Below are 56,709 nucleotides of genomic sequence, written 5' to 3' on the forward strand. Positions count from 1 at the left end.
ATGCGCACGCCGAACTTCTCCATGTAGATCTGCCGCGTCCGCTCCTTGACCGCTTCCGCGCCCGCCAGGATCAGCCGCACGCGTGCAAAATCGTAGGGGTGCGCCGTGCGCGCGTACCCGTTGAGGAACGTGTCGGTGCCGAACAGGATGGTGGCGTTCGAGCCGTACACGAGCTCCGGCACGATGCGATAGTGCAGCGGCGTCGGGTAGAGATAGACCGGCACGCCGCCGACCAGCGGCATGACGAGCCCCGCCGTAAGCCCGAACGAATGGAACACCGGCAGCACGTTGAACACCTTGTCCTGCCCGTTGACGGCCACCCGCGTCAGGCTCTGCATGGCGTTGGCCAGCATGTTCCGGTGCGAGAGCACGACGCCCTTGGGCAGCCCTTCCGAGCCCGACGTGAACAGGATCGCCGCCGGATCGTTGGGCCCGCGCGCGACCTGCGCCCGGCCGCCCGCCAGAAGGCCACGCACCTTGTCCCTGAACGTGATCGAAGCGCGCACGTCCTCGAGGTAGACGATCTTCCGCGTCTGCCCGAGCTTGGCGATCACCGGCTCGAGGTGCGCCTTCTCGATGAACGCGCGGCTCGTCAGCACGACGTCCACGTTCGCCGCGATTGAGGCCGCCGCGACGTTCTGCGGCCCGGCCGTGAAATTCAGCATCGCCGGCACGCGGCCGATGGTCTGCAACGCAAAGAACGTCACGGCGACGCCTGCCGAGTTCGGCAGCATGACGCCGACCGCCGCGCCTTCCGGCGCGAGGGGCAAGAGCTTGGCGCCGAGCACCTGCGCGCTCGTGATCAGCTTGCGGTAGCTGAGCCGCGTGCCGAGCGGGTCCTCGATGGCGGGCTTGCCGGTGTCGCGCGTCGCCCTCGCCTCGACCAGCGCCGAGAACAGCGTCTGGTCGAGGTTGGCGGTCTTGACCGCCGTCTCGACCATGAGGTCCTGCAGCGCCAGGCCCGCCGCCTGGCGCCGTGCCTTGCCCTTGAGCCCCTCGGGCACGGGAAGCTTCACCGGCGGCAGGATCGTCACCGTCGTTTTGGGAAACAGGGCCTTCCTGGCCTGGAAGCGGTTGAGATAGCCGAAATAGCTGCGCTCCGGCCCGTCGATGCGCACCGGCACGACCACCGCGTCCGCCTTGTCGGCGATCATCGCCGTGCCGTCGTAGACCTTCATGAGCCCGCCGGTCACCGTGAGCCGCCCCTCCGGGAAGATCACCAGCGTCTCGCCGGTCTTCACCGCCTGGATCAGATGCCGCGTGCCGAGCGGCTTCGTCGGGTCGATGGCGTGCGCCTTGACGACCTTGAGAAAGGGCTTGATCCAGCTCTTCTGCGCCATGCCGGTATCGATGGCGAAGGCCGCGTGCGACGGCAGGATCGAATGCATGATCGGCGCGTCGAGCAGGCTCACGTGGTTGGGCGCGATGATGGCGCGCGTGCCCGCCGGCGGAAGGTTCTCGTAGCCCTTCACCTCGAGGCCGAGAAACATGTTGAACACGAAGCGGCCCACGTCCTGCACGCCTTCCTTGCCCCAGGCTCTCAGGATCAGCGCCATAGCGGCGAGGTTGCCGAGGCCGAGCAGCAGGAGCAGGGGCCCGAGCCCTACGCCGTTGAATTGCAGGAGCGCGACTCCGAGCGTGCCCACCGTCATGAACAGCGCCGACAGCACATTGCACGCACCGATGGTGCGCGCGCGCTCGGCAACCGGCGCCCAGAGCTGAACCGCCGCGAACGCCGGCACGATGAAGAGGCCGCCCGCGATCGCGAGCCCCAGAAGATCGAGCAGGACATGCCAGCCGGTGACGCTGCCGAGGAGCGCACCGACGGTGAGCGGCTCGGGAGATTTCACGACGGTGCCGGCGGTCCACGCCAGATCGAGCGAGAGAAGCCCCATGAAGAGCGCCCCGATCGGCACCAGCGCGAGGTTCGGGCGCGTCCGGCTGGCCCGTGCCGCGAGCATGGAGCCCACCGCGATGCCGACCGTGAACACGACGAGCGACAGCGTGGCCACGCTCTCCGCGCCGCCGAGCGTATCCTTGATCAGCACCGGCAAGAGCGACAGCACCACGGTGCCGACCAGCCAGAACCACGACGTGATGAGGCCGCCGACCCACAGCCGCCTGTCGCCGTGGAGATGCCGGAGCAGCGACATCGTCGACGTCCACGGGTTGTAGTCGATGGCGAGCCCCGGCGCCGCGGCGCCCATCTTGGGGATCAGCGAGGCCGAGAACCAGCACAGCACCGCAAGCCCGACGACGAGCGCGGCGAGCACCCACACGCCACCCGAATTCGCCGCCGCCAGCCCCCCGCCGATGGTGCCGATCAGGATCGCCGCGAAGGTCGCGCTTTCGACGAACGCGTTGCCGGCCGGCAGCTCGGACGGGGCCAGCAAGGCCGGCAGGATCCCGTATTTGATGGGACCGAACAACGCCGCGATGGTGCCGTAGAGGCCGAGCGCGAGGAACAGGAGCGGCGCCGACTGCAGCACGAAGCCCAAGGCCGCCACCATCGCCACCGGGATCTCGGCGCGCTTGAGCTTCTCGGCCACGACCGCTTTGTCGTAGCGATCCGCGAGCTCCCCGCCGATGCCCGATAGGATGAAGAACGGCGCCACCAGCACCGCGCCCGCCAGCGCCACCAGCGCCCCGCCCTGCTCCGAGCCGATCTTGAACAGGATCAGAATGACGAGCGCGTTCTTGACGAAGTTGTCGTTGAGCGCCGACAGGAACTGGCACCAGAAGAGCGGTGCGAAACGGCGGCTGGTGATCAGCGCTTGAAACATGGAGGGAGCAACCTGAAGAAGCTGAAACCGGGCTGGATATTCCGACCATCCGACCCCTCACCCGCCGCTCGGGCGATCGCCCTCACGTCGGCTTCTCCCCGTCTCGGCAGAGCCATGCGTCTGCATGGGCGGGGAGGTGAAGAGGGATTGCCGCCTCCGCCACCTTCCCCGGCGGGGAGAGGTCGGCCGTGGTGCGGCCGGGTGAGGAGCAATGCCGGACTTCAATATCGAACGACACTAGGGATCTGATCGTGGTCAAACAACGGCTCTTTCGGGCAGAGACCGTGACAGGGCGGGATGACGGTGGCGCGAGACCAAAAAAGCCAGTGATCCCGCCGACATCGGCGATCCGCGGCCGGCAGCGGAAGCTCCGCGACATGGCCAGCCCCCGCGTAAAGCCCTTCGGAGGCTCCCGGCCGCATCGGCCTCTGGCGCGCTGCATTGGCCTCTGGCGCGGCGCGCCCGGAGCCTCTAAGTCAGTTATAAATTGACACCCAGCAACGTCCATTGGAGTTGAACACTTGCGACCCACACATCGGCCATGACAGCGATCGACACCCGCCGCCGCTCCCTCACCGTCAACGGCACCCCCGTCCGGGCCGTTGCAGCGACGCTGGCAGCGCTCGTCGCGGAGCAGGGGTTTGCCGGCGTCAAGGTTGCAACAGCCTTGAACGGCACGTTCGTGCCCGAGCGCCTCCGCGCCGAGACCCCGCTCGCCGACGGCGACCGCATCGAAATCCTCTCCGCCCGCCAGGGGGGCTGACCCCGGCGACGCGGACCCATGGGAAAGAGAGGCGGCCCGCGAGGTCGCGCACGACGAGATGAACCAGAACGAGCCCCTGCACGTCCCCGAGCACGACACGGCCCCTGCGCCGCTCACCGTCTATGGCGAGCGGATTACCTCGCGCCTGCTGCTCGGAACCGCCCGCTATCCCTCGCCGCAGGTCATGAGCGACGCCGTCCGCGCCTCCGGCGCCGGCATCGTCACGGTCTCGCTCCGGCGCGAGCAGGCCCGCGGCCGCACCGGCGCACGCTTCCTCGACCTCGTGTCCGCGCTTCCCGTGCGCCTCCTCCCGAACACCGCCGGCTGCCGCACGGCCAGGGAGGCGATCACCACCGCCGAGATGGCCCGCGAGCTTCTCGAGACGGACTGGATCAAGCTCGAGGTGATCGCCAACGACGACACGCTGCAGCCCGACCTCATCGGCCTCGTCGAGGCCGCGACCGAGCTCGTCCAGCGCGGCTTCAAGGTCTTTCCCTACATGACCGAGGACCTCTCCATCGCCGAGCGCCTCGTGGCGGCCGGCTGCCGCGTGCTCATGCCCTGGGGCTCGCCGATCGGCACCGGCCGCGGCCTCGCCAACCCCGAGGCGCTGAAGACGCTGCGCGCCTATTTCCCCGACCTGCCCCTTGTCATCGACGCCGGCATCGGCGCGCCGTCGCATGCGGCCGCCGCCATGGAGATGGGATACGACGCCGTGCTGCTCAACACCGCCGTCGCTCGCGCCCGGGATCCCGTGCGCATGGCCACCGCGTTTGCCGCCGCCATCGCGGCCGGGCGCGCCGCCTGCGACGCAGGCCTGATCGAGCCGAGCGACCGCGCCCGCCCGTCGACGCCCGTGGCCGGTACGCCCTTCTTCGATCTCGATCCGCCGGCGCCCCCATGACCACGCCCCGCGCCCCCGATGTCTTCTATCCGATCGTGCCGAGCGCCGCCTGGGTGGCGCGCGTCGTGCCGCTCGGCGTGCGCACGCTGCAACTGCGCATCAAGGACAAACCCGACGCCGAGGTGCGCGCGGAGATCGCCGCCGCGCTGACGACCGCCCGAGCCGGCGGATGCTGCCTGATCGTCAACGATTTCTGGCAGGCCGCCATCGACCTCGGCGCGACGGAGCTGCACCTCGGCCAGGAGGACCTCGCGGGCGCGGACCTCGCCGCCATCCGCCGCGCGGGGATCGCGCTCGGCATCTCGACCCACAGCGAGGAAGAGCTGGAGACGGCGCTCGCGGCCGGCCCCGCCTACGTCGCCCTCGGCCCCATCTATGAGACGAAGCTCAAGGCCATGAAATGGGCACCGCAAGGGCTCGACAGGATCGGCGCATGGCGCAAGCGCATCGGCACGCTGCCGCTCGTCGCCATAGGCGGCATCACGCCCGATCGCGCCGGCGCCGTGCTCGCGGCCGGCGCCGACAGCGTCGCCGTCATCACCGATTTCATGACCGCCCCGCACCCCGAGGCCCGCGTGCGCCTTTGGCTCGACTGGGCCGCGGGCGAGCGCGCTTGAACGCAAATTTAACCCGCCTGCAAAAAAATGAAGGCCGACCCGAGCCATCCTTTGGGGATCGATGCCTTCCATGCCGAGCAGACAGCATCCCATCCCACCTGGCGCGATAGCGCACTCAGCGGCCTGGTCCGAGCGCGTGCCCCTGGGAGACCTTCGCCCGACGCAGGTGGCCGTCGGCATGCGCGCCGTCGAGGCCAAGCGCCGCAAGATCGAGCGATGCGCGGGAAGTGCGCGCAAGCTCCGCCGCTATGTCGAGAAGCGTCCCGTGCCGGCCGTCCTCGGACCCGACGAGGAGTTCTACATCATCGACCACCATCACTTGAGCCTCGCATTGTGGCAGAGCGCGGTCGACGAGGTGCTGGTGCGGATCGTCGGCGACATGTCCGACCTGCCGAGTCACACGTTCCTGAAAACGATGGCAACCTTCGGCTGGCTGCATCCCTACGATGCCGACGGCCGGCGGATCTGCCCCACGCACCTGCCGGCGACGCTCGACAGGCTGCGCCCGGACCTCTACCGCGATCTGGCCTGGTCCGTCCGCAAGGCGGGCGGTTTCCTGAAGACGGCGATCCCATTCGGCGAGTTCGCCTGGGCCAATTTCTTCCGCACACACATCCCTCAGCGCCTCATCGCCGACGATTTCGAACGCGCGCATGATCGTGCCATGCACCTCGCCCACGCCCGCGCCGCCCGCCACCTCCCGGGCAGCCTCGCCGCAGCCTGACGCTCGCAGCCGTCCGCGCCGGCGTCCCCAGCACCGTGCGGTTCGACTTACGCTTTCGCCGTCTCCCGCAACACCGCCCGCCAGCCGATGTCGCTCCGGCAGAAGCCGCCGGGCCAATCGATTTTCGCGATCGCCTCGTAGGCCCGCGCCTGCGCTTCGGCCACGCTCGCGCCGAGCGCCGTGACGTTGAGTACGCGCCCACCGTCCGCGATGAGGCGCGCCCCGTCGCACCGCGTGCCCGCGTGGAAGATCTGCACGCCCGCCACGCTGCCCGCAGCATCGAGCCCCTTGATCTCCGTCCCCTTCTCCGGCGTCCCGGGATAGCCCTTGGCCGCCAGCACGACCGTCAGCGCGGCATCATCGCGCCAGCGTACATCGAAATGGTCGAGCACGCCGTCGGCCGTCGCGAGCATCGCCGCCAGCAGATCCGACTGAAGCCGCATCATCAGCACCTGCGTCTCGGGATCGCCGAAGCGCACGTTGTACTCGATGAGCTTCGGTCCCTCGGCCGTGATCATGAGGCCGGCGAACAGCACGCCCTTGAACGGCGTGCCGCGCCGCGCCATCGCCGCGACCGTCGGCCGGATGATCTCGTCCATCGTGCGCTGGACGAGATCGGGCGTCATGACGGGTGCCGGCGAATAAGCGCCCATGCCACCGGTATTAGGCCCGGTGTCGTCGTCACCGACGCGCTTGTGATCCTGCGCCGTCGCCAGCGCCAGCGCATGCTCCCCGTCGCAGAGCGCGAAGAAGCTCGCCTCCTCCCCTTCGAGGAACTCCTCGATGACCACCTCCGCGCCCGCGGCGCCGAACGCGCCCGCGAAGCAGGCGTCGATCGCCGCCTCCGCCTCCGTGCGGGTGCCCGCCACGACGACACCTTTACCCGCCGCGAGCCCATCCGCTTTGACGACGATCGGGATAGACTGCGCCGCGAGATACGCATGCGCCGAGGCTACGTCCCGGAAGCGCCCATACGCCCCGGTCGGAATGCCGGCCTCCCGGCAGAGGTCCTTGGTGAACCCCTTGGAGCCCTCAAGCTGCGCCGCCGCCTTCGACGGCCCGAAGTGCTTGACGCCCGCCGCCGCCAGCGCATCCGCGAGCCCCGCGACCAGCGGCGCCTCGGGACCGATGACGACGAAGCCGATCCCCTTCTCCGCGACGAACGCCAGCACCGCCGCGTGATCGGCCACATCCAGCGTGATGCATTCGGCGAGCTCCGCGATTCCGGCATTCCCCGGCGCCGCATAGAGCTTCGTGAGCAGCGGGCTCGCGCTCAAGGCCCAGGCCAGCGCATGCTCGCGCCCGCCGCCGCCGATCAAAAGAACATTCATGATGTCAAGGCCCTGGCGCTTTGGATCAATTGCCGTGCGGTTTGGATTGTTTGCCGCGCACCCTGTATCATGGATCCCACGCCAGACAAGCAAGGACCGATTCGTTGGCCAGCCCCCCATCCGCGGCAAATACCGCCGGCAACAACGTCGCCGAGTTCACCGTCTCCGAGCTTTCGAACGCCGTGAAGCGCGCGCTCGAGGACGGCTTCGGCCACGTGCGCCTGCGCGGCGAGGTCTCGGGCTATCGCGGCCCACACGCATCGGGACATTGCTACTTCTCGCTCAAGGACGACAAGGCGAAGATCGACGCCGTCGTCTGGCGCGGCAACTGGAACCGCCTCAAGATCAAGCCCGAGGAAGGCATGGAGGTCATTGCCACCGGCAAGATCTCCTCCTTCCCCGGCTCGTCGAAATACCAGATCGTCATCGAGGCGCTCGAACCTGCCGGCCTCGGCGCGCTGATGGCCCAGCTCGAGGAGAGGAAGCGCCGCTTCGCCGCCGAAGGTCTCTTCGCCGACGAGCGCAAACGCCCGCTGCCGTACCTGCCCAAGGTCGTCGGCATCGTGACGAGCCCCACCGGCGCCGTCATCCGCGACATGCTGCACGGCTTCCAGGAGCGCTTCCCGACCCGCGTCATCGTCTGGCCCGTTCGCGTCCAGGGCGAGGGCAGCGTCGCCGAGGTCGCCAACGCCGTGCGCGGCTTCAACGCCATCCAGCCCGGCGGCCCCATCCCGCGCCCCGACGTGCTGATCGTCGCGCGCGGCGGCGGCAGCCTGGAGGACCTTTGGGGCTTCAACGACGAGATGGTGGTGCGCGCGGTGGCCGCGAGCACAATCCCGGTGATCTCCGCCGTCGGCCACGAGACCGACTGGACGCTGATCGACTTGGTGGCCGACGCCCGCGCGCCGACGCCGACCAAGGCGGCCGAGTGGGCCGTGCCGAAGCATTCCGACCTGCTGTCGGAAACCGGCAAGCTCGGCCTGCGCCTGACGGTCGCCATTCGCCGCCTGCTGGAAGCGCTGCGCCGTGACCTGAAATCCGCCGAGCGCGGATTGCCCCGCGTCGAGGATCTCGTCGCGGGACCACGCCAGCGGCTCGATCATGTCGCGCACCGTCTCGACGGGGCGCTGCGGACGCGGGTCCAGCGCAGCCACACACGCTTCCTGCAGGTCGCGGGCCGCATGCCGTCGCCGCGCTCGCTCGTCGCCCATCACCGCCAGCGCATCGACGCCACCGGCAACCGCCTCGGCCGCGCCCTGTTCGCCAACACGCAGGCCCATCACACGCGCCACGCCCGCGTTTCCGCGCGCCTCCGCCCCGCGCCCATCAGCCTCCGTATCGAACGATGCGGCGAACGTCTCGATACGCTCACCCGGCGCATCGAGCGCGCGCTCGCGGCCACGCTCGCCCAGCGCCGCAACGCCCTTGACGCCAACGCCAAGCTGCTCGGCACCCTTGGCTATCACAGCGTGCTCGCGCGCGGCTTCGCCCTGGTCCGCAAGGCCGACGGCACGATGCTGCGCTCCGCCCGCGCCGTGACGCCGGGCGAGGACGTCGAGATCGAGTTCTCGGACGGCCGCATCGCGGCCGAGACCAAGGCCGTAGCCCCCGCGGCGCGCGCCGCGAAGCCCTTGGACGCGAAACCCTTGGAAAAGCCTGCTGCACCCGCGCAGAGGCGCTCCGACAAGGATCAGGGCTCGCTCTTCTGACAGGGAATTTCCAGGCCGCCGGCTTGACGCCGCCCCGGCAATTGGCCATGTCATGGGGCGGGCGCGACAGACAATCCGAGGGTGGTCCCCGCGCCTCTGATCCGAGGCAGAGATTTCATGAACCGCTTCGACAAGCTTTTCGGCATTCGGGGCGAAGCCCAGGTGCGCTACCTCGACGGCGAGTTTCAGGTCGTATCGGCGGGCGAGTTCGTGCGCTGCGCGGTGACCGGCCAGAAGATCGATCTCGCGGATCTGCGCTACTGGAGCGTCGAGCTTCAGGAAGCCTACGCCACGGCCGACATCTCGCTCCAGCGCTACCTCGAGGTCAGTCGCAACCGTCCGCAGACGTAGAGGCCGGCCTCCGGCCTTCAACCCCGCCCCTTCAATACCCCGTCAAGCAGCGCGTCGAGCCGCACGAGATCGCGCTCCTCGAATGTCACGGCGATCGGAAGCGTGCGCGACCGCGCCGCCAGCGTCGCCAGCGCCCCGCTCTGCCCGGCGAGGCGTGCCAGATCCTTTTCCGTCGTCACGAGCTCGGCGCCCGTCCTCTCGGCCTCCGCGAGGAGACGCACCGCGTCGCTCTCCGTGAAAGGGTGATGGTCCTTGAACACATGCCGCACGAGCGACTGCGGCCCGAAACCATCGAGCAGGCGGAAGAACCGCTCGGGATTGGCGATGCCCGCATAGGCCACGAGCCGCGCCCCCGCGATCCAGGGCTGATCTGCCGATGGACGGACCACGCCGCGCAGCACCGGGCCGTGAAAGAGCTTCTTCAGACGGTCGAAAGCTGAGAGATCCCCGGTCGCCGCGTCTGCACCCATGACGACGATGCAATCGACGAGGCCGAGTTGGAACGAGAGCGGTGCGCGAAGCGGCCCCGCGGGCAGCACGCGGCCGTTCCCGAAGCCGCGCCGCGCATCCACGACCGCGATCGAAAGGTCCTTCGCAACGCTGGGGTTCTGCAGCCCGTCGTCCATGATCACCGCCGCGAAGCCACCTGCGACCTCGATGGCCGCGAGCCCCGCTCTGCGGTCCCGCGCCACCATCACGCGTGCGCCCGTGTCCTGGCTTCCGCGTGCGATCAGAAGCGGCTCGTCACCAACCTCGCGCGCCGTATGCCGGTCCGGCTCGACCCACACCGGACCGCCGAGATGTCCGCCGTAGCCGCGCGAGAGGCACGCCGCCGCGATTCCTCGTCGGCCGAGCGCCTCGATCAGAAAGCGCGTCAGCGGCGTCTTGCCCGTCCCGCCGGCCGTAAAGTTGCCGACGCAGATCACCGGCAGCGCCGAACGGTAGGGCACGGCCGCCCTGAAGCGGCGCGCGACGGCGGCGCCATAGAGGTCGCCGAACGGGGTCAGGAGCCGTTCCGCGAGGCTCCCTCCGCGCGTCGTCCCGTACCACCAGCCGGGCTCCTCAAGAGGCACGGCGGACCTGCGAGCCCGCCGGCAGCATCGCCAAGAGCGTCTCGACCGTGCGGTCGAGGGCGCCCGACAGCGATGCGAGCGCCTGCTTCGCACCGTCGCGCATGCGCACGAGCTCGCCGTCCTCGCCGAGCAGGCTTTGCACGGCAGCCGCCAGCTCTTCGGCCGAGGCGACCTCGCGCGTCCCGCCGTGGCGCAGGAGCGCCCGGTAGATGTCGCGGAAATTGGTCCAGTGCGGCCCCGTCAGCACCGCCGCGCCGTGGCCGATCGCCTCGATCGGGTTCTGTCCCCCGTGTGCGATCAGCGAGCCGCCGACGAAAGCGACATCCGTCAGCGCGTAGAGCGTGCCGAGCTCGCCGATGGTATCGACGATATAGATGTCCGTATCCGGCAGCGGGCGTTCGCCCGCCGATCGCAAGGCCACGCGAAAGCCCCGCGACGCCAGCATCTGTGCAATGGCCTTGCCGCGCCCGGGATGACGGGGCGCGATCACCGTTGCGATCCCGGGCAGCCGGGCCTGGATCAGCCGGTGCGCCGCCGCGACGATCTCCTCCTCGGGGTCGTGCGTGCTCGCCGCGACCAGCACCGGCCGCTTGTCGAGCGCGTGCCGCAGCCGGTCGAGCTCGACCGCATCGACCACCGGCGGCGGCGCATCGATCTTGAGATTGCCGACCGCCAGCACGTTGCGCGCGCCGAGCCGCTTGATCGTGCGGACCAGAACCTCGTTCTGCGCGAGCACCGCGTCGAAGCGCGAGAAAAGCGGCCGGGAGAACCCGCTGAGCCACCGCCACCGCCGCGCGCTGCGCGCCGACATGCGCGCGTTGATGAGCGCCAGCGGGATCTGCCGGCGCGAGGCTTCGACGATCAGATTCGGCCACACCTCGCTCTCCGCGAACACGCCGAGATCGGGCTGCCAGTGCTCGAGAAACGCCCGCACGTACTTCGGCACGTCGAGCACGATGTATTGGTGGAATGCGCGCGGCGGAAGCCGCCGCCGGGCCATCGCCGCGCTCGTCACCGTCCCGGTGGTGAGCAGCACCGAGAGATCCTCCCGCTCGGCGAGCAGCCGGTCGATCACGGGCAACACCGCGTTGGTCTCGCCGACGCTCGCGGCATGGACCCAGACCAGCGGCCCCGCGGGACGCGGCAGGCTCGCCTGCCCGTAGCGCTCGCCGCGCCGGGCCCGCTCCTCCTTCCCCTGCCGCGCGCGCACGGCGAGCAGCAGCGGCGCGACGAAGCCGAGCAGGCTGGTCGCGGCCCGGTAGGTTTTGAGCGCGAAGCCGATGCGCGCCGGCCCCGCCGATGCCTCGGACGTGGGCGGCGTCACGCGCCCGATATCGGCGCCGACCAGCGCATAGGCCCGCTCGGTCGCCCGGTTGAGCCCGGCCTCGACCGCCCGCCGGTGCATCTCGAGGGCAGCCGCATCCGCATCGGCCGGAACCCGGATCGGATCGCCGACGACGTAGGCAAGCCTCGAATACGGAAGGTTGATCGTCATCCGGCTCCACGTCGGCAGCGCGATGAACCGGGAGGTCGCGACCGCAAACGGGACCACGGGACGGCCCGAGAGCCTGGCGAGCGTCACGATCCCTATCCCTGCGCGCCGGGCCGGCCCCGGCGGCACGTCCGCCGTCATCGACAGCGTGCAGTCGTCCCCGAGGAGCCGGTTCGCGGTGCGGAGCGCATACGCCCCGCCTTTGTCGCGCTTGCGGCCGTTCGCCCCCGCCCCCAGCACGACATCGATATCGAACGCGCCGAGCAGCGTCCGGATCGCCGTCGCGTCGGCATGACGCGCGACCATGGCCGACACCCGGAAATTCTTGCCGTTGAGCTCGTGCAGGGTCGGCATCAGGGCGAACTGCCCGTGCCACATGGCCAGGATGAACGGGTGCGTGGCGTTGGCGCGCTCGATGATATCCGGCGGCTCGATCGTCACTTTGGACGTCGCGCGCACGAAGCGCATGTAGCGTGCGCCGACGCGCCCCAGGAACCGGCCCAGCCGCGACTCACGCTGTGGCGATTGTGCCATCGGTCGGCCCTATCTCGCCTCTCCCTCACCGAGCCGCAAGTGACCTCCACCGCCCGACAACGGCAATTTTCCTATAGGGAATATGGGCTCGGCGCAACCGCCGGGCGGCAGCCTGCAACAGGGAATTCGACAGATTGTGCGGGATAGTGCTACCCACCGCGGAACCACGTTCCGCCGGCCGGGAGGCCGTCGCGCGGCCGGCGCGAACGAATGGTGCCGGACAGGATCCACGGACGCAGATGGCACGGCTCACGAAACGGATCAAACGGGCGGCGCGCCGCTCGGCGTGGGCCGCGCTGGCGGCGGCGACCTCGGTGCTGCCGGCCGCCTGGAGGACACGCGCCGAGCCGCATGCCCGCTATCTCGACATGCTGCTGCTCGACCATCTCATCTTCCGCCTCGCGTTTCCCAATCGCCACCGCCTGTCGAAGGACGCCTGGCGCGCCGCCCAGCCCCTTCCCCACCAGATCCGCGACCTGCCGCGTCGCGGCATCCGCTCCGTCATCAATCTGAGGGGCGAAAGCGCCACCTCGACCTATGCCTTCGAAAAGGCCGCCTGCAGCCAGGCGGGCCTCGAGCTCGTGGATTTCACGATCCGCTCGCGCGCGGCCCCCACCCGCGCCCAGGTGCTGGCCGCCCGCGATCTGTTCGGCACCGTCACCTATCCGATCCTGATGCACTGCAAATCTGGCGCTGACCGCGTGGGGCTGATGAGCGCGCTCTATCTCCACACGCGCCACGGCGTGCCCATCTCCGAGGCCCGCCATCAGCTGTCCCTGCGCTATGGCCACATCCGCCAGGCCGACACCGGCATTCTCGACGCGTTCTTCGACGCCTACGTCGACTATGCCGCCCGCAATCCGATCGCATTCTACGATTGGGTCGCCACCGTCTACGACGCGCGCGACCTCGAGCACCACCACCACTCCCAGAGCTGGGCCAACCGCATCGTCGATCGAATTTTCCGAAGAGAGTAGACGGGGGCAACAGGCAGCAGGCAGCCGGCAGCACAGCCTCTAGGCTTGGACCCTGGCGTCGGGCGAGCCTTCCGGCTCCAGCAGGCGATGCATATGAACGATGAAATAGCGCATGGCCGCATTGTCGACGGACCTCTGCGCCGCGCCGCGCCACGCCGCGAGCGCCTCGGCATAGCTCGGATAGATTCCGACGATGTCGAGCCCAGAGAGGTCCCGGAACTCCACGCCGTCGAGATCGCGAAGCTCGCCGCCAAACACGAGATGCAAAAGCTGTTTGGGGGTCGTCTCGCGGTCGCTCATTCCAGAACCCTCTGCTCGCGCCGCCCCGGCGCCACTGTTCCCGAAACCCCTTTCCTGCCCCAGACCCGGACCGGGTTCAAGGCGCCCCGGAGCGGCAGCCAGCCGCCCCATTCGCGCAAAAATCCGGGCGCGGCGGCAGAAAAAATGCGCCCGAGACGCGCGCATACCGCTTATTAAGCAATCTTTTTAAGGGGATCTCCAACCAACTGTGGCACAGTCTCTCCCAAGGCGCCGCATCAAGACGGCAGCTCGGAAGTCGGCAGGGATCGAGGATCGTCGGCGCGGGGGGCAAGCACCTTTCCGCGCCGAATTCCTATGGCCGCCCGCAGCCCTGCTCCGCCGCCCCCGCACCTCATGGCGCCATTGTCACCAGCCCACTTGCGTCGTTGATTCGCCGGAAGAATCACCGATCCGCGCGCCTCGCGGGCCGCGGCGTGGAGAGCGTGCGGTTCCGCATTGCCCCCGCTTACGCCCTTCGCTAGAAAAACGCACGGATCAAATAGCGAACAGTCTGATGAGCCAGAACCCCTATTCCATCGGCCTCGATAAGAACCCGGCCAATTACCAGCCGCTGACGCCGATCGGGCTTCTCGAGCGGGCCGCCCAGACCCATCCGGACCACACCGCGATCATCCATGGCAACCTGCGAATGAGCTATGCGGAGTTCTACGCCCGCGCCCGCAGCCTTGCCTCGGCGCTCTCGCAGCAGGGCATCGGCCCGGGCGACACGGTGTCGGTGATGCTTTCCAACACCCCGGCCATGCTGGAGGCCCACTACGGCGTGCCGATGACGGGCGCGGTGCTGCACTGCCTCAACACGCGCCTCGACGCGCCGATCCTGGCCTTCCAACTCGATCATGCGAACACCAAGGTCCTGATCTCCGACCGCGAGTTCTCCTCCTCCATGAAGGAGGCGCTCGCCCTCGCTACGGTCCGCCCGCTCATCATCGATCACGACGACCTGATCTTTCCCCAGCGCGGCGAGCCGCTCTCCGAGATCGACTATGACGATTTCGTCTCGATGGGCGATCCCGAGTTCCGCTGGCGCATGCCGGAGGACGAATGGGAGGCGATCAGCCTCAACTACACGTCCGGCACCACCGGCAATCCGAAGGGCGTCGTCTATCACCACCGTGGTGCAGCGCTCATGTGCTACGCCAACACCATCGCCACCGGCATGACGCGCCATCCCGTGTACCTGTGGACGCTGCCGATGTTCCACTGCAACGGCTGGTGCTTCCCGTGGACGCTGTCGGTCGTTGCCGGCACCCACGTCTGCCTCAGGTGGGTGCGCGCCAAGGCGATGTACGACGCCATCGTCGACCACAAGGTCACGAACCTCTCGGGCGCCCCCATCGTCATGTCGACGCTTCTCAACGCGAAGCCCGAGGAGCGCCGCGAGATCACCCACCGGGTGGCGTTCAACCACGCGGCCGCCCCGCCCCCCGAGGAGGTGATGGCCCGCATGAACGAGGCAGGCTTCGCGCTGACGCATCTCTACGGCCTCACCGAGACCTACGGTCCCGCGACGCTCAACGAATGGCACAGCGCCTGGGATTTGCTGCCCAAGCCCGAAAAGGACGCCAAGCGCGTGCGCCAGGGCGTGCGCTACCCTGCGCTCGAAGGTCTGACCGTGATGGATCCGGCGACCATGACCGAAGTGCCCGCCGACGGCGAGACGCTGGGCGAGGTCATGTTCCGCGGCAACATCGTCATGAAGGGCTACCTCAAGAACCCCGAGGCGACGTCGGAAGCCTTCGCCGGTGGATGGTTCCACTCGGGCGACCTCGGCGTGATGCATCCCGACGGCTATATCCAGCTCAAGGACCGCTCGAAGGACGTCATCATCTCGGGCGGCGAGAACATCTCCTCGATCGAGGTCGAGGACGTGCTCTACAAGCACCCCGACATCGTCGTCTGCGCCGTGGTCGCCAAGCCGGACGAGAAGTGGGGCGAGACGCCGTGCGCGTTCGTCGAGATGAGACCGGGCGCGATCGCCACTGAGGAGGAGATCATCGCCTGGTGCCGCGAGCGGCTTGCCCATTTCAAGGCGCCGCGCCGCGTCGTGTTCACCGAGGTGCCGAAGACCTCGACCGGGAAGATCCAGAAATTCAAGCTGCGCGCCATGGCCAAGGACGCCTGAGGCAGCCTCCCGGAAACACGAACGCGAGCCTGCGGATCTCGCAGCCTCGCGCGTCACCTGTCGATATGCGGTGGAAACGTTGAGACGCCGGCGCTGCGATGGCAGCCGCTTGAGCGTTTTCAAGCGAAGTGGAATCCACTTCGCGTTAGGAAAGCGCGTCAAACCAAAAACGTAAAGCCTCGCCTCTGATCCTATCAGAGGCGAACAGGCTCTAAGGCTGCGCTCGCAGCTCCTTCCAAGGCGTCAGTGCTGTGTTGCAGTCTCCAGTCTGACGATTTCGTCCTTGAGCTTCAGCTTCTCTTGTTTGAGCCGGCGGATCGCAACATCGTCCGAACCGGGCCTTGCCGTCTCCTCTTCAATCCGACGCTCGAGTTGCCGGTGCTTCTCTGAGAGTTCCTGAAGATGAGCCGAAAGAGCCATCCTTGACCTCCGTTTCAGAGTTTGAGACGACGCATTGTTACAGATTTACCACGGGCTTGTCCATTGCGGCGGCGGCCATTGCAAAATAAGACGTTAAGCGAGTGCACGCCGGAAACGGGCGTAAGCATCGGTTTAATCGGGGTATTCATCGCAAGCGTTGGCGCGACTTGATTGCGTGCCGCACGAAGTGAGATGATAGGCCCGTCCGGGCTTCCCGCCCGCATTTTGCGTTTGCGCTGTGGCGGGCCGGCTTTCGAAGAGAGCGATATGCAGCGGCAGAACGATCGGGAGCTTCGGGACGAGTTGGTGAAGCTGCGCGCCGAGCACCGCCAGCTCGACGACGAGATCCTGGACCTCGAGGTGAGCGGGTCCGTCGACCAGCTCCTGATACGCCGGCTGAAGAAAAAGAAGCTCGCCCTGAAAGACCAGATCACGAAGATCGAGGACCAGCTTCTGCCCGATATTATCGCCTAGCATGCCTCCGGCATGACATCGCCTAGAGAGTTTCCATTTCAGATGGAAACAGCGCTTCGACGTGCGCAAGCTTGTCTGGACTCCGGCCCCCGGCCTTCGCCGGAGTGACGAGTGGAACACGATCGGCCTGTAATCAAATGACGTCATCCCGGCGCAGGCCGGGATCCAGTCTCGCCTGAAACCGGGGCAGCGTTTCTAAGCGACCGGCCGTGTCTGGACTCCGGCCTTCGCCGGAGCGACGTTGAGTTTAGACTGCTGCGTCTCACACCGTCATCCCGGCATCATGGCGGAGCCATGCTCCGCATGGACGGCCGGGATCCAGACACGCCAATTGCTCGCATGACCACGTTTCCACTCAAGTCGGAACGACTCTAGCATGCCTCCGGCATGACATCGGCTGATCGCGGCTGCGCGCCCTGCAGCCGGCCGGCAGCAATCGCCCGCCACGAGGCGCCGATGGATCCGGCCACACCCGCCAAGCACGCGTTCCCCTTCCCGGGAGCACACCCCATATGACGCCTGTCGGCGCGCCTTACGCCGACGTCCGAACTGCGAAGCGTTCTTATCGAGCAATGCCGGATGTCTGCTGTCGGAAAAGACCCGTGGCTGTACCCGACCGAGCGCGGCCTCTACTGCGAGCCGGCGGACGTCTACATCGACCCCGCGCGCGCCGTTTCCCGCGCGATCATCACGCATGGCCACAGCGATCACGCGCGCGCCGGCCATGGCGCCGTGCTCGCCACCGCTGAGACCGTCGAGGTGATGAAGCTGCGTCTCGGCACGGACGGCGCCGGGCGCTTCGAGAGCGCTCAGTTGGGAGAGACGCGCTCCATCGGCGGCGTCGCGGTCCGCCTCGTTCCCGCCGGCCACATCCTGGGCTCGGCCCAGGTCGTGCTCGAATGGAACGGCCGGCGCGCGGTGATCTCGGGCGACTACAAGCGCGCGGCCGATCCCACCTGCGCACCCTTCGAGCTCGTCCCCTGCGACATCTTCGTGACGGAAGCAACGTTCGCCCTCCCCGTCTTCCGCCACGAGCCCGCCGCGCGCGAGGTCGCCCGCCTCATCGCCTCGCTCCGCCGCAACCCTGAGCGCGCCCACCTGGTCGGCGCCTACGGCCTCGGCAAGTGCCAGCGCGTGATCCGCCTCGCACGCGAAGCCGGCTATGACGCGCCGATCTACCTGCACGGTGCCATGATGGCCATGAGCGAGCTCTACCAGCGTCTCGGCGTCGACCTCGGCGATATCCGCCCCGTGCCCGACGTGAAGCCCGCCGAGCTGGCCGGCGCCCTCGTCCTCTGCCCGCCGTCGGCCGTGGACGATCGCTGGTCGCGCCGCTTCCCCGACCCCGTGACGGCCTTCGCCTCGGGCTGGATGCGCATCAAGGGCCGCGTGCGCCAGAGCGGCGTCGAGCTGCCGCTGGTCATCTCCGATCACGCCGACTGGCCCGAGCTGATCGCGACCGCGCTCGATACCGGCGCCGAGGACGTCTGGGTCACGCACGGACGCGACGACGCCCTCGTCTACGAGCTCGGCCGCCGCGGCCTCCGGGCGCGCGCCCTCGCACTCGTCGGCTTCGAGGACGAAGGCGAATGATGGATCACGGTCGCGCCCTCCAATCCGCAGCCTTTTCTCCCACCGTTGTGGAGCGTATCGCGCAACGTGCGGCGCCGCCCTCACCACTGACGATCGTGTGCCGCACGGAGATCCAACGCAGCGTTGCGCCGTCACGCCAGAACCCTTCCGCGTTTGTGGACGCTGGCGTAGACCCCGCTTGCGCGATGCAGAAGGAGTGCAGCCACCCACAGAACGCAGGAGGACCGTAATGGAGTCCTTCGCCCTCCTGCTCGACACGCTCTCCACGACGCCGTCGCGCAACGGCAAGCTCGCCTTGCTCACCGAATACTTCCGCAACGCGCCCGATCCCGACCGCGGCTTCGCGCTCGCCGCCTTGACCGACGGCCTCTTCCCGCGGCTGCCCCTGCGGCGCAGCCTTGCGACGCTGCTCGAAACCCGCGTCGACCCCGTCCTGTACGCCCTTTCGCGCGACTACGTGGGCGACACGGCCGAGACGGTGGCGCTGATGTGGCCCACGCCGGAAGACCAGCCGGGCCTCCACGAGCCCGCGCCGCGCCTGTCCGAGACCGTGGCCCTGCTGGCCGCCGCCCCGCCGACCGAGATCGCGACCGTGCTCGGCCGCCTCCTGGATCGCCTCGACGTCCGCGGCCGCTGGGCGCTCCTGAAGCTCGTCGGCGGCGCGCCGCGCGTCGGCGTCTCGGCCCGCCTCGCCAAGACGGCCATCGCCGAGATGAGCGGCCACAGTGTCGCCGACATCGAGGAGATCTGGCACGCACTCGCCCCGCCCTACACGGACCTCTTCCGCTGGCTCGCCGGAGACGGTCCGCGCCCGGACGCCGGCGGCCAGCCCGTGTTCCGCCCCCTCATGCTCGCCCACGCCATCGAGGAGCAGGACTGGACGGGCTTCGCGCCCGGAGACTTCGCCGCCGAATGGAAATGGGACGGCATCCGCGTCGAGATCGCCGCCCACGGCCGGGCGGCGCGCATCTTTTCCCGCACGGGCGACGACATCTCGCGCACCTTCCCGGATGTCGTCGCCGCCTTTGACGGCCTCGACGTGCTGCTCGACGGCGAGCTGCTCGTCGCGCGCGGCGGCATCGTCGCGCCCTTCAACGACCTGCAGCAGCGGCTCAACCGCAAGGCGGTAACGGGGCGCATGCTGAAGGAGCATCCCGCGCACGTGCGTCTCTACGACATCCTGATCGACGCTGGAGAGGACCTGCGTGCGCTGTCGTTCCGCGCCCGCCGCGCCCGCCTCGAAGCCTGGCACGCGCACCATAGGCCGCCGCTCTCAGACCTGAGCCCGCTCGTCCCCTTCGCGACACGCAACGAGCTCGACGCGCTCTGGACCGGCACGCGCCAGGACGGCATCGAGGGGCTGATGCTGAAGCGCTGGACGAGCCCCTACCTCTCCGGACGCCCGCGCGGACACTGGTTCAAGTGGAAGCGTGCCGCACTGACGCTCGACTGCGTGCTGATGTACGCCCAGCGCGGCTCGGGCAAGCGCTCGTCCTACTATTCCGACTACACCTTCGGCGTCTGGCGCCCGATCGAAAACCCCGGCGGCGCGGAGCCGATCCGCGACGGCCCGCGAGGCGACATCCGCCCCGGCCACGAGCTCGTCCCCGTCGGCAAAGCCTACTCGGGAATGACCGATGCCGAGCTCGTGGAAATCGATCGCTTCGTGCGCACCCACACCGTCGACCAGTTCGGCCCCGTGCGCGCCGTCACCCCGCGCCTCGTGCTGGAAGTGGCGTTCGATGCCCTCTTCCCGTCGCCCCGCCACAAGTCGGGGCTCGCCATGCGCTTCCCGCGCATCCACCGCATCCGCTGGGACAAGCCGCCCGAGGACGCGGACACCGTCGAGGCGGCACGGGCGCTCATGAGCGGGCGGGCGCATCACGAGCGCGATGCACCGTCCCGGCCGTGTGACACCGGGTGATGAGCCGGAGCCCGGCGCAAGACTTCGATCGCTCCTTTTCGGCCGTCACCCCGTCGTGCACTTGGTGTCGCACGGAACTTCCTCGCGCGTATCGACCGTGCCGCGCATCGGCGACATCACCTCGCGGAAGCACTTGCCGCCTTCCTTCACGATGCGTACGAGCTGCGCCCGGCTGACCAGCGACTGGCACATAACCTCCATGGCGTCCTGCGCGAGGCGCAAACCTGTCGATGGAGCACCCGCCGTCTGGGTGGCCTGGGCCTGCGCGGCCCCGATCAGAAGGTCGAGCAGGCCCGCCGGCGGCGGCGCTTCACCGGGCTTCTGCAACTGGTTGTAGGCGATCCATTCGTAGGTCGCCTTGCCGTCGTCGGTCGAGACCTTGAGCGAGATGTCGCCCGTCTCATCGCACGCGCCCGCGTCGATCTTCGTACCCTCCGCCGTGGAGAGCGCCTTGTATTCGATCTTGCAATCGATGTTGCGCTCCCAGATCTCGTACTGCGCGAGGCGATGCGAGACCTGGCTGAACGGCACCTTGTACTGCCAGGCATGATAGGCGGTGATCGCCGTCGGAATGGCGCCCACGATCGTCACCACCAGCGCCGCCGTCTTGAGCATCGGAACGAGGCGGTTCACGGGGCCAGAACGCGGGTCGTGGTCCATCGCTTGCTCGGTCATCGGTTGCATCCCCTCGAATGTCGTTTCCTCGGACGCCGCGATCGCGGCTGCGGCGCGCATCTCGCCCGCGGCGGCTCCGGCCACACCCTGTGCCACAGGCGCCCTGAACCGGGCTTGAGCGCCGGGTTCATGCGCCGTTCACCATGTCTGCAACGCCGCGCGGAGGCCACAACCTAGCTCTCCGCGCCTCCGTTGGCCATCCGGTTTACCAAACGGCCGGGCGCTCGGCCGGAACTCCGCGGGGCGAAACTTTACCGAGATTTGAGATGAACTTTTGCAACGGATCCGGAATTTATATCTCACAAACTCCCGCTCCCTCGCGCTGGAGACGAACATGCGCACAACGCTTCTCGCCGGCCTTCTCGCGGCCGCAACGGCCGTCACATCCGCTGAGGCCACGCCCGACCCCGCCCCCAATCCCGTCGGCGATCCGAAAGTCGCCTCCTCCGACGACGGCAAGTATTTCGACGCCAATGGCAACCCCACCTACAAGATCGAGTCCGGCGACAAGGTCGACTGGTACACTTTCTCGGGCTACCGCCGCTTCAATGGCGCCTGCGAAGTCTGCCACGGCTTCGACGGGTCCGGCTCGAGCTTCGCGCCGGACCTGACGCAGTCACTGAAAACCATCGGCTACGCGGATTTCGAGAAGATCGTGGTCAACGGCAAGCAGGACGTGAATACGGCGCAGAGCCTGGTGATGCCGGCCTTCGGCGACAACAAGAACGTCATGTGCTACCTGGACGACATCTACGTCTACCTGCGCGCCCGCGCCGACGGCGCGCAAGGAAACGGCCGTCCCGCCGCGCACGAGGACAAGCCCAAGACGGCCTCCCAGAACGAGACCGATTGCATGGGACCGTGAGCGCCCGTCGGTCTCGCCGCAGAGCGGTCTGAGAGAAATCAGATTGAAAGGGCCATCGAAACGAAAAAGCCCCCTCGGATTTCATACCGAGCGGGGCTCTCTGTTATCGGTAACCTGCCCAGCCGAGCCGGGCTTATGAGGCGAGGCTCTGGCGTCGCGGTCTTGATCCGGACCGCATGTCCGCCCTCGCATGAGGTATGACAGATCTGATTTTGGAACGGCCCGGATACGCAGCGCTTGAGCTCAAGCAGCGCGTGTTATCCAAGCCTGGACCTCGCGTCAGCGCGGGGTCCGAGTGAACGACCAGGTGGCGTCATCCTTCCTCCGTTCGCTGTTGATAGGGCCCGTGGTCTTCGGCGCGCGCGCTGGCCAGCCGGCAACGCCTAAGACCACGGAAAAGACGACTGTCCTCACAACCGGGGGTGCTGCCGCCAATTGGGCTTAGGTGCGGACCCAGCTCAGGGATGACATTGGCAGCGACAGCCATCTGGCTGTGAGAATCAGCTCAGATCGTGCCCCTGTCAAGGCCGTTCATGCACCCTAGGGAATTACACGTCTCGCATCGCAACTGCGAAAAGAGATCGCGGACCACCGGCCTTCCCGATATGGAGGCTCGATGAAAGCGAACGGCGATTTCGAAATCTTCCTGGCCACTGCTCCGGGCCTGGAGGGCGTGCTCTGCGACGAGGTCAAGGCCAATGGTTTTCGCGCGCCCAAGGCGGTTAAGGGCGGAGTAACCATCGAAGGGCGCTGGCACGACGTCTGGCGCGCCAACCTCGTCATCCGCGGCGCCAGCCGCATCCTCGCCCGCCTCGGCACCTTCCGCACTACAGAGCTCGCGGACATCGAGAAGCGTGCCCGCCGCCTGCCCTGGAGCAGCATCCTCCGCGCCGGCGTTCCGGTCCGTGTGGAGGCGACGGCGACGCGCTCGCGCATCTATCACACGGGCGCCATCGCCGAGCGCATCGGCAGGGCTGTCTGCGCCGCCGCCGGCACGACGCTGTCCGACGCGGCGGATCTCGCGATCGCCGCCCGGTTCGAGAACGATGTCTGCACGATCAGCATCGATACCTCCGGCACGCTTCTGCACAAGCGCGGCTTCAAGGAGGCCGTCGCCAAGGCGCCCCTGCGCGAGACCCTCGCCGCGCTCTTCCTGCGCCAATGCGGCTATAGCGGCACCGAGCCCGTCCTCGATCCCATGTGCGGCTCGGGCACGTTCGTCATCGAGGCGGCCGAGATTGCAGCCGGCCTGATGCCGGGACGCGCGCGTCGCTTCACCTTCGAGCACCTCGCGACTTTCGATGAAGCAGCCTGGACCGCGCTCAGGGCCTCCAAGGCCGCTGAAGCCCGAACACCGTCCGTCCGCGCCTACGGAAGCGACCGCGATGCCGGCGCCATCGCCATGAGCCGCGCCAACGCCGAGCGCGCGGGCGTCGCCGCCTTCACCGAGTTCCAGGAGCGCACGGTGAGCGCGTTGACGGCGCCCGAGGGACCGCCGGGCCTCGTCATCGTCAATCCACCCTACGGCGCGCGCATCGGCGACAGGAAGACGTTGCAGCCCCTCTATCGCGCCCTCGGCCGCACGCTGCTGGAGAAATTCGCGGGCTGGCGCGTCGGCCTCGTCACCGCCGACGCCGCGCTCGCCAGAGCAACCACCCTGCCCTTCCTGCCGCCGTCCGCGCCCGTCGCCCACGGCGGCCTTCGCATCACGCTGTTTCGGACCGCCCCGCTCGTCTGAACGCCCGCGCACCGCCAGGCGCCGGGAGCACTGCCGCGCGTCCAAGGAACGCGCACGGGGGCTTCGACGTTGTAGCCGCGGTTGAGACACCCAGGCGCCCCTCACAAAATATGCCGGAACAGTCCCCCAGTTCGTCGAGCGTTCCCGCGACGCCGCCCATCGAGGTGGTCCGTGTCGCCGCCGCGCTCGTCTCGACCGCGATCGTCATCGCCGCGCTCTACTACGGCCGCGATGTCTTCATCCCGCTGGCCTGCGCGTTCCTGATCGGATTCGCCCTGAGCCCTCCGGTCGCCTGGCTGGTGCGCCTGGGGCTGCCGCGGCTGCTCGCCGTCATTCTCGTCATGATGATGCTGCTCGCCGCGCTGGCGGGCCTGGGCTTCGTCCTCGCCTCCCAACTTCGCTCCCTGAGCCAGGACCTGCCGACCTATCAATCGACGATGCGCACCAAGCTGTCGGACCTGAAGGCCCAGCTCAAAGCCCCCGGAATGTTCGATGGCGCGATCAAAACGGTTGAGACCGTAGAAAAGGAGATGAACGGCCGCTCGCCCGCTGCCGAAGCGCCGCCCGGCGCCCCGCAGCGCGTCGAGATCGTCCCGGGCCCGAGCGATCCGTTCGAAACCTCCATGGAGTGGCTCGGCCGGTCTCTCGAGCCGCTGGCGACGGCCGGCATCGTCTTCGTGTTCGTTTTCCTGGCGCTGCTCGACCGCAGCGATCTCAGGGATCGCCTGTTGCGGATGCTCGGCGGGAACCTGCATCGGTCGACCGACGCCCTTGGCGAAGCCGGCGACCGCATCAGCCGGTATCTGCTGATGCAGGTCATCGTCAATGTCTCCTACGGCATTCCCATGGCACTCGGGCTGTGGCTGATCGGCGTGCCGGGCGCACTGCTCTGGGGCAGCGTCGCCGCGGTGATGCGCTTCGTTCCCTACGTCGGCCCGGTGCTGTCGGCCGTCTTTCCGATCGGCCTCGCCTTCGCCGTCGATCCCGGATGGGGCATGCTGCTCTGGACGGTCGCGCTGATCCTGTCGCTCGAGCTCGTCAGCAACAATATCGTCGAGCCTTTGCTTTACGGCACGAGCACCGGACTGTCGGCGATGTCGCTCATCACGGCGGCCACGTTCTGGACCGCGCTCTGGGGCCCCGTGGGCCTGATCCTCTCCACGCCCCTCACCGTCTGCCTGCTCGTCATCGGCCGCAATATTCCCCAGCTCCGGTTCCTCGATACGCTGCTCGGATCGCTCCCCGCGCTCGACCTGCCGACAAGGGTCTATCAGCGGCTGATCGCCGACGATGCCGACGAGGCGATCGAGATCGCCATGACCGAGATCGAGGGCACATCGCCCCGCCAGTTCTACAACGACGTCGGCATTGCCGTGCTGCGCCTCGCAAGCGAGGACTATCTCAGCAACGCGACGAGCGAGCACCGCCTGCGCATCGCCGATGGCATGGACGCGCTGTTGGACGATCTCTGGGAGCAGTATCCCGCGCCCCTCCCCGCAGACACCGCGCCGCAGGTCGTCTGCCTCGGCGGCAAATGGGAGGTGGACGGCTTCGCCTGTCGGATGCTCGCCCATGCCTTGGCGCTGGAAGGCGTTCCCGCCGAGAGCCAGCCGCCGATGGCGGTCAGCGCGGCGGCGATCGACAGGCTCGATTTCGGCCGGACAACCGTCGTGTGCCTCAGCTACTTCACGTCCGACCCGGCTGCGCCCGCCCGTCATCTCTGCCGCCGCCTGCGCCGCCGGTGGCCGCACCTCAGGATCGTTCTCGCGCTGTGGAACCCGCCCCAGGACCTTCTCGCCGACGCGGCGCACGAGGCTCTCGGCGCCGACGCGCTCGTCACCTCGATCGACGAGGCGGCGGGACGCATCCATCGGATGGTCGCGCCCGAGGAGGCGGAGGAGGCCCTGAAGGCCGACGTGCCCGAGAACGACGCAGAGCGCGCGGCAGCCCTCCACGCGACGGGCCTCCTGTCCGGTGCGGTTCGCGAGGATCTGGACGCCATAGCGGCGCGCGCCGCAGACGTGTTCGATGTCGGCTTTGCCGTGATCTCCGCGATCGACGCGACGCAGGAGTACATCGTCGGGCAAAGCAAGGCGTTGCCGGGAGGCACGCCCGGGAACGGCGATGATGACATGCTCACGATCCCGCGCGACGAGGCGATCTGCAATCACGTTCTGGCGGACGCGGAGACGCTGGTGGTTCCGGACACCGGACGCGACCCGCGCTTCGCCGACAACCCCACCGTCAAGCGCTGGAACGCACGCTTCTACGCCGGCGCGCCGCTCCTCTCCGCCGAAGGACACGCGCTCGGTGTCCTGTGCCTGATCGACGACGAGCCGCGCACGCTCGATGAGCGGGACGTCGAGCTCCTGAACGAGATGGCCTCCGACGTCGTCGCCGTCATCACCGGAGATGGCGCCGCCCCCGCGCCTCCCGAAGAGCCACGCCCGTCCGCAACCGCGACCGTTGGCCAGGCCGTCCCGGACTAGCAAACTCCCGGCCCGGGGAACCGGCCGCTCCGCCCCCCTATCCCGGCGTCCATGCCTTTTTTTGCCCCGCGCCGTTGGGTTGCATTGCCCCCGCCCGGGCGCCGGGATAGACACTTCGCCCATGAGCAAGCCCCCTAGGAAATCGCCCGACAAATCCTCGGCCCGGCCCGCGTCCGAGCTGATGAAGACCATTCACGTCCGGGGCGCCCGCGAGCACAACCTGAAGAACGTCGACCTCGAGATCCCGCGCGACGCCCTCGTCGTGTTCACCGGCCTCTCGGGGTCCGGCAAGAGCTCGCTCGCCTTCGACACCATCTACGCCGAAGGCCAGCGCCGCTACGTCGAGAGCCTCTCGGCTTACGCGCGCCAGTTCCTGGAGATGATGCAGAAGCCGGACGTCGACCACATCGACGGCCTCTCGCCCGCCATCTCCATCGAGCAGAAGACGACCTCCAAGAACCCGCGCTCGACGGTGGGCACCGTCACCGAGATCTACGACTACCTGCGCCTCCTCTTCGCGCGCGTCGGCGTGCCCTACTCGCCCGCGACGGGCCTTCCCATCGAGAGCCAGACCGTCTCGCAGATGGTGGATCGCGTGATGGAGCTGCCGGAGGGAACTCGTCTTTACCTGCTCGCGCCCATCGCCCGCGGCCGCAAGGGCGAGTTCAAGAAAGAGCTGGCCGAGCTCATGAAGAAGGGCTTCCAGCGCGCCAAGATCGACGGCACCGTCTACGAGATCCCCGACGCGCCGAAGCTCGACAAGAAGTTCAAGCACGACATCGACATCGTCGTGGACCGCATCGTCCTGCCGAAGGCAGGCAACGAAAAAGCGCGCGCCGACATCATGAAGCGCCTCGCCGACAGCTTCGAGACCGCCCTCGGGCTCGGCGACGGCATCGTCTTCGCCGAGTTCGCCGACAAGCCGCTTTCGAAGGCCGACACCGAAGGCGCCAACAAATCGAAGAACGAGACCCACGAGCGCATCACCTTCTCGGCCCGCTTCGCCTGCCCGGTCTCTGGCTTCACCATCGAGGAGATCGAGCCCCGGCTCTTCTCCTTCAACGCCCCCGCCGGCGCCTGCCCGGAGTGCGACGGCCTCGGCACGGAGCTCAAGTTCGAGCCGGACCTCGTCGTCCCCGATCCGTCGCTCTCGCTCAAGGACGGCGCCGTCTACCCGTGGTCGCGCACCGGCAACACCTCGCCTTACTACGAGCAGACGCTGGACTCTCTTGCCAAGCACTACAAGGTGTCGATGACGACGCCCTGGGAGCGCCTGCCCAAGCACGTGCAGCTCGCCATCCTCTACGGCTCGGGCGACGAGGAGATCACGTTCACCTACTTCGACGGCGCCCGCAACTACAAGACCGCCAAGACCTTCGAAGGCGTGATCGGCAACATCGAGCGGCGCTGGCGCGAGACGGATTCCGACTGGGTGCGCGAGGAGCTGTCACGCTACCAGGGCGCCCACCCGTGCGAGGCGTGCAACGGCTTCCGTCTGAAACCGCAGGCGCTCGCAGTCAAGATCGCCGGCTTGCACATCGGCGAGGTGTGCGACATGTCGATCAAGGCGGCGAACCTGTGGTTCACCGAGGTGCCCGAGACCTTCACCCGCCAGCAGACCGAGATCGCGACGCGCATCCTGAAGGAGATCCGCGAGCGCCTCGTCTTCCTCAACGACGTCGGCCTCGAATATCTCACGCTGTCGCGCTCCTCCGGCACGCTCTCCGGCGGTGAATCGCAGCGCATCCGCCTCGCCTCGCAGATCGGATCGGGGTTGACCGGCGTGCTCTACGTGCTCGACGAGCCCTCCATCGGCCTCCACCAGCGCGACAACGACCGCCTGCTCGCCACGCTCCGCCACCTGCGCGACCTCGGCAACACCGTCATCGTCGTCGAGCATGACGAGGACGCGATCCTGACCGCCGACCACGTGGTCGACATCGGCCCCGGCGCCGGCGTCCACGGCGGCGAGATCATCGCCCAGGGCACGCCCGACGACATCATGGCAAGCCCCAAGAGCCTCACCGGCCAATACCTTTCGGGCACGCGCCAGATCCCGCTGCCGAAGAGGCGCCGCCCCTTCGACAGGAAACGGACGCTGAAGGTCACGGGCGCGCGCGGCAACAACCTGCAGAACATCGCGGCCGAGATCCCGCTTGGCCTGCTCACCTGCATCACCGGCGTCTCGGGCGGCGGCAAGTCCACGTTCCTGATCGACACCGTCTACAAGGCCGTGGCGAGGAAGCTCAACAACGCGCGCGAGCACCCCGCCCCCTTCGACAGGATCGAGGGCCTCGAGCATCTCGACAAGGTCATCGACATAGACCAGTCACCCATCGGCCGCACGCCGCGCTCGAACCCGGCCACCTACACCGGCGCCTTCACGCCGATCCGCGACTGGTACGCGGGCCTCCCCGAGAGCAAGGCGCGCGGCTACGGCCCCGGCCGCTTCTCGTTCAACGTCAAAGGCGGCCGCTGCGAGGCCTGCCAGGGCGACGGCGTGATCAAGATCGAGATGCACTTCCTGCCCGACGTCTACGTCACCTGCGACGTCTGCAAGGGCAAGCGCTACAACCGTGAAACCCTCGAAGTGACGTTCCGCGAAAAATCCATCGCCGACGTGCTCGACATGACGGTGGAGGAAGGCGCGGCGTTCTTCCAGGCCGTGCCGCCGATCCGCGACAAGCTCGAAACGCTGGCCCGCGTCGGCCTCGGCTACATCCACATCGGCCAGCAGGCGACGACGCTCTCGGGCGGCGAGGCGCAACGCATCAAATTGTCGAAGGAACTAAGCCGCCGCGCGACAGGACGCACCCTCTACATCCTCGACGAGCCGACCACGGGCCTCCACTTCCACGACGTCGCGAAGCTGCTCGAGGTGCTGCACGAGCTTGCCGACGCCGGCAACACGGTGGTGGTCATCGAGCACAATCTGGAGGTCATCAAGACCGCCGACTGGATCATCGACCTCGGCCCCGAAGGCGGCGACGGCGGCGGCCGCATCGTGGCGCAGGGCACGCCGGAGGACGTGGCGGCGGTCAAGGAGAGCTACACGGGGCGGTATTTGAAGGACTTGCTGGTGCGGCGATCGAAGGGAAGCGGAAACGGCAAGAAGCAGGCGGCGGAGTAGCTCCGTCGAGTCTGCTGCTGACCCAGAGCGGACGCGATGGCGCGGCGGCGGAAGCCGCGGGCATTACTCCATTCAGTCGACGATCCACCATATGGAAAGCTTGGTGGCTTCGCTAAACCAGCTGCTCCCGTCATGAGGGGAATCGCTTCTCACGTATGGGTGTGGAACACCTTGTTCACGATCAGCCACTTCCCGTCGATCTTCATGAGGTTGAACGTGTCGGTGAAGCGGTACTTCTGCCAATCGTCGACCTCGACGCGTGCACTCGCGGTCGTACCAGCGACGTCAACCTTCACGATCCGCGGATTGATCTTCGGCGCAGGACCAAGCGAGTCCGTCCAGTCATAAATGAGCTTGATCGGTCCATGCACCAGCGTGTCGCCAAGATAGCCATAGACTGTCGCGCTCCCATGAAAGGCTGGCTGCATGACGCTGCCTTTGCCAGCCTTCGCGCCATTAAGGTACGGCTGAATAGCCTTGCTGATGAGCTCGTATTCCTGCGCCGGAGTTGTCGTCATCTTTCTTTGTCCTGTCTTCCTTAGCCTTCGCCGCGCTCGACCTTTGTCTCGTATTCGGACAAGGTCATGATGCCTTCTTTCTCAGCTTGCTGGCGCTCGCAGGGCGGGATCGCGTCCTGCACGATATCCATGCGCTTCCACGACGCCAGCGGCGTCTCCTTGTCCGCGACCGGCACATACTTCGACTGGCCCACGCGCTCGTACTTGTGCACATAGCGCGGGCAGTTGACCCAAACGCGCTCAATGTCGACAGTCACGACGTATTTTGCTTCGACCCAGTTGGAGAGGAGCGGGCTCTCGCGTTCGAACTTCGCCTTGCCCTGGACCCGGAAGCGGTGCGGTTTCTCGAAGTCGATGAACAACAAACCGACGTGTTGCTGTCCGAGGATATTGCCCACCGAGTAGAACATGCCGTTCCCATCGAAGCCCGGAAACGCGAGCGTCTTTTCGTCGAGCACAGCGACAAGGCCGACAGGTCCGCCCTTGTACGAAACGGTGGGGCGGCCTTCCTTGTCGACCGTCGCGAGGAAAAACATGTCGCGCGAGGCAATGAAGGTCTGCTCTTCAGGAGCGAGAACACGGTGCGCCCATTTTGTGTCGAGAAGATCCGCGAGCTTCCGCGTACCGAACTCTTCCTGAAGGGCGATATGTTCGTCGAAGTAGAGAGTTTCCATCCCGTCACCGCTTTTGATTGCGAATGTTGGGAGGAACCTAACCAGCACGGCGCCAGCTGGAGAGTACCGGTTTCGCGTTTTTTTGATGGTACCGGTTTCAAACGACGGGTTTTGCGCTCTTCGGTCGACCGGCGGCAGCGCCAAGAAGCGCAAAGCTCGCCGCGATTTCTGCTTCACGGCAGGCCGCAAAGCCTAAGAGCAGAATCCTGTCAGCGTCGGAGCGGAGCTGGCGGCTCGCGACGGAAGCGTCATCGAGCGTATAAAGCCTCACGCCACTCTGCCGGGCAATCGCCTGCAGCTTGGAAGCATCGGGCAGCGTCTCGGGAAGATGCCAGACAAGGTGCGTACCACATTCCTTGCCGCGAAGGTCCTGCTCGCCAAAGGATGAGGTGATGCTCGCTATCAACACATCCCGCCGCGACTTGTAACTGCGTCTGAGGCGCTTCAAAAGGCGGTCATAGCCGCCGGCTACGATGAAGTCATTGAGCACAGCCTGCTCAAGCCACGGAAAGCCGGAACACGGAAACCCATATTCAAGGAAGATCGCCGCATCGCTCGCAGCCCGGTAGAGCGCTTGTGGCAGGACCATGTAGCCAATACGAAGTCCCGGTCCAAGCGGGCTTGAAAATGACGCGACATACGTTATCCGGTCATGCCGGTCGCGTGTCTTCATCGCTAAGCTCGGGCGGCCCTCGTAGCGAAAGTCGCCATCAAAATCGACTTCGACAATGTGGCTATCCGTGCGCTCAGCCCATGCAATGAGCGCATCTTGCCTCTCGGCACTCAACGCAGGGCTCAAAGGGTACTGCCTCGTCGGCGTGACGAACGCCAAGCAGCCGCGCGTCTCCGGCAGGTTCTCGAGCCGCGCGCCGTCCTCGTCCACGCGCAGAGAAACAATCTCCGCGCCGTAGTTGACAAATAGATTTTGCGCGATACCGCAGCACGGTGCTTCCATTACGACCTTCGTACCGGGCCGCACAAATAGCTGCGCCATGACATTGAGCGCTTGCTGGATCCCGGTGACGACAAGAACGTGCTCGGCATCCGTATCGATGCCGCGAGTAGCCGCCAAGAGAAGTGCGATCGATTCTCGCAAGGGTGGATAGCCGCCCGGCGGACCGCTGCGGGTGAGATTGAATTTCGAGGATTGCATGCGCCGTGTCATCAAGCGCCGCCATGCAGCTTGTGGGAAAGCCGAAGCATCGCAAGCTTCGAGCTCGAAATCGCAAATGGTGCGCGCGGCGCTTTCCTCCGCGCCGGTTTCGCGCCTTAGTTTGTAGCCAAGCCCCTTGTTCAGAGCGAGCGGCGCGCTCTGTGCTTCCGTCTCTCCGCGCGGCGCATAGATTGCCTGTTCGGGATGGCTGTCAGCAACGAACGTTCCGCCACCTTCCTCCGTTACCAGGTAGCCTTCGGCGATCAGGCGTTGATAGCTATTGAGGATGGTGTTGCGGGAGATACCAAGACGTTCGGCCAGCGAACGCGTACCGGGCAACCGCTCGCCGGGCTTCATGCGCCCGTCCTTGATCGCGGACGTTATTTCTCGCACGACCTGCTCTTGCAGGGGTTCATCCAAAGATGCGTCTACGCGGATTGGTAACGGCATAACCGCAACCTAATCGCGCAAAGTAGCGCTCGCAACCCATCTGTTACGACCGGAGGGTAGACTTGAGGGGCACGCTCAATCCAGACTCGCGAAGTTAGCTGCTAGAACTGGAGGGGACGCGGCCCACAATCACCGTGTTGTACTTCGATTTCTGCTTCTGGCCCCTAGCGGACCTCCCGAGTCGAATCTTATCCCCGCTTCCCTATCCTCCGCCTACCCTCTCCCCATCCCGACCAACCGGGGGCCGGCGCGAGCTGGGCGGTCATGCCGGAGGCATGCTTCCAGCATGACGGGCGGGAGCTGCGCCTCCGCTTATCGCTGGTACCATCAGCTAGGCTGGTAAGGTGCGGAGCCGTCTTCTCGATGTGATGGATCGAGAAGCAAACGCGTGCACGGTGGATGGTCATGCCGGAGGCGTGCAGCCAAAGACGGTGCGCGGCTTCGTTCCGGTGGAGGTCGTGTCGCGATGGAGCGCACTCATAACGCGCTCACCTCGTCGCGATGCTGGGCAGCGGCGGAGCGGTTTAGGCCGCATCCCCAAGAGTTACCCACGGCCTGACGCTCCGCTCCCCGGAGTTCCCGCTTTTCACGCCCGCTCTTTGAGCCGATCGAAACCCTCACGCCGCGCCCTCGGGGCTCGCGGCTGTTTCGTCATGCCGGAGGATGCAAATGACATGCTGCCGAAGGCGTACACATCAAGCACGCCCGCATCCCGCGTCGGCAATGCCCTACTAGGCGTCCGGCTCCGAGCCGGAGCCCGTCTTGAAGGCTCCGAGGTCCACGACGTTGCTCTCCGGCCCGTTCACCTCGGAGAAGTGCGTCACCTTGTTAGCGTCGCACACGTAGAGCCACTTCCAGTCGAACAGCTCGCCGTCTCGGACATAGCCCAGCATCGCGCCCTTCTTCGTGCGCCAGAACAGCCAGGGCGGCAGCGCGGTGCCGTCCTTGACCCAGTTCGGCTCGACGTACTCGGCAACGGGCTTCCAGTGAATCATACGCTTTCCTTGCAAGACTGACGGCGATGCGCCCGCGTGCATCCACAGTACCGGCGAGCGTCATCGCCGCGAGATCGCGCCGCGCTCGTGTGATGATCAAGCGGCCTGCTCCCAAGCGAATGTCTTGATCTGAATCACACGAGCAAGTCCACGATTCTAGTGCCCCTTATGAGTCCGAAGTTCGCTATGGGACCTAGCCGCAAACGCAAGCGAACTTCGGAATCGGGACACTAGCGACCCTTCTTGCCACCGAAGGCGACACCGGAGCCGAAGGGGGACGTCTGTGCGGCGGGCTTCGCCTTGTCCTTCTTGGGCTTGCGCTTTTCCTTGTTGCTCTTCTGCTGACCCTTCGCCACGGTTCACGTCCTTCCCGGTTGAGATCGTGCTGCGCCGATCCGCAGCGGCGGTGCCAGCATAAACGACACAGGTCGGCGGACCATTTGGCGAGCGACCCTACCACACCACGTCAGTCCGCGGCGGACATTCGCCGGCGCCATGACACCGCCTTACCGGGCCGCTATCGCCGCGCCATGCCGTCTCCCGCATCATCCCCCGCGCGCCTGTGGCGCCACGTCGCCGCCCTCGCCTTCGCGCTGACCATCGTCGTGCTCGCCCCCGCACGTGCCGAGCCGGAAAAGCTCACCAAGGCAGAGGCCGCCGCCGTTGCCGCCTACGACGACGCCCTCGCCGCCTTCAAAAAGGTCCTCGCCCAGCGCCGCACCGAGATCGACGCCGGCAAGGCGCTGCCGCGCCTGCCGGGCCAGGCCGTCTACCTCGCGCGCCTCAAGGTCATGAGCACCTACAAGGACCTGACCGACGTACTGCCGTCGCGCATCGGCCCGCCGAACAAATTCGACGTCCCGCCCGACCACTTCGACGTCGCCATCGAGCCGCTGATCGAGGAATACGCAGATCTCTTCGCGGTCATGCAGGCGCCGCCGAAGTTCGCGCAGGCCTCGAAAACACCGATGAAGGACGTCGTGGACCTCGGGCGCGCCATCGCCCGTGCCAAGGGCGCCGACGCCGCAACCGCGGACGCCGCGGGCCGCATCAGCCTCGGCATCTTCTTCGCCGAGACCAACGCGCGCCAGAACATCGGCAATGCGCGCTCCGACACATATAAGGGTAGCCTGCAGACCGGCACGTCCGAGGATCGCAACGGCCGCAGGAAATGGGCGGCGATCAAGAAGCAGGTGGCGAAGCGCGATCCCAAGCTCGCCGCCCGCGACGAGGCCGAGGAAGCCCGCGCCGCCAGGATCGACCAGCGCTACAATCACTGGCTCGCCGTGCGCAACGGCCTCATGAACGCCCACGCCGACCTGTTCGCCGACATCCCGGCCATCCAGAAGATGCTGCCCGACGAGATCGACCAGATGAAGCTGTTCCAGCTCATCCAGATCGTGCCGACGCCGACGCGCGCCGCGCTGAAATCCGGCAACGTCGAGACCTACAGGATCTCGGACAAGCGCGTGATGGGCTTCCTGCGCAACAACTCGATCTTCACCTTCGGCAAGGAGAACCGCGCCAGGACGTCGGCCACCTACCGCGAGATCCTCGATGCCATGTGGCTGTTCACGCCGAAGTTCGAGAAGGCCCGCGACAGGTTCCACGCCATAAAGAACGGCGCCCTGGAGTAGATCTGCCCGCATCACGTCGGACGGTGTAGACTGCCAGCCGCACCGCTTCGGATCTCGCGCGCAATGATCCTGGTTACTATGTCCGCGCACGCATCTTTGCATTCCGACCCCGCAAAGCCATCATGCTTCGCAGCGTTCTCCGGCAGACAAATGAGTTGCCGAAGCAATGTGGAATGAGCAAAGGAGCATCGCCATGCAGACGCGTATGGCCCGCCTCACCCTTCGCACCGTCGCGATAGCGCTCGCGCTTTCGGGAAGCGCCGTTCTGGCCCTCGCTGAGGACACCCCGCCCACACCCGAGACCGGGATCGAGCAGGGGCTGCATCCGAAGGCGCACCACCCGGTCACGGAGGCCGACATCGCCGAATGCATGAAGAGCTGGGATCCGAATACGCAGATGAGCCGGGAGGAGTTCGAGGAAGCCTGCAAGCGCTCGCTCAAGTATTATCCCGACAATCCCGACTGACGGCAGGCGCCCGCCATTCCGACTGGCATCGCCCCGACGATCGGGATGAGACGTCCGCCTCGGAGAACCAGCATGTCGAAACCTCTTGTCGTCACCATCCCGCACAACCTCGGCAAGGAGGAAGCCGTCAGCCGGCTCAAGGGCGGCCTGGCCAAGGCCACCGCCACGCTCCCCATGTTCTCGCTCGACGAGGAGACATGGGTGGGCGACACGATGAGCTTCCGGCTCAATGCGATGGGACAGGAAGCGTTCGGCAAGGTGGACGTCGCCGAGCAGGAGGTCTGCATCGAGGTCACGCTGCCCTGGCTCCTGCAGCGCTTCGGCGAGATGATCCAGGGCGCGATCCGGCAGAAGGGCCAGATCCTGCTCGAGCACAAGAAGTAGCCGGCAAAGGCCGTGCGGGAGGCGCGCTCCCGAGCGTTTGCTGCGCCGCTCCCAAAAATGCCCCTTGCGCCCGCAGCGGGCTATGGCACTCTCGCGACACGGGGAAAATACCGAGGTGATAATACCGGAGGAGACTCCAATGGTCGTCGCCGATCCCGCCGCAGATGCCGACTATGCCGAGCACATGGCCTTCTACCGCTCGTTCCTGAGCAAGCTCCGACTATCGGTCGGCACGATGGCCGTAGTCCTGATCCTGTTGGCCTATTTCCTACTCTAGGCCCAGGCGCAACGGCAGCGATGAGCGCACCAAGCCGCGCGATGGTCTTGATGCGGCTAGGTCAGTTTGCGCGTGTGGTAGAGCGCCGGGAAAAGGCGCGTCCAGAGCGCGGTGATGGCGAGGGCGCCCACGCCGCCGACGACCACCGCCGGCACGGCGCCGATCAGCGCCGCCATGGTGCCGGCACGGAACTCACCCACCTCGTTCGATGCGCCGATGAAGACGCTGTTGACCGCTGTTACGCGGCCGCGGAGGTCGTCGGGCGTCGCGAGCTGGATCAGCGTCGAGCGCACGTTGACGCTCACCATGTCGGCGGCACCCATGACGAACAGCGCCGGCAGCGAGATCCACAGCGTGGTCGAGAGGCCGAAGACGACGATCGCCACGCCGAAGATCGCAACACTCGCGAACATGACCTTGCCGGCATGGTCGGGGATGGGATTGCGCACGAGCCAGACCACCATCACCAGCGCGCCGATGCCCGCCGCCGAGCGCAGGAAGCCGAGGCCCCACGGACCGACCTCCAGGATGTCGCGCGCGTAGACCGGAAGAAGCGCCGTCGCGCCGCCGAGCAGGACGGCGAACATATCGAGCGAGATGGCGCCGAGCACGATGGGATTGTTGCGGATGTAGCGGAAGCCCGCCAGCATCGTCTCGATGGAGCGCGGATCGGAGGTGGTCTTCTGCGCGGGCTTGGGGATGAAGCGCGTCAGCACAGCGGCCGCCGCAAACAGCACGAACGCCACCGCGTAGGGCACGTTCGAGGAGAGGCCGTACAGCAAACCGCCGACAGCGGGGCCGATGGTGAAGGACGCCTGCATGGCGGACGAGTTCCACGCCACGGCATTGGCGAAGCTCTCGCGCGGCACGATATTGGCGGCCAGCGACTGCACCGCCGGCGTCAGGAAGGCGCGCGCGACACCGAACAGCGTCAGGATGACGAACACCGGCCACACGTTTCCCTGCGCACCGGCGCGGGCGGCGTGCCAGATCCAGAAGGCGGCAAGGGCTGCGACCGAGAGCGCCTCGAGCGCGATGGTGAGCCCCATCACCGCGCGGCGGTTGTAGCGGTCGGCCACGGTGCCGGTCACGAGCACGAAGACGATGGCGGGCGCGAACTGCACGAGGCCGACGAGACCCAGCAGGAAGGCGTTGCGCGTCTCGTCGTAGATCTGCCAGCCGACGGCGACGGAGACGATCTGCGTCGCGAAGCCGTTCAGAAAACGCGCCATCCAGTAGATGCGAAACGACGCGTAGGTGAAGGCCGACGGCGGCCGTCCCGGTCCGGCGCTTGCGTCCTGGTCCAAACGATCCCTCCGAGAAGCGGCACGGCGGGGCGCGAAACCCGGCGGCGGGTCAGGATCGCCGCTTCACCCTACTTCCATTCGATCTTGAGAACCTCGTAGGAGCGGGCGCCCTTTGGCGTCGTCACCTCGGCGGAATCGCCTTTCGACTTGCCGATCAGCGCGCGCGCGATAGGGCTCGAGATCGAGATCTTGCCGCTCTTCACGTCGGCCTCGAGGTCGCCCACGATCTTGTACGTCACCTTCTCGTCGGTGTCCTCGTCGACCAGTGTCACGGTCGCGCCGAACTTGATCGTCGTACCCGAGAGCTTCGACGTGTCGACGATCTCGGCACGGCCGATCTTGTCCTCGAGCTCTGCAACGCGTGCCTCGTTGAGGCCCTGCGCCTCCTTGGCGGCGTGATATTCCGCGTTCTCGCTGAGGTCGCCGTGGGAGCGGGCTTCGGCAATGGCCTGGATGATGCGCGGGCGCTCCTCCGCCTTGAGGCGCTGCAGCTCCGCCTCGAGCCGCTTGAAGCCCTCGGTCGTCATCGGGACACGTTCCATCGACATCGCTAAAGTCTCCCATTCGGCGTGGCCGGCGGCCAGCACCTTCAATCGCGAGATCCCCGTACTCTCATGGGACTGGTGGCGGGATAATGCCGGGGACGAGCCTCCAGCGTCTCAAGCGCGGCCGACGTAGGCCTGCAGCGGAGCCACCTTGAGGGTATCGGCCTTCAGCGCCTTGATCGCGCGTGTCACGGCAACCGCACCGGCCAAGGTTGTATAATACGGAATGTGGTGAAGCAAGGCCGTGCGCCGGATGTCCTTGCTGTCGGCCACGGCCTTGGCCCCTTCCGTCGTATTGAAGACCAGGGCCACGTCGCCGTTCTTCATGGCGTCGACGATATGCGGGCGCCCCTCCAGCACCTTGTTCACGGCCTCGCATCTTATGCCGTTGGCCAGGAGATGCCGGCGCGTGCCACGGGTTGCGATGACCTTGAAGCCCTGCTCCGTCAGCTCGCGGAGCGGCGCCACGATGCGGTCCTTGTCGGCATCCTTCACGGAGACGAAGACCGTGCCCCCGGTCGGCAGCTTCTGACCCGCGCCGAGCTGGCTCTTGGCGAAGGCGATCGAGAAGTCGCGATCGACGCCCATGACCTCGCCCGTCGAGCGCATCTCTGGGCCGAGGATCGGGTCGACGCCGGGAAAGCGCGCGAACGGGAACACCGCCTCCTTGACGGCGACGTGGCGGATGTCGGCAGGCTTCAGGCCGAAGCTCGCAAGCGGCCGGCCGGCCATGATCTCGGCGGCGATGGCGGCGACGGGCAAGCCGATCACCTTGGCCACGAACGGCACCGTGCGGGACGCGCGCGGGTTCACCTCGAGCACGTAGACCTCGCCGTCCTTGATGGCGAACTGGACGTTCATGAGGCCGACGACACCCAGCGCAAGCGCGAGCTCGCGCGCCTCGCGCTCGAGCTCGGCGATGATCTCGGGCGAGAGCGAGTAGGGCGGCAGCGAGCAGGCGCTGTCGCCCGAATGGATGCCGGCTTCCTCGATGTGCTCCATGATGCCGGCCACGAAGGTGTCGCGGCCGTCGGAGAGGCAGTCGACGTCGACCTCGGTCGCATCGGCCAGATAGCGGTCGATCAGGAGCGGCCGCTTCGCCGAGACGACGAGCTCCGAGGGGCGGTCGAGCGTGGCGGAGAGGCGCGCGATATAGCGATCCACCTCGGCCCGGTCGTGCACGATCTCCATGGCACGCCCGCCCAGCACGTAGGACGGACGGATGACGACCGGGAAGCTCACGCGCTCGGCGATCTCCGCGGCCTCCCCCGGCGTCGCGGCAATACCGCTCTCGGGCTGGCGGAGGCCGAGCCTCTCGATCAGCGCGTTGAAGCGGTCGCGGTCCTCCGCGAGGTCGATGGCGTCCGGCGAGGTACCGAGGATCGGCACGCCGGCCTCCTCGAGCGCGCCTGCGAGCTTCAGCGGCGTCTGGCCGCCGAATTGCACGATGACGCCCTTGACGGTGCCGTTCTCCTGCTCGCGGCGGATGATCTCGAGCACGTCCTCGGCCGTCAGCGGCTCGAAGTAGAGCCGGTCCGACGTGTCATAGTCGGTGGAGACGGTCTCCGGGTTGCAGTTGACCATGATGGTCTCGTATCCCACGGCCGTCAGCGCAAAGCAGGCATGGCAGCAGCAGTAGTCGAACTCGATGCCCTGGCCGATGCGGTTCGGCCCGCCGCCGAGGATGACAATCTTTTCGCGGTCGGTGGGCGCGGCCTCGCACACCGGCGCACCGGCCTTGTCGCCCGCTTCCGACAGCACCAGCCCGCTCTCGTAGGTCGAATACATATAGGCCGTGGGCGAGGCGAACTCGGCGGCGCAGGTGTCGATGCGCTTGAACACCGGGCGCACGCCGAGGGCGTGACGCGCCGCGGTGACCTCCGCCTCCGACAGGCCGGCAAGCTTCGCGAGCCGCGCATCCGAGAAGCCCATGGACTTCAGGAAGCGGACATGCTCGGCCGATTTCGGCAGCCCGTGTGCCGCGACGCGCGCCTCGACGTCAAGGATCTCCTTGATGCGCGCGATGAACCAAGGGTCGATCTTGCAGGAGGCGTGCACCTGCTCGGGATCGACGCCGAGCCGCAGCGCCTGCGCGACCTTGAGGATACGGTCGGGTGTCGGACGCCCGAGCGCGGCGCGGATGACGTTCTTGTCGTCGCCCTGCCCCAGACCTTCGAGCTCGATATCGTCGAGACCGGTGAGGCCGGTCTCCATGGAGCGCAGCGCCTTCTGCAGGCTTTCGGCGAACGTGCGTCCGATGGACATGGCTTCGCCGACGGAGCGCATGGCGGTCGTCAGCGTCGGATCGGCGCCCTGGAATTTCTCAAAGGCGAAGCGCGGGATCTTGGTGACGACGTAGTCGATGGTCGGCTCGAAGGATGCGGGCGTGGCCCCGCCCGTGATGTCGTTCTCCAGTTCGTCGAGCGTGTAGCCGACGGCAAGGCGCGCCGCGACCTTGGCGATGGGGAAGCCCGTCGCTTTGGAGGCGAGCGCGGAGGAGCGCGACACGCGCGGGTTCATCTCGATGACGACGAGGCGGCCGTCGGCGGGGTTGACCGCGAACTGCACGTTGGAGCCGCCGGTCTCGACGCCGATCTCGCGCAGCACCGCCAGCGAGGCGTCGCGCATGATCTGGTATTCCTTGTCGGTGAGGGTCAGCGCCGGCGCGACCGTGATGCTGTCGCCGGTGTGTACGCCCATAGGGTCGACGTTCTCGATCGAGCAGATGACGATGCAATTGTCCGCCTTGTCGCGGACCACCTCCATCTCGTACTCCTTCCAGCCGAGCAGGCTCTCGTCGATCAGGATCTGGCCGACGGGCGAGGCATCGAGGCCGGAGCGCGCGATCTGCTCGAACTCCTCGCGGTTGTAGGCCACGCCCCCGCCCGTGCCGCCCAATGTGAACGCGGGACGGATGATGGCGGGCAGGCCGATCTCTTCGAGCGCGCGCATGGCCTCGGCGAAACCCGCGTGCGTATCGTAGCTGACGATCTGGCCCTGTGCGTCCTTGACCGGCGGAGAGGAGGCGATGGCGGCGCGCGGGCTCTCGAGGCCGATGCGGTCCATGGCCTCGCGGAAGAGCTTGCGGTCCTCGGCCTTGTCGATCGCTTCGGCGCAGGCGCCGATCAACTCGACACCGTGCTGGGCGAGCACGCCCTGGCGCTCGAGCGCAAGCGCGGTGTTGAGCGCGGTCTGCCCGCCCATGGTCGGCAGCAGCACAAGCTTCTCGTCGGGGCGCTGCCGGCGTTCCTCGGCAATGATCTTGGCGACGATCTCCGGCGTGATCGGCTCGATGTAGGTCGCATCCGCGAGCCCCGGATCGGTCATGATCGTCGCCGGGTTGGAATTGACGAGGACGATCCGGTATCCCTCGGCCTTGAGCGCCTTGCACGCCTGGGTGCCGGAATAGTCGAACTCGCACGCCTGGCCGATGACGATGGGGCCGGCGCCGATGATGAGGATCGCGTCGATGTCTGTGCGTTTGGGCATGGCGAGGCCGGTTCTATTCGAGGCTTTTGCGTTTGGCTATAGCGGACGACACCCCGTCCCGTCCGCCGCCCCTGACGCACGACGACGCGCCGTCAGGCCCCCTCGCAAAGTCCGGTCCTGCCGCCGCACGGGGCGCCACGTTGAGCGCATGCCTCGGCCATGACCGGGCGGAGAGCGGGGCGCGGCGCAAAATGCCTGTCGCTTTGGATTTCTTGTGTCTTCGACGCTCTGCGCGCTGGTTCCCGGGCCCACTTCGCGCCACCCGGATCGGCGGAGGGCAGAGGGGCGGGCGCCTGCCGCGCCTATTTCTTGACGTCCGTGGGCGGCTCGATCTCGATCTTGTCCGGGTACGCATAGACTTCCTTGAACAACGGCTTGTCCAGGTGCCCCTTGCGGGCGAAGACGCTGCGGGCGGGCAATCCGGTCACCGGATCGAGATAGACCATGCGCACGGCCTCGTTCTTGGCTTGCTCCCCGGCCTTCGGGCCCGAACCAGGGGGTGGCACGTCCAGGCCGCGGTATCCGCGCAGCTCGCGCCCATCGACGGTCTCGAGCCCGGTGCACTCGAACTTGCCGACCTCCTGATAGACCTGGGCGACGCTCTTGATCATGAACTGGACGAGCTGATCCGTCTCATGAGACGGAGCCTCCTTCCAGCCTTCCCCGCTGTTGACCCACGCCTTGTCGCCGACGACGATGCTTTCGACGGGCTTGCCTTCGGTGAGAGGCGTCAGCACCTGGCGCATCCGGTCCGGCGTGGCGTACTCCACGACCATCTTTGCGGGGCCCGACTCGGTGATCATGTCGGTCTCCTTGCGGATGAACTTCTGCTTGCCCTGCGCATTGACCCCGAGGGCGACCTCGGTCGAGCAGTCGGCAAGGGCAGGCGCCGCCGCGACGAGGCCAAGGGCGAGCACGAAGAAACCGGACGTCACACGCATCGTATCCATTCCTCCATCGCCGTCCGGCAAGGACGGCGCACGATCCTCTTTGCCGTCGGCCCGACGGGTACCCGCAATGGCACCGCGCCTATACCACGGCCCTCTCAAACGTCATTAGGGTTTCTCGATCCGGATGTCGGCCGGATAGGAGAAGGTGCTCCTGACCAACGGATCGCCACTCCCATCGGGGGCACCCACGATGTTGAAGGCGGGCAGACCCGTGTCGGGGTCGACGTAGATCGTACGCGCCAGCATGTCCCCGGACTCGATCTTCTCCGGCGTCGTCTGATAGGCGCGGTAGGCTTTGCCCTCGAACGTCACATCGCCGAGGCAGTTGAAATCCGCCATCACGCGCGGCGGCGCAAACGCCTCCTCGATATGCGCCGTTACCAAGGTGGCTTGCCTGGCCTCCAGCACTTCCCAGCCGGCGCCATCGCCCTGGTTGCCCCAGGCCGACTGGCCGATGCCGATAGTCTCGACGCTCTCGCCCCGCGCGCTTGCCTTGCGATACATCTTGTCAGGCGGCTGGAAATCGAACCGCTGGAGCTGATCGGCCCCGTCGGGAGCCTTGGTCAGGATCTCGGTGCGCCAAGGCTGCTTCTGCTGCTTGACGAAGGCCGCCTCGACCTCGGCTTTTCCATCGCAGGCGAAGGCGGCAGGGGCGCATACCACCGCGGCGGCGAATGCAAGGGCAACTTTGGCAATGCGCATGTCGTCGTTTCTTCCCATGTCTTCCTGGTACGGATTTCCCGGCGCGCGAGCGGTGCATCCTATACACGGCCGGGAAAAAGTCGATGCGAAGACGAGAAGATTTCTAAGCTTTAATAATGCGCTTCGGGAGCGTGCTGTGTGAGTTGCAGGGAGCTCACCGCTCGGGCTCGACGGGCGTGCCCCGGCGCTCGCGCATCCTGTTGACGAAGCGCGTGAACATATAGTGGCTGTCCTGCGGGCCCGGCGACGCCTCGGGATGATACTGGACGGAGAACACGGGCCGCCCTTCGAGCTCCAATCCGCAGTTCGTGCCGTCGAAGAGCGAGACGTGCGTCTCCACGACGCCCTTGGGCAAGGTCTCGCGATCGACCGTAAAGCCATGATTCATCGATGTGATTTCCACCTTATCGGTGGTGAAGTCCTTGACCGGATGATTGGCGCCGTGATGGCCCTGGTGCATCTTGCGGGTCTTGGCGCCGAGGGCGAGGCCCAGCATCTGGTGGCCGAGGCAGATGCCGAACAGCGGCAGCCCGGAATCGATCAGCTTCTTGATCTCGGGAACGGCGTACGCGCCGGTCGCGGCCGGATCGCCCGGGCCGTTCGAAAGGAAGACGCCGTCCGGCTTGCGCTCGAGGATGTCCTCGGCCTTGGTGCGGGCCGGAACGACCGTCACCTTGCAGCCGGCGGAGGCGAGGCAGCGCAGGATGTTGCGCTTAAGCCCGTAATCGATGGCGACGACGTGGAACTCAGGCGCCTCGTTGCGCCCGTAGCCCTTGCCCCAGACCCAGCGGGTCTCGTCCCAGGCGTAGCTCTGTCCGCTCGTCACGTCCGGCACCAGGTCGAGGCCGAGCAGGCCGGGCCACGCCTTGGCCTCGGCCCGGAGCTTGTCCAGATCGAAACGGCCCGACGGCTCGTGCGCGATGACGGCGTTCGGCATTCCCTTGTCGCGGATGCGCGCGGTCAGCGCACGCGTGTCGACGCCGGCGATGGCGATGATGCCGCGGCTCTTCAGCCACGCGTCGAAGTGAGCCGCCGCGCGGTAGTTCGACGGATCGGTGATGCCGGCGCGCAGCACGCAGCCGCGCACGCCCGAGCGCGCGGCGAGGTTCGAGGTCTCGGTGTCCTCGGCGTTGGTGCCGATGTTGCCGATGTGCGGGAAGGTGAAGGTGATGATCTGGCCGGCGTAGGAGGGATCGGTCAGCATCTCCTGGTAGCCCGTCATGGCGGTGTTGAAGCACACCTCGCCGACGGCGCTCCCGGTCGCGCCGAGGCCCATGCCGGCAATCACCGTCCCGTCGTCCAGCACCAGGCGGGCCGTGGCGGGCATCTCGGTCCAGGGCGCGGGCGTGGCGGTCATCGTCTGTGCTCGTCTCTGGGCTCGCGGAGCCCGTCCCGCACGCTCCTCACGCGCGAGGTGGTCCGCTCGAAGCCGGGTCCATGGATCGCGGCGGACCCTATGCGAGGGGGTCGGTCCGGTCAAGAAAAGCCGTGGGCGAAAGCGGCGGCTCGCGGTTGCAGCGCCCGTGCCCTATATACGGGCATCAACCGGCGCAATTTCGAGGTTTCCCATGCGTGCGCGCATCAACCAGGACGTGAAGGATGCCATGAAGGCGGGCGACAGGACGCGGCTCACGACGCTGCGCCTCATCACGGCCGCCATCAAGGACCGCGAGCTCGGCATCGGCAGCGCGCCGACGGAGGTCGGGGACGCGGACGTCGTCGCCATCCTGCAAAAGATGGTCAAGCAACGCCGCGAAAGCATTGCCACCTACGAGAAAGCCGGCCGCAACGACCTTGTCGACCAGGAAAAGGCCGAGATCGCCATCCTCGAAGGCTACCTGCCGAAGCAGATGGGCGAGGCGGGCGTAAAGGCGGCCGTTGCCGCACTGATCGCCGAGCTCGGCGCCGCGGGCCCCAAGGACATGGGCCGCGTCATGGGCGCGCTCAAGGAGCGCTACGCCGGCCAGATGGACTTCGGCAAGGCCAGCGGCGCGGTGAAGGAAATATTGGGATAGGCAACGGGCAGCAGGCAACAGGCAGGAAAGACCCTACTGCCTACTGCCTACTGCCTACTGCCTACTGCCTACTGCCTACTGCCTACTGCCCCCCTGTGGATTAGGCTGATAAGGGCTGGGCTCGCCGTGCGTTAGCCCGGGGGAGCGGGCGAATCGCTTAAAGGTGGCAGGGCGCATCCGGATGCGCGTAAAGCAGCGGCGGACCCTCAAGACCCATGCGATTTTCGCCCCATCTCCTGGACGAGATCCGCGCCCGGCTTCCGGTGAGCCAGGTCGTGGGGCGCAAGGTCGCGCTCAAGCGCAAGGGGCGCGAGTACGCCGGGCTGTCGCCGTTCAAGGTCGAGAAGACGCCCTCGTTCTTCGTCAACGACCAGAAGGGCTTCTACCATTGCTTCGCCTCCGGCGAGCACGGCGACATCTTCAAGTTCGTGATGGCGACTGAGGGATTGACCTTCCCGGAGGCCGTCGAGCGGCTGGCTCAGGAGGCAGGCGTGGCGCTGCCGAAGCCCGATGCGCGCGACGAAGCCCGCGAGGACCAGCGCGTGCGATTGCTGGCGCTGATGGAGGACTCCGCGAAGTTCTTCGAGGCGTCGCTCGCCGGCCCCGCCGGCGGGGACGCGCGCCGTTATATCGACAAGCGCGGCTTGACGCGTGAGACGCTGGCCACGTTCCGCATCGGTTATGCGCCGAACTCGCGCTCGGCGCTCAAGGAGCACTTGGCGAAGGCAGGATACACGCTCGAGGAGATGACGCTCTCCGGCATGCTGATCGCCGGCGACGATATCCCCGTCGCATACGACCGCTTCCGCCACCGCGTGATGTTCCCGATCGTCGATGCCAAGGGCCGCATCGTCGCCTTCGGCGGGCGCGCGCTCGATTCCGGGCAGAACGCCCCCGGCGGAGCCGGGCATATAGCAAAGTATCTGAACTCGCCGGAAACGCCGCTCTTCCACAAGGGCCATCTGCTGTTCAACGTGCACCGCGCCCGCCTCGCCGCACACGACAAGGACCGCGTGATCGCCGTCGAAGGCTACATGGACGCGATCTCGCTTTCGGAGGCAGGCTTCACGGAGACGGTGGCGCCGCTCGGCACGGCGCTCACGGAAGACCAGCTCCAGATCCTGTGGCGCATGTCGGCCGAGCCGATCCTCTGCTTCGACGGCGACAGCGCGGGCAAGCGGGCCGCGTTCCGGGCCGTCGATACGGCGCTGCCGCACCTGAAACCTGGCGCCAGCCTGATGTTCGCGTTCCTGCCGGACGGGCTCGATCCCGACGACCTCGTGCGCCAGCAGGGGCCGGCCGCGCGCGACGCCTGCCTCGGCCGGGCCCGGCCGTTGATCGACGTGCTGTTCGAGCGCGAATGGGGCCAGGGCGACTGGTCGACACCCGAGCGGCGGGCGGGCCTCGAAAAGACCCTGAAGGGCCTGATCGGCCGCATCGCGGACGAGAGCGTGCGGGCTCACTACCGCCAGGCCCTGGGGGAGCGGCTGGCCGCGGCCTGGGGAACGGCACGGGGGCCCGCCGGCACAGGAGGGGCGGGGCTTCAGCCCGGCGGCGCAAGGGCGCCCTGGGGCGGAGCAGCCCCCTGGCAGGGGCGCGGCGGCCGACTTGGCGGCGCGCCCCAGGCGGCGCGGCGGGGCGCGGGATATCGCAGCTTTCCGGCGACCCTCGGCCAGGGCACGGAGCGGGTCAACGCCAGCCCCAGCCTCAGAAAAAGCGCCCTCGTGGCCGCGGACGGCGGCATGCCGCCCTACCGGGAGGCCCTGCTGCTCAAGGCGATGCTGAACCATCCCTGGCTGGTCGAGGAGCAGGCCGAGGCCATCGCGGCGCTGCCGTTTACCTCGACTGCGCTTTCCGGGCTACGGGACGCGATCCTTTCGGCCCAGGCCGTCAACAATTTACTTGACACGGAAACCCTTCGAACCCACTTGAACAAATCGAGCGTCGGCAAGGTCTTGACCCTTGTCGAGCGGGCCGTTTCGCACAAATGCGATCGATTTGCTGAGCCCCAGGCCGGGCGCACCGAGGTGGAGGATGGCTGGCGCCACGCCCTCGCGATGCATGATCGGCACGTGGGACTTCAGCGATCGCTGGAAGCGGCTGAGCAGGCTTGGCACGAGGATCGCAGCGAGGCGTCGTTCGCACGCATCTGCGATCTCAAGCGGCAGCTCGAGCTCGTAAGCGGCGCCGGTTCATTGGATACGGCCGCTGAGCTGGGTCACGCATCTTGACGATAGGGGGATCGCCACGTTCGGATTTGCGACCTGCTCGGCCAGTCACAGGCGGAGTTCCGACCCGAAGAGGGGCGGACGCTTCGCTGCACGGCATGCGATCGGCGCTGAGCCTCTCGGCGCGCACCTCGGCAATGGCGTGTGCGGACGCGCAGGAAAGGCAGCGATCCTCACGCCTGGAACTCTCCGCAGCCTGAAGGCTTGCGGCGCTTCATTCTGAATTGAGCGGGGCGCGCCGGACGTGCCCTCACATCCTTTTGCGACGGTTGGAACAACATGGCAAACGCTGCAAAGAACGAAGAGCAGGATACCGCGACCGCCGACGCCGCCGAGCGCGACAGCCCCCTCCTCGATCTCTCCGACCAGGCGGTGAAGCGCCTGCTCAAGACGGCGAAGGCACGCGGCTACGTCACGCTCGACGAGCTCAATTCCGTGCTGCCGTCGGAGGAAGTATCTCCCGACCAGATCGAGGACACGATGGCGATGCTCTCCGACATGGGCATCAACGTCGTCGAGACCGAGGAGGGCGAGGAAGGCGCCGACGCGGCGGCCCCCGACGCCGACGAGGAGGACAACCGTTCGCTCGTCGCCCCGGGCCTGCCCGTGCGCTCCGAGACCCGCGCGGAGCCGTCCGAGCGCACCGACGATCCCGTGCGCATGTACCTGCGCGAGATGGGCTCGGTCGAGCTGCTTTCGCGCGAGGGCGAGATCGCCATCGCCAAGCGCATCGAGGCGGGCCGCGAGGCGATGATCGCGGGCCTCTGCGAGAGCCCCCTCACCTTCCAGGCCATCATCATCTGGCGCGACGAGCTCAACGACGGCAAGATCCTGCTGCGCGACATCATCGACCTCGAAGCGACCTATGAGGGTCCCGAGGCCAAGGCCCCGCCGGCCATGGCGGGCGACGGCGCGGACGAGGAAACCGCCGGCAACGGCGCGGACGGCGCCGCGGCGGCGCAGGGCGAAAGCGACGACGACGACGAGTTCGAGAACGCGCTGTCGCTCGCGGCCATGGAGGCCGAGCTCAAGCCGAAGGTGCTCGAGACCTTCGACAACATCGCCAACACCTACAAGAAGCTCAGGAAGCAGCAGGACAAGAAGCTCGAGCAGCAGGTGGCGGGCGAGAGCGGCTCGCGCCAGCAGCAGAAGGCCTATGACAAGCTCCGCGAGGAGATCATCGCCGACGTGAAGAGCCTCTCGCTCAACAACGCGCGCATCGAAAGCCTCGTCGAGCAACTCTACTCGATCAACCGGCGCCTCGTCGGTCTCGAAGGACGCCTGATGCGGCTCGCCGACAGCTACGGCGTGCCGCGCCAGCAGTTCATCGACGAGTACTTCGGCAACGAGCTGGACCAGACCTGGCTCGACCGCATGGCCGAGAACGGCAAGAAGTGGGGCAACCTCATCAAGAACGAGCGTCCCGCGATCGCGCAGATCCGTGGCAACATCCACGAGCTCGCGACGGAGACGGGCCTCGAGATCACCGAGTACCGCCGCATCGTCAAGGCCGTCCAGAAGGGCGAGCGCGAGGCGCGCCAGGCGAAGAAGGAGATGGTGGAGGCCAACCTCCGCCTCGTGATCTCGATCGCCAAGAAGTACACGAACCGCGGCCTGCAGTTCCTGGACCTCATCCAGGAGGGCAACATCGGCCTCATGAAGGCGGTCGACAAGTTCGAGTACCGCCGCGGCTACAAGTTCTCGACCTACGCCACGTGGTGGATCCGTCAGGCCATCACGCGCTCGATCGCCGACCAGGCGCGCACGATCCGCATCCCCGTGCACATGATCGAGACGATCAACAAGATCGTGCGCACGACGCGCCAGATGCTGCACGAGATCGGCCGCGAGCCGACCCCGGAGGAGCTGGCCGAAAAGCTCGCCATGCCGCTCGAGAAGGTGCGCAAGGTGCTGAAGATCGCCAAGGAGCCGATCTCGCTCGAGACGCCAATCGGCGACGAGGAGGATAGCCACCTCGGCGACTTCATCGAGGACCGGAACGCGGTGCTGCCCGATCAGGCGGCGATCGCGGCCAACCTGCGCGAGACGACGACGCGGGTGCTGGCGTCGCTGACGCCGCGCGAGGAGCGCGTGCTCCGCATGCGTTTCGGCATCGGCATGAACACGGACCACACGCTGGAAGAAGTCGGCCAGCAGTTCTCTGTGACGCGCGAGCGCATCCGCCAGATCGAAGCCAAGGCGCTGCGCAAGCTCAAGCACCCGAGCCGGAGCCGGAAGCTCCGGAGCTTCCTCGACAATTGAGCTGAGCGCGATTCAAATAAAAGCAAGCGCGCTCTAAGTCGGAACAACGCCCGCGGCATCGCCGCGGGCCTGATACGCAAGTGCGCCTTCCGCGGCCGCGCGACCGGTTGCAAAACAGGCTTGCAGGAGATATCCGCCGGTCGGCGCTTCCCAGTCGAGCATCTCGCCGGCGACGAACGTGCCGGGCCGGGCCCGCAGCATGAAAGTCTCGTCGATCGCGTCGAGGGAGACGCCACCGGCCGTCGAGATGGCCCGCTCGATCGAAGCAAGCCCCGTGACACGGACCGGCACGGCCTTGATGAGACGGGTGAGCGCGCCGGTCTCCAGGACCGAAAGCGGTGCACCCTTAGCGTACGCCGCCTCCTGCAGGAGGCCGACGGCCGCCCCGTCAAGGCTCAGCGCCTTGCGCAGATACGTGGCGAGCGATTGCTTGCCGCGAGGTTTCGCGAGGCGGGCGGCAAGCGCCTCCTCGGACGCATCGGGACGCAGATCGACGCGAAGCTCCGCCGTGCCCTGCGCGGCCAGCTCCTTGCGGATCGGCGCAGTGAGCGCATAAACCGCGCCGCCTTCGAGGCCGTCCCGCGAAATCATCGCCTCGCCCCGCACGGTCTCCGTGCCGAGCGTCAGCGCGATACGTTTCAAAGGCTGGCCGGCGAAGCGGGCGCGGAACACCTCGCTCCAGGACACGCGAACGGCGCAGTTCGCGGCCTCAAGCGGCACGACCTCGATCCCTGCGCCGGCCATCGGCGCCACCCAGCTCCCGTCCGAGCCGAGGCGCGGCCAGCTCGCGCCGCCAAGCGCCAGCACCGCCGAACAGGCCTCGACGGCGCAGCGCCCGTCGTCGGTCTCGAACACTAGCCGCCCTTCCCCGTCCCAGCCGAGCCAGCGGTGACGGAGATGCATCTCGACGCCGAGACGTCCCAACCGCTTGAGCCACGCCCGCAAGAGCGGCGACGTCTTCATGGCGCGTGGAAAGACGCGGCCGCTCGTGCCGACGAACGTCTCCTGGCCCAGGTCCTCGCACCAGGCGCGGAGCGCGTCCGGTGGGAACGCCTCGATGGCCGCCCTGAGCCGCGGGGCGGCGTCGCGATACCGGGTCAGGAACGTCTCGAGCGGCTCGCTGTGCGTTAGGTTGAGGCCGCCGCGGCCGGCCAGGAGGAGCTTGCGCGCGAGACGAGGCATACGTTCGTAGAGCGTCACCCGGGCCCCTCCGCGCGCGAGCGTTTCCGCCGCCATGAGCCCGGCGGGCCCCCCTCCGACGACGGGGATCGTGATGTTGGATCGGTGTTGCAAGGTGAGCCTGCCGGACGAGCGCGGATGCATTCGCCTCCGAATAAAGCGCGGCCAGGCAAAGAGCAATCGTGCCCACGCGTTACGCTTGGGTGGAGGGCAGGACCAACGTCCTCCTCGCCCTGCCCGGCCTCCCCAACGCGAAGTTGTGCACGAAATCCCGCCGGCCTCGTCGGGGCGAGCGACGCATCGTATGATGCAATTGGTTGGCCTGCTATCTCGGGACCACGGGCATGACGGACGCAAAGCTCTCGCTCATCCTGCTCTCGGCACCGTTCGTGCTCATCGCCATATTCGGCGAGCTCGGCCGGGACTTCTCGCTCTACCGGCACATTGTCGAATTCGGAACTCCGGGAACCGCTATCGTGCAAAGCATCGAGCCGGCGTCCTACATCGGCTATCCCGAAGGCGGCCGAACGCTCGTCTACAAGCTCGACGTGCCGGGTCCAGCGCTCATCAGCGGCGCGGCCCACATCTCCGACGATGCCGCAACGCGCTACAGCGCCGGGGGAGAGATCGGCATCGTCTATGCCGCGACCGATCCCTCTCTGCACGCGCTCTCCGTAGGGCACGCCTGGATCGAGTTCGTCAACACACTGATCGTGACCGTTGCCTACGTCGCTGCGCTGGCACTCACGACAGCGCTCCTGCGAACCTCGCCGCGGAAAAGCTGGCGGGACTGGATATGAGGCCGTTCCTCGTTGCCATCATCGGCCTCTGCGTGACCGCGGCGCATGCCGCGATGCCGCCCGCCGTCTATCAGAAAGCGCGCGCGGACGCGCCGCTCCATGTGCAGGTGGCCATCGCCGACGTGGCGATCCCGGAGCTGACCCCGAGCAGTTGTCTCGTCACGGGCGAGGTCGTGCGCGTCTTCCGCGACACGCCGGGCGTGCTGTCCGTCGGCGACACGATCGACTTCGCCGTCTCGTGCAGCCGCGCAGGCGACCGCGTACCGATCGGCGGCACGCTGTGGACCAACGCGGACGCGCTCTCGGCGGCGCGTTTCATCGAGGTCTATCTGATCGACTCGGGCAGCTCGTTCGAGGTTGCGCGCGACCAGTCGCGCATCATCGAGGCACCATCGGACGCGCCGCAGTTCCCGGAGGACTGACGACCCAGGTCATCCCGAAAGCGGGCGCTGAGGCGCGCTACGCACGTACCCGTAGCTTACCAGGATTTGCAGGCGTAGTAGCGGTCGAGATAATAGGGATTGCCCGTGTTCTTGTAGCGGGTCTTCCACTTCTTGCAGTCGTAGTAGGCCGCCGTTCCGATAATGGCCGCCGCACCCACCGCAGCGCCGACGCCATACCCACGGTGCTTCTTGTGGTGATGGTGATGATGGCTATGACCGTGATGTTTGCCCTTCTTGGCATACGCAACGCTCGGCATGCCGAGCGATACGACGACCATGGCGGCTGCAGCCGTTGCAGCGACCGAGGATTTGAGGATCGACATTTCATTTCTCCTGCGGGCACTTCGCGCGCCCGGGCGACTGTCGGCCGTCCCGCCTAAGATTGGGTTAGGCGGCAGGGCTAATTCGAGGTTAAGGCAGTCGCGAAACTGTGATGCGGAAGACCGTCCAGCAGCGGCCGGCAGTGCTAAAATAAAAGCCAAGGAGAATCCTTGGCTCGCCCGGATCGGCAAACGATCTCGGACCGATCCGTGCCTGATCATTGGAGCCCTACGAGAAGGAGCCCATGTCATGGCCACATACGATGAAGCCCATCATATCGTCTCCCTCACTGACGAGGAGGCCCGCAGCGGAGTCACTGGACACAACGTCCGTTATGTCCTCGCCTTCGGCATGACCGGAGTTATCGCCGCCTTTACCGCGATCGCGGTCTATTACGGTTTCGACGATTTGCAGGCGTGGATTGCCGGCGCCGCTCACGAAAGCCCGTTCCATCTCATGCACGCGGTCGCCGCCCTCGCGATCCTCGGGCTGTTCGCCTGCCTGGTCGTCGGCGTGGTGCTCGGCCTTTGGAATGCGGTTTCGGGACCCACCACGGATGGCAGCCAGACTTTCATGCGCCTTCGCGTCGCCGTACAGTTCGCGCTCCTCTGCGTGATCATGCTGATGCTGGCGCATTTCGCGACATAGCAACGCCTGCGTCGGCGTTAGCTCCGACGATCAGCCCGAGGGCTGTGGCGCTCTCGCTGGCTGCACGTTGATCCACGCGACCTCGTCGACGCCAAGCTTGACACCGTAGCCGGACTCGCAGCCGCCGCATTCTCCGAGCCCCTGACCCTTCGCCATGGGGGCTTGGCCCCGGATTCCAGCCGACCAGCCGCCCCGCCAGAGAGACGTTCTCCAACGTGGAGGACGGCCAGACGGGAAGCCCCTTTAAGCCTTGCGCTTCTTTCGCGCGGCGTAGCGCGCGTCGCGAAGGGCCTTCTGGTCGGCTTGCGCGGCGACCGCGAGGTCGGCTTCTTCACGTGCCTTGCGCGCGACGAGGGCTGCCTGCTCCGCCTTTTCCGTCTCCTCGCGAGCGGCCTGTTCGGCTGCTGCTCGTGCCTTCGCCTCTTTGCGGGCTTCGCGCGCGGCGACCATGGCGTGGCGCTCGGCCGTGCGCTGGAGCACCTTAGGGTCATCGGCGGAAGGCTTTTGGGCGCGCCGAAGCATGGCCAGCCGCGCCTCCGATGCCGTCTGGAGACGCTCACCGAAGAACTTGTCGTTGAAATATTTCATGTCGGTCCGTTGTTTGACGATTTGACAATTAGAACGCGCCGCAAAGCGCGCAAGCACACGCTCGACCACGAGACCGAAGCCGCACTCCGTTCGTGATCCGATGGCCGCTAGGCGGCGTGCGGCCGATAAAAGACCGCGCGCGGCTTGGCGGTCTGAAATGCCTGCCGCATATGGGTGTTGCAATAGGGGCTGCCGTCCTTCTTGCGGTGGCCGCAAAAGTGGAAGTCGGGCGACAGCGGGTCGCCGAACGGCCAGCGGCAGTCGTCCGCGAGGAGCGTTTCGACTGTCTTTCTTTGCTTGTGCGGGATGTTCGAAGGGGGATCGACGCGCAGAGGCGCCGGCAGGCTGGGGGTGACTTTCATCCCGTCTTGTAACACAGCCGCTTGCATTTGTCGTGCGGCGCTTGAACACTCCTTTTTTGGGGGGTTGTCTGCGCATGTTCGGTGATCGATGCGGTGGAATGAGCAGTCTTCCGCTTCTCTCTTATTTAGGCCGTTCATAGACCTGATCCGGAGGGGTGGCTTCGGCGCTGAGCGAGGCTAACGCTTGGTCGAGCGAGAGCACCGACTGGTCCTGCGAACCCAAGCGGCGGATCGAGACCTTCTTCTCCTCGGCCTCGCGTTTTCCGACCACCAAGATGACCGGCACCTTGGCCAACGAATGCTCGCGGACCTTGAGGTTGATCTTCTCGTTCCTGAGATCGCTCTCGACACGCAGGCCCGCCGCCTTCGCCTTCTCGACGACTTCGAGCGCATAGCTGTTCGCATCCGAGACGATGGGCGCGACGACGATCTGCAACGGCGCGAGCCAGAGCGGGAAGTGGCCGGCGTAGTTCTCGATCAGGATGCCCGTGAAGCGCTCGAGCGAGCCGAACATGGCCCGGTGGATCATCACCGGCGTCTTCTTTTGCGAATGCTCGTCGATGTAGAAGGCGCCGAGGCGGCCCGCGAGGTTGAAGTCCACCTGCGTCGTGCCGCACTGCCACTCGCGGCCGATGGCATCCTTCAACACATATTCGAGCTTGGGGCCGTAGAACGCGCCCTCGCCCGGCTGCAGCGCCGTCTTGATGCGGCCGTTCGAGCGGCGCTTCACCTCGTCGAGCACATCGCCCAGCGCCTTCTCGGCCTTGTCCCACAGGTCATCCGAACCGACGCGCTTTTCGGGCCGCGTCGAGAGCTTGATGAAGATGTCCTCGAAGCCGAAGTCCTTGTAGATCGCCAGCATCAGATCGTTGATCTTGAGGCATTCCTCCATGATCTGATCTTCGGTGATGAAGATGTGCGCGTCGTCCTGCGTGAAGTGGCGAACGCGCAGCATGCCGTGCAGCGCACCCGACGGCTCGTAGCGGTGCACCTTGCCGAACTCGGCGATCTTGAGGGGCAGGTCGCGGTAGCTCTTCAGGCCATGCTTGAAGATCTGCACGTGGCCCGGGCAGTTCATGGGCTTGCAGCAGAACACGCGCTCATCGGGGAGCGTGGTCGTGAACATGTTCTCGCCGTAGTTCTCCCAGTGGCCGGAGAGCTCCCAGAAATGCTTCTCCATCATGTCGGGCGTGTTGACTTCCTGATAGCCCTCGCGGTCGAGGCGACGGCGCATGTAGCCGATCAGCGTCAGGAACAGCGTCCAGCCCTTCGGATGCCAGAAGACGGAGCCCGGCGCCTCCTCCTGGAAATGGAACAGATCCATCTCGCGGCCGAGCTTGCGGTGGTCGCGCTTCTCGGCCTCCTCCAGGCGGTACAGGTACGCCTTGAGCTCCTCCTCCGTCGCGAAGGCCGTGCCGTAGATGCGCTGCAGCTGTGGGTTGTTGGCGTCGCCCCGCCAGTAGGCGCCCGCGAACTTCATCAGCTTGAACGCGCGGCCGACCTGGCCCGTCGATGTCATGTGCGGGCCGCGGCAGAGGTCAAGCCATTCGCCCTGCTTGTAGATCTTCACGTCCTGGTCGGGGGGAATGGCGTCGACCAGCTCGATCTTGAACGTCTCGCCCTTGTCGCGGAAGAACGCCTTCGTCTTGTCGCGGCTCCAGACCTCCTTCGTGAACGGCGCGTTCTTCTGGATGATCTCCGCCATCTTCTTCTCGATGCGCGGAATGTCCTCGGGCTCGAACGGCTGCTGTTTTGCGAAGTCGTAGAAGAAGCCGTTCTCGATCACGGGACCGATCGTGACCTGCGTGCCGGGCCAGAGCGACTGCACCGCTTCCGCCATCACGTGCGCGGCGTCGTGCCGGATCAGCTCGAGCGCCTCCGGGTCCGTGCGGGATACGAACTTGATGGACACATCCTTCGTGACGGGGTCGGCGAGGTCAGCCAGCGCGCCGTCCAGGCTCATGGCCACCGTGCGCTTGGCGAGGGACGGGGAGATCGACTTGGCGATCTCGAGGCCCGTGGTTCCCGCGGCGACCTTGCGGCTCTTGCCGTCCGGGAACGTGATCGTGACTTCGGATTGGGCGTCCGACATAGCGTCTCTCCTCTCACTCGCGGCATACCGATCCGCGTAAGACAGCCGCTTAAATCGGGCGAGTTCCGCATAAAGTCAAGCGAAGGCCGTGGGAAACAGGCCGCATCCATTCGGAAAATCCGTTGGCTGCCTTGACTCAAATCTCGACTCCGCAACTCCTGGCGGCTGAGAGGGCACCATGGCTTTCGATCGCCGTCGCATTTCGCATTTTGCACCGGGCTGGCGATGGCTTGCGCTCGGGGTCGCGATGCTCGCGAGCCCCACCCCCGGCGGCGCAGAGACGGCCTCGCCGCTGCCCGGCCTCACCATCGAGGTCGAGGGGCAAAGGGTCTTTGGCGCCTCCGATTTCGAAGCCGGCCTCATTCCCGATCTCGGCCTCGGCGCGTTGCGCACCCTCAAGCTCGACGACGGCAACGGTTGGGGCGGCGCGATCGCGATTGGTTATGGCTGGCGCAACGGCTGGAGCGGCACGGTGCGCTACCGCCGCCTCGAAGCCGACCGGAGCGGCGACCCGATCTCGGACGGCGTGATCGCGTTTGCCGCCGCAGATCCTCTTCTCCCGGGCGGCTTTCTCGTCGGCCTTGCGGAGGCGCGCACGGAGGTCCGATCCGATATGTCCCGCGTCGATCTGGAAATCGCGAGCGACGTCGCATTCATGGGCGCGCGCGGACAGATCTTCGGCGGCGTCACCTATGCCGCGATCAACCGCGAGACCGCCATCGTCGATACCTGCTCGTGCGCCCCGCGGCTGCTCCGGCTCTCGAGCACATTCCAGGGCGCGGGGCCGAAGATCGGGGTCCGCGGCGCCGTCCCGCTCGGAGCGGCCGTTCGCCTCGTCGGTGGCGCATCCGTGGCCGCCTTGATCGGCCGGTCGGAGTTCGAGAGCGCCTCGATCGACCCGCTCGCACCGCAGGGCACGTTCAAGGACGAGGACACACGCGTCGCGGCGGCTCTCGACGGCGAGGCCGGTCTGGCCTTTGCGCTCGACGCAGGCACGCTGACCGTCGGCTATCGCGCCGATGCGCTCATCGGCGCGCTCGACACCGACCAGCGCGTGTCGGAGCCGTTCCGGGCGCTCGGCCTTCCCGCCATCGGCGACACGCGCGACGATATCATCGCACACGGCCCCTTCGTGCGGTTTGCCATGCCGCTCGCGGGAACGGGCAACTGACCGCGGCGGATCAGTCGAAGAGCGACGAGAAGAATTCGGCGATG

At 66.9% G+C, this 56,709-nt stretch carries 50 protein-coding genes (1 of these 50 only partly in view); 26 read left to right on the top strand and 24 right to left on the bottom strand.

The genetic code is table 11. The features are described from left to right. Window positions 1–2,783, bottom strand: a 2,783-nt coding sequence (locus V7082_RS07830) for an MFS transporter (RefSeq protein WP_334147404.1), incomplete at its 3' end; no start/stop codon positions are given. Window positions 2,784–3,324: 541 nt separating this feature from the next. Here V7082_RS07830 and thiS point away from each other — a divergent pair. From thiS to V7082_RS07850, 4 genes are all read left to right on the top strand, one after another. Next, a complete protein-coding gene (thiS, locus tag V7082_RS07835; RefSeq protein ID WP_334147406.1) occupies window positions 3,325–3,546 on the top strand; it encodes a sulfur carrier protein ThiS in 222 nt (73 codons plus the stop codon). Window positions 3,547–3,604: 58 nt separating this feature from the next. Beyond that, the gene (locus tag V7082_RS07840; protein ID WP_334147408.1) at window positions 3,605–4,450 is read left to right on the top strand and encodes a thiazole synthase; all 846 of its coding nucleotides are present in this window, start codon (window positions 3,605–3,607) and stop codon (window positions 4,448–4,450) included. Further along, window positions 4,447–5,067 carry a thiamine phosphate synthase gene (locus V7082_RS07845; protein ID WP_334147410.1) on the top strand — a complete coding sequence of 207 codons (621 nt, stop codon included), beginning with the start codon at window positions 4,447–4,449 and terminating at the stop codon, window positions 5,065–5,067. Before V7082_RS07840 ends, V7082_RS07845 begins: the two co-directional genes overlap by 4 nt. Window positions 5,068–5,137: 70 nt before the next feature. Further along, the gene (locus tag V7082_RS07850) at window positions 5,138–5,791 is read left to right on the top strand and encodes a ParB/Srx family N-terminal domain-containing protein (RefSeq protein WP_334147411.1); all 654 of its coding nucleotides are present in this window, start codon (window positions 5,138–5,140) and stop codon (window positions 5,789–5,791) included. A 47-nt stretch (window positions 5,792–5,838) separates the two neighbouring features. On the opposite strand, the gene purD is transcribed toward V7082_RS07850, so the two are convergent. After that, on the bottom strand, window positions 5,839–7,122 hold the full coding sequence (gene purD / locus V7082_RS07855) for a phosphoribosylamine--glycine ligase (protein ID WP_334147412.1): 1,284 nt from the start codon (window positions 7,120–7,122) through the stop codon (window positions 5,839–5,841). Window positions 7,123–7,226: 104 nt separating this feature from the next. Between purD and xseA the strand changes: the two genes are divergently transcribed. Further along, window positions 7,227–8,831: an exodeoxyribonuclease VII large subunit gene (gene xseA, locus V7082_RS07860; RefSeq protein WP_334147414.1), complete on the top strand. Its 1,605-nt coding sequence runs from the start codon at window positions 7,227–7,229 to the stop codon at window positions 8,829–8,831. A gap of 117 nt (window positions 8,832–8,948) precedes the next feature. Then, window positions 8,949–9,182 (top strand): DUF2093 domain-containing protein, encoded by a 234-nt coding sequence (locus V7082_RS07865; protein ID WP_334147416.1) that lies wholly within the window; start codon window positions 8,949–8,951, stop codon window positions 9,180–9,182. 17 nt (window positions 9,183–9,199) lie between these two features. Here the strand turns inward: V7082_RS07865 and lpxK are convergent, their stop codons facing one another. Together lpxK and V7082_RS07875 are read right to left on the bottom strand one after the other, a co-directional pair. Continuing rightward, window positions 9,200–10,255, bottom strand: coding sequence for a tetraacyldisaccharide 4'-kinase (gene lpxK / locus V7082_RS07870; protein WP_334147418.1), 1,056 nt, complete (start codon window positions 10,253–10,255; stop codon window positions 9,200–9,202). Beyond that, on the bottom strand, window positions 10,245–12,281 hold the full coding sequence (locus V7082_RS07875; RefSeq protein WP_334147419.1) for a glycosyltransferase N-terminal domain-containing protein: 2,037 nt from the start codon (window positions 12,279–12,281) through the stop codon (window positions 10,245–10,247). Before V7082_RS07875 ends, lpxK begins: the two co-directional genes overlap by 11 nt. A 239-nt stretch (window positions 12,282–12,520) precedes the next feature. On the opposite strand from V7082_RS07875, the gene V7082_RS07880 reads away from it, so the two are divergent. Beyond that, on the top strand, window positions 12,521–13,258 hold the full coding sequence (locus V7082_RS07880; protein ID WP_334147421.1) for a fused DSP-PTPase phosphatase/NAD kinase-like protein: 738 nt from the start codon (window positions 12,521–12,523) through the stop codon (window positions 13,256–13,258). Between the two features lie 39 nt (window positions 13,259–13,297). Here V7082_RS07880 and V7082_RS07885 read toward each other — a convergent pair whose 3' ends face one another. After that, window positions 13,298–13,558 (bottom strand): DUF4170 domain-containing protein, encoded by a 261-nt coding sequence (locus V7082_RS07885; RefSeq protein ID WP_334147423.1) that lies wholly within the window; start codon window positions 13,556–13,558, stop codon window positions 13,298–13,300. A gap of 514 nt (window positions 13,559–14,072) precedes the next feature. Between V7082_RS07885 and V7082_RS07890 the strand changes: the two genes are divergently transcribed. Next, on the top strand, window positions 14,073–15,701 hold the full coding sequence (locus V7082_RS07890; protein WP_334147425.1) for an acyl-CoA synthetase: 1,629 nt from the start codon (window positions 14,073–14,075) through the stop codon (window positions 15,699–15,701). A 243-nt stretch (window positions 15,702–15,944) separates the two neighbouring features. Here V7082_RS07890 and V7082_RS07895 read toward each other — a convergent pair whose 3' ends face one another. Then, window positions 15,945–16,121, bottom strand: coding sequence for a YdcH family protein (locus V7082_RS07895; RefSeq protein WP_334147427.1), 177 nt, complete (start codon window positions 16,119–16,121; stop codon window positions 15,945–15,947). A 267-nt stretch (window positions 16,122–16,388) separates the two neighbouring features. Here V7082_RS07895 and V7082_RS07900 point away from each other — a divergent pair, with 267 nt between their 5' ends. From V7082_RS07900 to V7082_RS07910, 3 genes are all read left to right on the top strand, one after another. After that, the gene (locus V7082_RS07900; protein ID WP_334147429.1) at window positions 16,389–16,595 is read left to right on the top strand and encodes a YdcH family protein; all 207 of its coding nucleotides are present in this window, start codon (window positions 16,389–16,391) and stop codon (window positions 16,593–16,595) included. Between the two features lie 579 nt (window positions 16,596–17,174). Further along, window positions 17,175–18,188, top strand: coding sequence for a ligase-associated DNA damage response exonuclease (locus V7082_RS07905; protein WP_334147431.1), 1,014 nt, complete (start codon window positions 17,175–17,177; stop codon window positions 18,186–18,188). A 229-nt stretch (window positions 18,189–18,417) separates the two neighbouring features. Beyond that, a complete protein-coding gene (locus V7082_RS07910) occupies window positions 18,418–20,112 on the top strand; it encodes a cisplatin damage response ATP-dependent DNA ligase (RefSeq protein WP_334147433.1) in 1,695 nt (564 codons plus the stop codon). Window positions 20,113–20,157: 45 nt separating this feature from the next. Here V7082_RS07910 and V7082_RS07915 read toward each other — a convergent pair whose 3' ends face one another. Then, window positions 20,158–20,787, bottom strand: coding sequence for a hypothetical protein (locus V7082_RS07915; RefSeq protein ID WP_334147435.1), 630 nt, complete (start codon window positions 20,785–20,787; stop codon window positions 20,158–20,160). Between the two features lie 334 nt (window positions 20,788–21,121). On the opposite strand from V7082_RS07915, the gene V7082_RS07920 reads away from it, so the two are divergent. From V7082_RS07920 to uvrA, 4 genes are all read left to right on the top strand, one after another. Continuing rightward, on the top strand, window positions 21,122–21,652 hold the full coding sequence (locus V7082_RS07920; protein WP_334147437.1) for a c-type cytochrome, methanol metabolism-related: 531 nt from the start codon (window positions 21,122–21,124) through the stop codon (window positions 21,650–21,652). Window positions 21,653–22,268: 616 nt separating this feature from the next. Next, window positions 22,269–23,390 (top strand): THUMP domain-containing class I SAM-dependent RNA methyltransferase, encoded by a 1,122-nt coding sequence (locus V7082_RS07925; RefSeq protein ID WP_334147439.1) that lies wholly within the window; start codon window positions 22,269–22,271, stop codon window positions 23,388–23,390. Between the two features lie 110 nt (window positions 23,391–23,500). Next, window positions 23,501–25,879 carry an AI-2E family transporter gene (locus tag V7082_RS07930; RefSeq protein WP_334147441.1) on the top strand — a complete coding sequence of 793 codons (2,379 nt, stop codon included), beginning with the start codon at window positions 23,501–23,503 and terminating at the stop codon, window positions 25,877–25,879. Between the two features lie 181 nt (window positions 25,880–26,060). After that, window positions 26,061–29,009 (top strand): excinuclease ABC subunit UvrA, encoded by a 2,949-nt coding sequence (gene uvrA / locus V7082_RS07935; protein ID WP_334147510.1) that lies wholly within the window; start codon window positions 26,061–26,063, stop codon window positions 29,007–29,009. A gap of 149 nt (window positions 29,010–29,158) precedes the next feature. On the opposite strand, the gene V7082_RS07940 is transcribed toward uvrA, so the two are convergent. The 5 genes from V7082_RS07940 to V7082_RS07960 all read right to left on the bottom strand — a co-directional run bounded on the left by V7082_RS07940 (window position 29,159) and on the right by V7082_RS07960 (window position 33,155). Continuing rightward, complete coding sequence (locus V7082_RS07940) at window positions 29,159–29,527, bottom strand: nuclear transport factor 2 family protein (protein WP_334147443.1); 369 nt, start codon at window positions 29,525–29,527, stop codon at window positions 29,159–29,161. Window positions 29,528–29,547: 20 nt separating this feature from the next. Further along, window positions 29,548–30,201: a pyridoxamine 5'-phosphate oxidase family protein gene (locus V7082_RS07945; RefSeq protein ID WP_334147512.1), complete on the bottom strand. Its 654-nt coding sequence runs from the start codon at window positions 30,199–30,201 to the stop codon at window positions 29,548–29,550. A gap of 97 nt (window positions 30,202–30,298) precedes the next feature. Then, window positions 30,299–31,804: a MocR-like pyridoxine biosynthesis transcription factor PdxR gene (gene pdxR / locus V7082_RS07950; protein ID WP_334147445.1), complete on the bottom strand. Its 1,506-nt coding sequence runs from the start codon at window positions 31,802–31,804 to the stop codon at window positions 30,299–30,301. Window positions 31,805–32,535: 731 nt separating this feature from the next. Further along, on the bottom strand, window positions 32,536–32,799 hold the full coding sequence (locus V7082_RS07955) for a hypothetical protein (protein WP_334147447.1): 264 nt from the start codon (window positions 32,797–32,799) through the stop codon (window positions 32,536–32,538). Between the two features lie 230 nt (window positions 32,800–33,029). Next, window positions 33,030–33,155: a hypothetical protein gene (locus V7082_RS07960; protein ID WP_334147449.1), complete on the bottom strand. Its 126-nt coding sequence runs from the start codon at window positions 33,153–33,155 to the stop codon at window positions 33,030–33,032. Between the two features lie 174 nt (window positions 33,156–33,329). On the opposite strand from V7082_RS07960, the gene V7082_RS07965 reads away from it, so the two are divergent. From V7082_RS07965 to V7082_RS07980, 4 genes are all read left to right on the top strand, one after another. Then, complete coding sequence (locus V7082_RS07965; RefSeq protein ID WP_442909767.1) at window positions 33,330–34,436, top strand: hypothetical protein; 1,107 nt, start codon at window positions 33,330–33,332, stop codon at window positions 34,434–34,436. Window positions 34,437–34,629: 193 nt separating this feature from the next. Further along, window positions 34,630–34,902, top strand: coding sequence for a hypothetical protein (locus tag V7082_RS07970; protein WP_334147453.1), 273 nt, complete (start codon window positions 34,630–34,632; stop codon window positions 34,900–34,902). A 72-nt stretch (window positions 34,903–34,974) separates the two neighbouring features. Further along, entirely contained in the window at window positions 34,975–35,286 is a 312-nt protein-coding gene (locus V7082_RS07975; RefSeq protein ID WP_334147455.1) for a polyhydroxyalkanoic acid system family protein, read from the top strand. A gap of 139 nt (window positions 35,287–35,425) precedes the next feature. Then, complete coding sequence (locus V7082_RS07980) at window positions 35,426–35,563, top strand: aa3-type cytochrome c oxidase subunit IV (RefSeq protein ID WP_334147456.1); 138 nt, start codon at window positions 35,426–35,428, stop codon at window positions 35,561–35,563. Between the two features lie 56 nt (window positions 35,564–35,619). On the opposite strand, the gene V7082_RS07985 is transcribed toward V7082_RS07980, so the two are convergent. From V7082_RS07985 to carA, 6 genes are all read right to left on the bottom strand, one after another. Next, window positions 35,620–36,870, bottom strand: a complete 1,251-nt coding sequence (locus V7082_RS07985; RefSeq protein WP_334147458.1) for an MFS transporter — start codon at window positions 36,868–36,870, stop codon at window positions 35,620–35,622. Between the two features lie 68 nt (window positions 36,871–36,938). Further along, window positions 36,939–37,412 carry a transcription elongation factor GreA gene (greA, locus tag V7082_RS07990; RefSeq protein WP_334147514.1) on the bottom strand — a complete coding sequence of 158 codons (474 nt, stop codon included), beginning with the start codon at window positions 37,410–37,412 and terminating at the stop codon, window positions 36,939–36,941. A 117-nt stretch (window positions 37,413–37,529) separates the two neighbouring features. Then, complete coding sequence (gene carB / locus V7082_RS07995; protein WP_334147460.1) at window positions 37,530–40,904, bottom strand: carbamoyl-phosphate synthase large subunit; 3,375 nt, start codon at window positions 40,902–40,904, stop codon at window positions 37,530–37,532. Window positions 40,905–41,206: 302 nt separating this feature from the next. Continuing rightward, on the bottom strand, window positions 41,207–41,845 hold the full coding sequence (locus V7082_RS08000; protein WP_334147462.1) for a hypothetical protein: 639 nt from the start codon (window positions 41,843–41,845) through the stop codon (window positions 41,207–41,209). Between the two features lie 114 nt (window positions 41,846–41,959). Further along, on the bottom strand, window positions 41,960–42,556 hold the full coding sequence (locus V7082_RS08005) for a hypothetical protein (protein ID WP_334147464.1): 597 nt from the start codon (window positions 42,554–42,556) through the stop codon (window positions 41,960–41,962). Between the two features lie 154 nt (window positions 42,557–42,710). After that, complete coding sequence (carA, locus tag V7082_RS08010; RefSeq protein ID WP_334147466.1) at window positions 42,711–43,913, bottom strand: glutamine-hydrolyzing carbamoyl-phosphate synthase small subunit; 1,203 nt, start codon at window positions 43,911–43,913, stop codon at window positions 42,711–42,713. 211 nt (window positions 43,914–44,124) lie between these two features. Between carA and V7082_RS08015 the strand changes: the two genes are divergently transcribed. The 3 genes from V7082_RS08015 to rpoD all read left to right on the top strand — a co-directional run bounded on the left by V7082_RS08015 (window position 44,125) and on the right by rpoD (window position 49,061). Then, entirely contained in the window at window positions 44,125–44,571 is a 447-nt protein-coding gene (locus V7082_RS08015) for a GatB/YqeY domain-containing protein (protein ID WP_334147468.1), read from the top strand. 215 nt (window positions 44,572–44,786) lie between these two features. Further along, entirely contained in the window at window positions 44,787–46,802 is a 2,016-nt protein-coding gene (gene dnaG / locus V7082_RS08020) for a DNA primase (protein ID WP_334147470.1), read from the top strand. A 276-nt stretch (window positions 46,803–47,078) separates the two neighbouring features. Next, window positions 47,079–49,061, top strand: coding sequence for an RNA polymerase sigma factor RpoD (gene rpoD / locus V7082_RS08025; protein WP_334147472.1), 1,983 nt, complete (start codon window positions 47,079–47,081; stop codon window positions 49,059–49,061). Window positions 49,062–49,094: 33 nt separating this feature from the next. Here the strand turns inward: rpoD and V7082_RS08030 are convergent, their stop codons facing one another. Next, window positions 49,095–50,384, bottom strand: a complete 1,290-nt coding sequence (locus V7082_RS08030) for an NAD(P)/FAD-dependent oxidoreductase (RefSeq protein ID WP_334147474.1) — start codon at window positions 50,382–50,384, stop codon at window positions 49,095–49,097. A gap of 200 nt (window positions 50,385–50,584) precedes the next feature. On the opposite strand from V7082_RS08030, the gene V7082_RS08035 reads away from it, so the two are divergent. Next, window positions 50,585–51,040, top strand: coding sequence for a hypothetical protein (locus V7082_RS08035; RefSeq protein WP_334147476.1), 456 nt, complete (start codon window positions 50,585–50,587; stop codon window positions 51,038–51,040). Then, window positions 51,037–51,462 (top strand): hypothetical protein, encoded by a 426-nt coding sequence (locus V7082_RS08040; protein WP_334147478.1) that lies wholly within the window; start codon window positions 51,037–51,039, stop codon window positions 51,460–51,462. The genes V7082_RS08035 and V7082_RS08040 overlap by 4 nt, the downstream gene beginning before the upstream one ends. A gap of 56 nt (window positions 51,463–51,518) precedes the next feature. Here the strand turns inward: V7082_RS08040 and V7082_RS08045 are convergent, their stop codons facing one another. Continuing rightward, window positions 51,519–51,806: a hypothetical protein gene (locus V7082_RS08045; protein ID WP_334147479.1), complete on the bottom strand. Its 288-nt coding sequence runs from the start codon at window positions 51,804–51,806 to the stop codon at window positions 51,519–51,521. 247 nt (window positions 51,807–52,053) lie between these two features. Between V7082_RS08045 and V7082_RS08050 the strand changes: the two genes are divergently transcribed. Then, window positions 52,054–52,452 (top strand): HIG1 domain-containing protein, encoded by a 399-nt coding sequence (locus V7082_RS08050; RefSeq protein WP_334147480.1) that lies wholly within the window; start codon window positions 52,054–52,056, stop codon window positions 52,450–52,452. Between the two features lie 243 nt (window positions 52,453–52,695). Here V7082_RS08050 and V7082_RS08055 read toward each other — a convergent pair whose 3' ends face one another. The 3 genes from V7082_RS08055 to thrS form a co-directional block, all read right to left on the bottom strand. Next, window positions 52,696–53,040 (bottom strand): DUF6481 family protein, encoded by a 345-nt coding sequence (locus V7082_RS08055; protein WP_334147482.1) that lies wholly within the window; start codon window positions 53,038–53,040, stop codon window positions 52,696–52,698. Between the two features lie 107 nt (window positions 53,041–53,147). Continuing rightward, window positions 53,148–53,540, bottom strand: coding sequence for a GcrA family cell cycle regulator (locus tag V7082_RS08060; RefSeq protein ID WP_334147484.1), 393 nt, complete (start codon window positions 53,538–53,540; stop codon window positions 53,148–53,150). After that, window positions 53,524–55,494 carry a threonine--tRNA ligase gene (thrS, locus tag V7082_RS08065; protein ID WP_334147486.1) on the bottom strand — a complete coding sequence of 657 codons (1,971 nt, stop codon included), beginning with the start codon at window positions 55,492–55,494 and terminating at the stop codon, window positions 53,524–53,526. The genes V7082_RS08060 and thrS overlap by 17 nt, the downstream gene beginning before the upstream one ends. 178 nt (window positions 55,495–55,672) lie before the next feature. On the opposite strand from thrS, the gene V7082_RS08070 reads away from it, so the two are divergent. Then, window positions 55,673–56,665, top strand: coding sequence for an Lpg1974 family pore-forming outer membrane protein (locus tag V7082_RS08070; protein ID WP_334147488.1), 993 nt, complete (start codon window positions 55,673–55,675; stop codon window positions 56,663–56,665). Window positions 56,666–56,675: 10 nt separating this feature from the next. On the opposite strand, the gene V7082_RS08075 is transcribed toward V7082_RS08070, so the two are convergent. Next, a protein-coding gene (locus tag V7082_RS08075) for a hypothetical protein (RefSeq protein ID WP_334147490.1) crosses the window boundary here: on the bottom strand, window positions 56,676–56,709 show its 3' portion. 242 nt of this gene lie beyond the right edge of the window; the window shows 34 of its 276 coding nt (coding positions 243–276); the start codon falls outside the window, past its right edge; it ends in the stop codon at window positions 56,676–56,678.

Source organism: Hyphomicrobium sp., assembly GCF_036833075.1.
Taxonomy (GTDB): Bacteria; Pseudomonadota; Alphaproteobacteria; order Rhizobiales; family Hyphomicrobiaceae; genus Hyphomicrobium_C.

What these genes read in the sequence shown, in the direction of transcription:
- V7082_RS07955 (WP_334147447.1), bottom strand. Translation starts at nt 32,799, where the DNA reads ATGATTCACTGGAAGCCCGTTGCCGAGTACGTCGAGCCGAACTGGGTC.
- V7082_RS07900 (WP_334147429.1), top strand. Translation starts at nt 16,389, where the DNA reads ATGCAGCGGCAGAACGATCGGGAGCTTCGGGACGAGTTGGTGAAGCTG.
- V7082_RS08005 (WP_334147464.1), bottom strand. Translation starts at nt 42,556, where the DNA reads ATGCGCATTGCCAAAGTTGCCCTTGCATTCGCCGCCGCGGTGGTATGC.
- V7082_RS08070 (WP_334147488.1), top strand. Translation starts at nt 55,673, where the DNA reads ATGGCTTTCGATCGCCGTCGCATTTCGCATTTTGCACCGGGCTGGCGA.
- V7082_RS07905 (WP_334147431.1), top strand. Translation starts at nt 17,175, where the DNA reads ATGTCTGCTGTCGGAAAAGACCCGTGGCTGTACCCGACCGAGCGCGGC.
- V7082_RS07840 (WP_334147408.1), top strand. Translation starts at nt 3,605, where the DNA reads ATGAACCAGAACGAGCCCCTGCACGTCCCCGAGCACGACACGGCCCCT.
- thiS (WP_334147406.1), top strand. Translation starts at nt 3,325, where the DNA reads ATGACAGCGATCGACACCCGCCGCCGCTCCCTCACCGTCAACGGCACC.
- pdxR (WP_334147445.1), bottom strand. Translation starts at nt 31,804, where the DNA reads ATGCCGTTACCAATCCGCGTAGACGCATCTTTGGATGAACCCCTGCAA.
- V7082_RS08045 (WP_334147479.1), bottom strand. Translation starts at nt 51,806, where the DNA reads ATGTCGATCCTCAAATCCTCGGTCGCTGCAACGGCTGCAGCCGCCATG.
- V7082_RS08060 (WP_334147484.1), bottom strand. Translation starts at nt 53,540, where the DNA reads ATGAACGGCCTAAATAAGAGAGAAGCGGAAGACTGCTCATTCCACCGC.
- V7082_RS07910 (WP_334147433.1), top strand. Translation starts at nt 18,418, where the DNA reads ATGGAGTCCTTCGCCCTCCTGCTCGACACGCTCTCCACGACGCCGTCG.
- V7082_RS07930 (WP_334147441.1), top strand. Translation starts at nt 23,501, where the DNA reads ATGCCGGAACAGTCCCCCAGTTCGTCGAGCGTTCCCGCGACGCCGCCC.
- V7082_RS08050 (WP_334147480.1), top strand. Translation starts at nt 52,054, where the DNA reads ATGGCCACATACGATGAAGCCCATCATATCGTCTCCCTCACTGACGAG.
- V7082_RS07945 (WP_334147512.1), bottom strand. Translation starts at nt 30,201, where the DNA reads ATGGAAACTCTCTACTTCGACGAACATATCGCCCTTCAGGAAGAGTTC.
- V7082_RS07980 (WP_334147456.1), top strand. Translation starts at nt 35,426, where the DNA reads ATGGTCGTCGCCGATCCCGCCGCAGATGCCGACTATGCCGAGCACATG.
- V7082_RS07915 (WP_334147435.1), bottom strand. Translation starts at nt 20,787, where the DNA reads ATGACCGAGCAAGCGATGGACCACGACCCGCGTTCTGGCCCCGTGAAC.
- carB (WP_334147460.1), bottom strand. Translation starts at nt 40,904, where the DNA reads ATGCCCAAACGCACAGACATCGACGCGATCCTCATCATCGGCGCCGGC.
- V7082_RS07975 (WP_334147455.1), top strand. Translation starts at nt 34,975, where the DNA reads ATGTCGAAACCTCTTGTCGTCACCATCCCGCACAACCTCGGCAAGGAG.
- uvrA (WP_334147510.1), top strand. Translation starts at nt 26,061, where the DNA reads ATGAAGACCATTCACGTCCGGGGCGCCCGCGAGCACAACCTGAAGAAC.
- carA (WP_334147466.1), bottom strand. Translation starts at nt 43,913, where the DNA reads ATGACCGCCACGCCCGCGCCCTGGACCGAGATGCCCGCCACGGCCCGC.
- V7082_RS07885 (WP_334147423.1), bottom strand. Translation starts at nt 13,558, where the DNA reads ATGAGCGACCGCGAGACGACCCCCAAACAGCTTTTGCATCTCGTGTTT.
- V7082_RS07865 (WP_334147416.1), top strand. Translation starts at nt 8,949, where the DNA reads ATGAACCGCTTCGACAAGCTTTTCGGCATTCGGGGCGAAGCCCAGGTG.
- V7082_RS07850 (WP_334147411.1), top strand. Translation starts at nt 5,138, where the DNA reads ATGCCGAGCAGACAGCATCCCATCCCACCTGGCGCGATAGCGCACTCA.
- V7082_RS08035 (WP_334147476.1), top strand. Translation starts at nt 50,585, where the DNA reads ATGACGGACGCAAAGCTCTCGCTCATCCTGCTCTCGGCACCGTTCGTG.
- rpoD (WP_334147472.1), top strand. Translation starts at nt 47,079, where the DNA reads ATGGCAAACGCTGCAAAGAACGAAGAGCAGGATACCGCGACCGCCGAC.
- V7082_RS07920 (WP_334147437.1), top strand. Translation starts at nt 21,122, where the DNA reads ATGCGCACAACGCTTCTCGCCGGCCTTCTCGCGGCCGCAACGGCCGTC.
- V7082_RS07925 (WP_334147439.1), top strand. Translation starts at nt 22,269, where the DNA reads ATGAAAGCGAACGGCGATTTCGAAATCTTCCTGGCCACTGCTCCGGGC.
- V7082_RS08040 (WP_334147478.1), top strand. Translation starts at nt 51,037, where the DNA reads ATGAGGCCGTTCCTCGTTGCCATCATCGGCCTCTGCGTGACCGCGGCG.
- V7082_RS07880 (WP_334147421.1), top strand. Translation starts at nt 12,521, where the DNA reads ATGGCACGGCTCACGAAACGGATCAAACGGGCGGCGCGCCGCTCGGCG.
- V7082_RS08055 (WP_334147482.1), bottom strand. Translation starts at nt 53,040, where the DNA reads ATGAAATATTTCAACGACAAGTTCTTCGGTGAGCGTCTCCAGACGGCA.
- V7082_RS07895 (WP_334147427.1), bottom strand. Translation starts at nt 16,121, where the DNA reads ATGGCTCTTTCGGCTCATCTTCAGGAACTCTCAGAGAAGCACCGGCAA.
- greA (WP_334147514.1), bottom strand. Translation starts at nt 37,412, where the DNA reads ATGGAACGTGTCCCGATGACGACCGAGGGCTTCAAGCGGCTCGAGGCG.
- V7082_RS08000 (WP_334147462.1), bottom strand. Translation starts at nt 41,845, where the DNA reads ATGCGTGTGACGTCCGGTTTCTTCGTGCTCGCCCTTGGCCTCGTCGCG.
- V7082_RS07940 (WP_334147443.1), bottom strand. Translation starts at nt 29,527, where the DNA reads ATGACGACAACTCCGGCGCAGGAATACGAGCTCATCAGCAAGGCTATT.
- V7082_RS08030 (WP_334147474.1), bottom strand. Translation starts at nt 50,384, where the DNA reads ATGCATCCGCGCTCGTCCGGCAGGCTCACCTTGCAACACCGATCCAAC.
- V7082_RS07965 (WP_442909767.1), top strand. Translation starts at nt 33,330, where the DNA reads ATGCCGTCTCCCGCATCATCCCCCGCGCGCCTGTGGCGCCACGTCGCC.
- dnaG (WP_334147470.1), top strand. Translation starts at nt 44,787, where the DNA reads ATGCGATTTTCGCCCCATCTCCTGGACGAGATCCGCGCCCGGCTTCCG.
- purD (WP_334147412.1), bottom strand. Translation starts at nt 7,122, where the DNA reads ATGAATGTTCTTTTGATCGGCGGCGGCGGGCGCGAGCATGCGCTGGCC.
- thrS (WP_334147486.1), bottom strand. Translation starts at nt 55,494, where the DNA reads ATGTCGGACGCCCAATCCGAAGTCACGATCACGTTCCCGGACGGCAAG.
- V7082_RS08015 (WP_334147468.1), top strand. Translation starts at nt 44,125, where the DNA reads ATGCGTGCGCGCATCAACCAGGACGTGAAGGATGCCATGAAGGCGGGC.
- V7082_RS07970 (WP_334147453.1), top strand. Translation starts at nt 34,630, where the DNA reads ATGCAGACGCGTATGGCCCGCCTCACCCTTCGCACCGTCGCGATAGCG.
- V7082_RS07875 (WP_334147419.1), bottom strand. Translation starts at nt 12,281, where the DNA reads ATGGCACAATCGCCACAGCGTGAGTCGCGGCTGGGCCGGTTCCTGGGG.
- V7082_RS07890 (WP_334147425.1), top strand. Translation starts at nt 14,073, where the DNA reads ATGAGCCAGAACCCCTATTCCATCGGCCTCGATAAGAACCCGGCCAAT.
- V7082_RS07845 (WP_334147410.1), top strand. Translation starts at nt 4,447, where the DNA reads ATGACCACGCCCCGCGCCCCCGATGTCTTCTATCCGATCGTGCCGAGC.